This window comes from Serratia sp. S4 (genome assembly GCF_000347995.1).
GTDB classification, from domain to species: Bacteria; Pseudomonadota; Gammaproteobacteria; order Enterobacterales; family Enterobacteriaceae; genus Serratia; species Serratia quinivorans.
The window spans coordinates 2,934,788-2,992,458 of sequence record NZ_KB661120.1 but is presented as its reverse complement, the minus strand read 5'-3'; the positions used below and the strand labels follow the sequence as shown (position 1 = coordinate 2,992,458).

The 57,671-nt window shown below is 52.1% G+C and carries 51 protein-coding genes, 2 tRNA genes and 3 other RNA genes (1 of these 56 cut by a window edge); 28 read left to right on the top strand and 28 right to left on the bottom strand.

Translation table 11 applies throughout. The features are described 5' to 3' along the window. The 3 genes from SERS4_RS0114715 to SERS4_RS0114705 form a co-directional block, all read right to left on the bottom strand. Positions 1-574 carry the 5' portion of an ABC transporter ATP-binding protein gene (locus tag SERS4_RS0114715; protein WP_017893074.1) on the bottom strand. Its footprint begins 209 nt before the window's first position, so 574 of the gene's 783 nt are visible here — the first part of the coding sequence; the start codon lies at positions 572-574; its stop codon lies beyond the left edge, outside the window. A gap of 13 nt (positions 575-587) precedes the next feature. Then, positions 588-1,397 carry an ABC transporter ATP-binding protein gene (locus SERS4_RS0114710; RefSeq protein WP_017893073.1) on the bottom strand — a complete coding sequence of 270 codons (810 nt, stop codon included), beginning with the start codon at positions 1,395-1,397 and terminating at the stop codon, positions 588-590. Positions 1,398-1,714: 317 nt separating this feature from the next. Then, a complete protein-coding gene (locus tag SERS4_RS0114705) occupies positions 1,715-2,197 on the bottom strand; it encodes a hypothetical protein (protein WP_017893072.1) in 483 nt (160 codons plus the stop codon). 171 nt (positions 2,198-2,368) lie between these two features. Between SERS4_RS0114705 and SERS4_RS0114700 the strand changes: the two genes are divergently transcribed. Continuing rightward, the gene (locus SERS4_RS0114700) at positions 2,369-2,662 is read left to right on the top strand and encodes a hypothetical protein (protein ID WP_012145461.1); all 294 of its coding nucleotides are present in this window, start codon (positions 2,369-2,371) and stop codon (positions 2,660-2,662) included. Positions 2,663-2,975: 313 nt separating this feature from the next. Next, positions 2,976-5,093 carry a TonB-dependent siderophore receptor gene (locus SERS4_RS0114695; RefSeq protein ID WP_017893071.1) on the top strand — a complete coding sequence of 706 codons (2,118 nt, stop codon included), beginning with the start codon at positions 2,976-2,978 and terminating at the stop codon, positions 5,091-5,093. A 52-nt stretch (positions 5,094-5,145) separates the two neighbouring features. Here SERS4_RS0114695 and SERS4_RS26390 read toward each other — a convergent pair whose 3' ends face one another. Then, complete coding sequence (locus SERS4_RS26390) at positions 5,146-5,322, bottom strand: GhoT/OrtT family toxin (RefSeq protein WP_012145459.1); 177 nt, start codon at positions 5,320-5,322, stop codon at positions 5,146-5,148. 222 nt (positions 5,323-5,544) lie between these two features. Between SERS4_RS26390 and SERS4_RS26385 the strand changes: the two genes are divergently transcribed. Then, positions 5,545-5,703: a YqaE/Pmp3 family membrane protein gene (locus SERS4_RS26385; protein ID WP_006322621.1), complete on the top strand. Its 159-nt coding sequence runs from the start codon at positions 5,545-5,547 to the stop codon at positions 5,701-5,703. Between the two features lie 528 nt (positions 5,704-6,231). Continuing rightward, a complete protein-coding gene (locus SERS4_RS0114680; protein ID WP_026142403.1) occupies positions 6,232-6,921 on the top strand; it encodes an alpha/beta hydrolase in 690 nt (229 codons plus the stop codon). Between the two features lie 808 nt (positions 6,922-7,729). Here the strand turns inward: SERS4_RS0114680 and SERS4_RS0114675 are convergent. Then, the gene (locus SERS4_RS0114675) at positions 7,730-8,998 is read right to left on the bottom strand and encodes a YeaH/YhbH family protein (protein WP_017893069.1); all 1,269 of its coding nucleotides are present in this window, start codon (positions 8,996-8,998) and stop codon (positions 7,730-7,732) included. 64 nt (positions 8,999-9,062) lie between these two features. Then, the gene (gene yeaG, locus SERS4_RS0114670) at positions 9,063-10,997 is read right to left on the bottom strand and encodes a protein kinase YeaG (RefSeq protein ID WP_012145456.1); all 1,935 of its coding nucleotides are present in this window, start codon (positions 10,995-10,997) and stop codon (positions 9,063-9,065) included. Between the two features lie 429 nt (positions 10,998-11,426). Between yeaG and SERS4_RS0114665 the strand changes: the two genes are divergently transcribed. Next, entirely contained in the window at positions 11,427-12,191 is a 765-nt protein-coding gene (locus SERS4_RS0114665; RefSeq protein ID WP_012145455.1) for a MipA/OmpV family protein, read from the top strand. Between the two features lie 104 nt (positions 12,192-12,295). On the opposite strand, the gene SERS4_RS0114660 is transcribed toward SERS4_RS0114665, so the two are convergent. Both SERS4_RS0114660 and gapA read right to left on the bottom strand, forming a co-directional pair. Further along, positions 12,296-13,171 (bottom strand): D-hexose-6-phosphate mutarotase, encoded by an 876-nt coding sequence (locus SERS4_RS0114660; RefSeq protein ID WP_012145454.1) that lies wholly within the window; start codon positions 13,169-13,171, stop codon positions 12,296-12,298. A gap of 80 nt (positions 13,172-13,251) precedes the next feature. Next, positions 13,252-14,247, bottom strand: a complete 996-nt coding sequence (gene gapA / locus SERS4_RS0114655; protein ID WP_017893067.1) for a glyceraldehyde-3-phosphate dehydrogenase — start codon at positions 14,245-14,247, stop codon at positions 13,252-13,254. Positions 14,248-14,595: 348 nt separating this feature from the next. Here gapA and msrB point away from each other — a divergent pair, with 348 nt between their 5' ends. Together msrB and SERS4_RS0114645 are read left to right on the top strand one after the other, a co-directional pair. Next, positions 14,596-15,009: a peptide-methionine (R)-S-oxide reductase MsrB gene (gene msrB / locus SERS4_RS0114650; RefSeq protein ID WP_017893066.1), complete on the top strand. Its 414-nt coding sequence runs from the start codon at positions 14,596-14,598 to the stop codon at positions 15,007-15,009. A 64-nt stretch (positions 15,010-15,073) separates the two neighbouring features. Further along, positions 15,074-15,346, top strand: a complete 273-nt coding sequence (locus SERS4_RS0114645; RefSeq protein ID WP_012145451.1) for a YeaC family protein — start codon at positions 15,074-15,076, stop codon at positions 15,344-15,346. A 37-nt stretch (positions 15,347-15,383) separates the two neighbouring features. On the opposite strand, the gene SERS4_RS0114640 is transcribed toward SERS4_RS0114645, so the two are convergent. The 4 genes from SERS4_RS0114640 to sppA all read right to left on the bottom strand — a co-directional run bounded on the left by SERS4_RS0114640 (position 15,384) and on the right by sppA (position 20,513). Then, positions 15,384-16,664 (bottom strand): glycoside hydrolase family 18 protein, encoded by a 1,281-nt coding sequence (locus SERS4_RS0114640; RefSeq protein WP_012145450.1) that lies wholly within the window; start codon positions 16,662-16,664, stop codon positions 15,384-15,386. Between the two features lie 228 nt (positions 16,665-16,892). Then, positions 16,893-17,525, bottom strand: coding sequence for a bifunctional nicotinamidase/pyrazinamidase (pncA, locus tag SERS4_RS0114635; protein ID WP_017893065.1), 633 nt, complete (start codon positions 17,523-17,525; stop codon positions 16,893-16,895). 21 nt (positions 17,526-17,546) lie between these two features. Next, positions 17,547-18,563 carry an asparaginase gene (gene ansA / locus SERS4_RS0114630; protein ID WP_012145448.1) on the bottom strand — a complete coding sequence of 339 codons (1,017 nt, stop codon included), beginning with the start codon at positions 18,561-18,563 and terminating at the stop codon, positions 17,547-17,549. 93 nt (positions 18,564-18,656) lie between these two features. Next, a complete protein-coding gene (gene sppA / locus SERS4_RS0114625) occupies positions 18,657-20,513 on the bottom strand; it encodes a signal peptide peptidase SppA (RefSeq protein ID WP_012145447.1) in 1,857 nt (618 codons plus the stop codon). 160 nt (positions 20,514-20,673) lie between these two features. Here sppA and SERS4_RS0114620 point away from each other — a divergent pair, with 160 nt between their 5' ends. The 5 genes from SERS4_RS0114620 (at position 20,674) to SERS4_RS0114600 (ending at position 25,759) form a co-directional block, all read left to right on the top strand. Further along, positions 20,674-21,225: an NAD(P)H nitroreductase gene (locus tag SERS4_RS0114620; protein WP_012145446.1), complete on the top strand. Its 552-nt coding sequence runs from the start codon at positions 20,674-20,676 to the stop codon at positions 21,223-21,225. 157 nt (positions 21,226-21,382) lie between these two features. Next, positions 21,383-22,426: a selenide, water dikinase SelD gene (gene selD / locus SERS4_RS0114615; protein ID WP_017893063.1), complete on the top strand. Its 1,044-nt coding sequence runs from the start codon at positions 21,383-21,385 to the stop codon at positions 22,424-22,426. Next, positions 22,426-23,544, top strand: a complete 1,119-nt coding sequence (gene mnmH, locus SERS4_RS0114610; protein ID WP_017893062.1) for a tRNA 2-selenouridine(34) synthase MnmH — start codon at positions 22,426-22,428, stop codon at positions 23,542-23,544. The genes selD and mnmH overlap by 1 nt, the downstream gene beginning before the upstream one ends. After that, positions 23,544-25,469, top strand: coding sequence for a DNA topoisomerase III (locus SERS4_RS0114605; protein WP_012145443.1), 1,926 nt, complete (start codon positions 23,544-23,546; stop codon positions 25,467-25,469). Before mnmH ends, SERS4_RS0114605 begins: the two co-directional genes overlap by 1 nt. Further along, complete coding sequence (locus SERS4_RS0114600) at positions 25,466-25,759, top strand: DUF1496 domain-containing protein (protein WP_017893061.1); 294 nt, start codon at positions 25,466-25,468, stop codon at positions 25,757-25,759. The genes SERS4_RS0114605 and SERS4_RS0114600 overlap by 4 nt, the downstream gene beginning before the upstream one ends. Before the next feature lie 9 nt (positions 25,760-25,768). On the opposite strand, the gene SERS4_RS0114595 is transcribed toward SERS4_RS0114600, so the two are convergent. The 10 genes from SERS4_RS0114595 to SERS4_RS0114560 form a co-directional block, all read right to left on the bottom strand. Beyond that, positions 25,769-26,170 (bottom strand): pyrimidine (deoxy)nucleoside triphosphate diphosphatase, encoded by a 402-nt coding sequence (locus SERS4_RS0114595; protein ID WP_017893060.1) that lies wholly within the window; start codon positions 26,168-26,170, stop codon positions 25,769-25,771. Between the two features lie 44 nt (positions 26,171-26,214). Beyond that, positions 26,215-27,021, bottom strand: a complete 807-nt coding sequence (gene xthA, locus SERS4_RS0114590) for an exodeoxyribonuclease III (protein WP_017893059.1) — start codon at positions 27,019-27,021, stop codon at positions 26,215-26,217. Between the two features lie 103 nt (positions 27,022-27,124). Further along, positions 27,125-27,697 carry a TIGR00730 family Rossman fold protein gene (locus SERS4_RS0114585; RefSeq protein WP_017893058.1) on the bottom strand — a complete coding sequence of 191 codons (573 nt, stop codon included), beginning with the start codon at positions 27,695-27,697 and terminating at the stop codon, positions 27,125-27,127. Positions 27,698-27,861: 164 nt separating this feature from the next. Then, a non-coding RNA gene (locus SERS4_RS26370) (RtT sRNA) lies at positions 27,862-27,988 on the bottom strand. A gap of 43 nt (positions 27,989-28,031) precedes the next feature. Beyond that, positions 28,032-28,158: non-coding RNA, RtT sRNA (locus SERS4_RS26365), on the bottom strand. 43 nt (positions 28,159-28,201) lie between these two features. Next, a tRNA-Tyr gene (locus SERS4_RS0114575) sits at positions 28,202-28,286 on the bottom strand. Between the two features lie 96 nt (positions 28,287-28,382). Next, a non-coding RNA gene (locus tag SERS4_RS26360) (RtT sRNA) lies at positions 28,383-28,509 on the bottom strand. Between the two features lie 41 nt (positions 28,510-28,550). After that, positions 28,551-28,635, bottom strand: a tRNA-Tyr gene (locus SERS4_RS0114570). Positions 28,636-28,793: 158 nt separating this feature from the next. Further along, positions 28,794-29,642, bottom strand: coding sequence for a formyltetrahydrofolate deformylase (purU, locus tag SERS4_RS0114565; RefSeq protein WP_012145438.1), 849 nt, complete (start codon positions 29,640-29,642; stop codon positions 28,794-28,796). A 126-nt stretch (positions 29,643-29,768) separates the two neighbouring features. Beyond that, the gene (locus SERS4_RS0114560) at positions 29,769-30,233 is read right to left on the bottom strand and encodes a YchJ family protein (protein WP_026142401.1); all 465 of its coding nucleotides are present in this window, start codon (positions 30,231-30,233) and stop codon (positions 29,769-29,771) included. A gap of 142 nt (positions 30,234-30,375) precedes the next feature. Here SERS4_RS0114560 and rssA point away from each other — a divergent pair, with 142 nt between their 5' ends. The 5 genes from rssA to SERS4_RS0114535 all read left to right on the top strand — a co-directional run bounded on the left by rssA (position 30,376) and on the right by SERS4_RS0114535 (position 35,924). Next, positions 30,376-31,281: a patatin-like phospholipase RssA gene (gene rssA, locus SERS4_RS0114555; protein WP_012145436.1), complete on the top strand. Its 906-nt coding sequence runs from the start codon at positions 30,376-30,378 to the stop codon at positions 31,279-31,281. 105 nt (positions 31,282-31,386) lie between these two features. Then, positions 31,387-32,400 (top strand): two-component system response regulator RssB, encoded by a 1,014-nt coding sequence (gene rssB / locus SERS4_RS0114550; protein ID WP_012145435.1) that lies wholly within the window; start codon positions 31,387-31,389, stop codon positions 32,398-32,400. 199 nt (positions 32,401-32,599) lie between these two features. After that, a complete protein-coding gene (galU, locus tag SERS4_RS0114545) occupies positions 32,600-33,517 on the top strand; it encodes a UTP--glucose-1-phosphate uridylyltransferase GalU (protein WP_012145434.1) in 918 nt (305 codons plus the stop codon). 43 nt (positions 33,518-33,560) lie between these two features. Then, complete coding sequence (locus SERS4_RS0114540) at positions 33,561-34,904, top strand: UDP-glucose/GDP-mannose dehydrogenase family protein (RefSeq protein ID WP_017893054.1); 1,344 nt, start codon at positions 33,561-33,563, stop codon at positions 34,902-34,904. Between the two features lie 9 nt (positions 34,905-34,913). Then, complete coding sequence (locus SERS4_RS0114535; protein ID WP_017893053.1) at positions 34,914-35,924, top strand: NAD-dependent epimerase; 1,011 nt, start codon at positions 34,914-34,916, stop codon at positions 35,922-35,924. A gap of 216 nt (positions 35,925-36,140) precedes the next feature. On the opposite strand, the gene hns is transcribed toward SERS4_RS0114535, so the two are convergent. Beyond that, the gene (gene hns, locus SERS4_RS0114530; RefSeq protein ID WP_017893052.1) at positions 36,141-36,548 is read right to left on the bottom strand and encodes a histone-like nucleoid-structuring protein H-NS; all 408 of its coding nucleotides are present in this window, start codon (positions 36,546-36,548) and stop codon (positions 36,141-36,143) included. A gap of 698 nt (positions 36,549-37,246) precedes the next feature. Between hns and SERS4_RS0114525 the strand changes: the two genes are divergently transcribed. After that, positions 37,247-37,831, top strand: coding sequence for a thymidine kinase (locus SERS4_RS0114525; protein ID WP_017893051.1), 585 nt, complete (start codon positions 37,247-37,249; stop codon positions 37,829-37,831). Positions 37,832-38,106: 275 nt separating this feature from the next. Here the strand turns inward: SERS4_RS0114525 and adhE are convergent, their stop codons facing one another. Beyond that, positions 38,107-40,779 carry a bifunctional acetaldehyde-CoA/alcohol dehydrogenase gene (gene adhE / locus SERS4_RS0114520; protein ID WP_012145430.1) on the bottom strand — a complete coding sequence of 891 codons (2,673 nt, stop codon included), beginning with the start codon at positions 40,777-40,779 and terminating at the stop codon, positions 38,107-38,109. A 524-nt stretch (positions 40,780-41,303) separates the two neighbouring features. On the opposite strand from adhE, the gene SERS4_RS0114515 reads away from it, so the two are divergent. The 9 genes from SERS4_RS0114515 (at position 41,304) to SERS4_RS0114475 (ending at position 52,914) form a co-directional block, all read left to right on the top strand. After that, on the top strand, positions 41,304-41,948 hold the full coding sequence (locus tag SERS4_RS0114515; RefSeq protein WP_012145429.1) for a YchE family NAAT transporter: 645 nt from the start codon (positions 41,304-41,306) through the stop codon (positions 41,946-41,948). A 690-nt stretch (positions 41,949-42,638) separates the two neighbouring features. Next, positions 42,639-44,276, top strand: coding sequence for an ABC transporter substrate-binding protein (locus tag SERS4_RS0114510; protein ID WP_017893050.1), 1,638 nt, complete (start codon positions 42,639-42,641; stop codon positions 44,274-44,276). 152 nt (positions 44,277-44,428) lie between these two features. Further along, on the top strand, positions 44,429-46,066 hold the full coding sequence (gene oppA, locus SERS4_RS0114505; RefSeq protein ID WP_017893049.1) for an oligopeptide ABC transporter substrate-binding protein OppA: 1,638 nt from the start codon (positions 44,429-44,431) through the stop codon (positions 46,064-46,066). An 83-nt stretch (positions 46,067-46,149) separates the two neighbouring features. Continuing rightward, entirely contained in the window at positions 46,150-47,070 is a 921-nt protein-coding gene (gene oppB / locus SERS4_RS0114500; RefSeq protein WP_012145426.1) for an oligopeptide ABC transporter permease OppB, read from the top strand. A gap of 14 nt (positions 47,071-47,084) precedes the next feature. After that, positions 47,085-47,993, top strand: coding sequence for an oligopeptide ABC transporter permease OppC (gene oppC, locus SERS4_RS0114495; protein WP_012145425.1), 909 nt, complete (start codon positions 47,085-47,087; stop codon positions 47,991-47,993). 11 nt (positions 47,994-48,004) lie between these two features. Next, positions 48,005-49,021: an ABC transporter ATP-binding protein gene (locus tag SERS4_RS0114490; protein WP_012145424.1), complete on the top strand. Its 1,017-nt coding sequence runs from the start codon at positions 48,005-48,007 to the stop codon at positions 49,019-49,021. Then, positions 49,018-50,019: a murein tripeptide/oligopeptide ABC transporter ATP binding protein OppF gene (gene oppF, locus SERS4_RS0114485; RefSeq protein WP_017893048.1), complete on the top strand. Its 1,002-nt coding sequence runs from the start codon at positions 49,018-49,020 to the stop codon at positions 50,017-50,019. Before SERS4_RS0114490 ends, oppF begins: the two co-directional genes overlap by 4 nt. A 283-nt stretch (positions 50,020-50,302) precedes the next feature. Then, complete coding sequence (locus SERS4_RS0114480) at positions 50,303-51,700, top strand: NAD(P)/FAD-dependent oxidoreductase (RefSeq protein WP_026142400.1); 1,398 nt, start codon at positions 50,303-50,305, stop codon at positions 51,698-51,700. Then, positions 51,697-52,914, top strand: coding sequence for an FAD-dependent oxidoreductase (locus tag SERS4_RS0114475; RefSeq protein ID WP_017893046.1), 1,218 nt, complete (start codon positions 51,697-51,699; stop codon positions 52,912-52,914). The genes SERS4_RS0114480 and SERS4_RS0114475 overlap by 4 nt, the downstream gene beginning before the upstream one ends. A 70-nt stretch (positions 52,915-52,984) precedes the next feature. Here SERS4_RS0114475 and SERS4_RS0114470 read toward each other — a convergent pair whose 3' ends face one another. The 3 genes from SERS4_RS0114470 to SERS4_RS0114460 all read right to left on the bottom strand — a co-directional run bounded on the left by SERS4_RS0114470 (position 52,985) and on the right by SERS4_RS0114460 (position 56,124). Next, positions 52,985-53,341 (bottom strand): DUF1937 family protein, encoded by a 357-nt coding sequence (locus tag SERS4_RS0114470; RefSeq protein WP_026142399.1) that lies wholly within the window; start codon positions 53,339-53,341, stop codon positions 52,985-52,987. Between the two features lie 68 nt (positions 53,342-53,409). Then, positions 53,410-54,657: an ethanolamine utilization protein EutH gene (gene eutH / locus SERS4_RS0114465; protein WP_017893043.1), complete on the bottom strand. Its 1,248-nt coding sequence runs from the start codon at positions 54,655-54,657 to the stop codon at positions 53,410-53,412. A gap of 24 nt (positions 54,658-54,681) precedes the next feature. Next, a complete protein-coding gene (locus SERS4_RS0114460) occupies positions 54,682-56,124 on the bottom strand; it encodes a glycerol kinase (RefSeq protein WP_017893042.1) in 1,443 nt (480 codons plus the stop codon). 301 nt (positions 56,125-56,425) lie between these two features. On the opposite strand from SERS4_RS0114460, the gene SERS4_RS0114455 reads away from it, so the two are divergent. After that, positions 56,426-57,190, top strand: coding sequence for a DeoR/GlpR family DNA-binding transcription regulator (locus SERS4_RS0114455; RefSeq protein WP_012145417.1), 765 nt, complete (start codon positions 56,426-56,428; stop codon positions 57,188-57,190). Positions 57,191-57,254: 64 nt separating this feature from the next. Here the strand turns inward: SERS4_RS0114455 and SERS4_RS0114450 are convergent, their stop codons facing one another. Beyond that, entirely contained in the window at positions 57,255-57,578 is a 324-nt protein-coding gene (locus SERS4_RS0114450) for an HI1450 family dsDNA-mimic protein (RefSeq protein WP_004945300.1), read from the bottom strand. Positions 57,579-57,671 lie beyond the last annotated feature (93 nt).

The following is a 57,671-nucleotide window of genomic DNA, read 5'->3' as shown; positions in this document are numbered from 1 at the left end:
TGTCCAGCAGGCCGATGATCTGCTGGCGCAGTGGCAGATCCAGACCGCTGACCGGTTCATCGGCGATTAAAAAACGGGGCTGTAGCGCGATAGCACGCGCCAGCGCCACCCGTTGTGCCTGCCCACCGGAGAGCTGGCCGGGGCGGGCGTGTATCAGGTGATCATCCAATTCGACCTGCCGCAAGGCCCGCTCAGCGGCAATGCTCAAATCCTGCCTGGGTGCCAGCTGACGCAGAGGTTCAATAATCAACTCGGCCACCGTGTGGCGCGGGTTAAGTGAGGCATGGGCATCCTGAGGGACGTATTGCACCAAACGTCGATACCAGCGCAATGGGTTCACAGCGGTTGGGCGGACGGCATTACCCTGGCATAGGATATGGCCGGCATCCGCGGTTTCCAATGCCAGCAACAGCCTGAGTAGCGTTGATTTCCCTGCGCCGGAGCAGCCTACCAGCCCGACGCGTTCCTCCGGATACAGATTCAGGTCGGTGGGTTTCAGTCCGTCAGACTGTGATGAATATCGTCGACAGACTTGCTGCAGGCTGATAAAGGGCAGCGTTCCGCTGATTGACATGCCATTCACTCCGTTAACCTGCCAGACTCAACGGCGCTGTCCGCTTGGAGGTTGGACGCTGCGCTGTGGCAACCAATTGCCGGGTATAGGGGTGAGCAGGGTGATGCAGTAATTGTGCGAACGATCCCTGCTCGACTATTTTGCCATCTACCATGACGATGGCGCGCTGACACAGGTTGGCGGCAACGGTGAGATCGTGGGTAATAAACAGCAATGCCGGTGCGTGAGGACGTTCGGTATAAGCTTTCAGGATCTCGATCAGTTGATGTTGGCTGACCATGTCCAGCGCAGTGGTAGGCTCATCGGCGATTAGCAGGCTTTTCTCACCCACCAATGCCAGCGCCGCGCAGACTCGCTGGCATTGTCCGCCAGACAGTTGGCCAGGATAGCGTGACATGATGATCTCCGGGGGCAAGCCTAATACTGCCAGTAACTCGACGGCGCAACGCTGTGCCCGTTGTTTTTTCATGTTGTTCTGGCCCTGTAGTGCCAGGATTAGTTGCTGGCCCACGCGGGTCAGGGGATTGAGACTGGTAAAGGGATCCTGAAAGATGGCTGCCAGTGCGGGGCGTTTGCGCTGTTGCAAATGCCGGCCAGCGAGTTCTTGCCCTTGCAGCCGAATGGAACCATTGACTGTCGCGCCAGTCGGCAGAGTCCCTAAAATGGCGGCGGCAGTGAGTGATTTACCTGAACCCGATGCACCCAACAGACACAGACGTTCGCCGGCATACAGCGTAAAATTCAAATCGTGAATTTTGACGTCTCCATCAAGCGACAGCGTCAGGTGTTCTACGGTGAGTAACGGCGAGGGTTGGTTATCCATGGCAGATCTTTTTCTTGTGATTTTTGTTATGTGATAACATAACATTCACGTGCCGAAAATAACCAGCGGATTTACGAAATACTTTGAAATAGTGTAAAGCGGGGTAAGCAAGGTATGATGCTGAGGGTTTTGTTGTCAGGTTGGTCTTATCGGTGAGAACGCTTATTTTTGTTTTGTGTATGGCAGGTTATCTGCTGGTGCTGAGTTACCTTGGTGTTTTCGTCACGGATAAAATATGTGAGAAATCCAATAACTACACCAAGGTGTGCCGCCTGGTCGATATTTCAGAACCGCATATTCCAAAGTAAATTCGGCTGTCAGCTCAAATAGTCAGCGGTGATCAACGGCGTCAATAGCCCTGCTAATGCCGCCAGCGTTGCCCACTGTCGCCACCCAAGTCGTGCCAACCAATCCTGGCGCAGTGGCGGTGTCGCAAGCTGACCCACCGCAACCGTGCCGGTCAGCAGCAGGGTCAGAAAAATGAAAACCAACCCACGGCTCCATGCATTGAACTCGATGTGCAGCACATTGGCGTAGTACAGCCGCATCAGAATGTAATAGGCCAGCATCACCCAGGCGAAATGGGTGCGTTTTTTCAGCACCTGGTAAAGTAAAAATGCGATGAAAATACTGTGGCACACGGAGATCAGTGGCGCTTCAATCGGGCGCCTGACGCAGCCGTTATAGACCGCCAGATAGATATTAAAGACCAACTGGGCATAGAGGGTATAGATATACCAGCCATAGATGATTTTGAGCTTTTTGGGGGTGGGGGGGGTTGGGCAATAATCCGATATCATTGGAGCCTCCTGAGCTGACTAGCGTTATACCACCTAAAAACTAAATGAAAATTAAACGCCAAACAGGCTTTATTTTACTCTCGATCTGGAACTAAGCCGCATTAGCCAGGTCTGTTAAATGCTGCGACACGCAAGGTGTTTTTATGTGGTTTATGATGGTAATTCATTGATATGAAAGATTATAAAAGCGATAACTCCGCAGTGTACCTGCTGATTATCACCCTGGGACTTTATTTCTTCCTGCCACCAGCGCTGGTCGCTTTCTTCTTTGATTGGTTAAACCTCAACCCCTTCGTCATTATTCGCTTCTGGCATTTTAATCCGTTTTCCGCCGACCGCGGGATCCCCCTCTATCAAACCTTTATATACATATTAAGTTTATGGGTTATAGCGAATATTCTGCTGGCGCTTATTTTGCTGGTGGCTCGGCGTCTCTATGTTTGGTTCGTCAAAGGAACTCGTTGAGCACTGGCACCAGATAGATCATATTGATTCGAGTTTGTATGCCAGCCAAATGCTGGCATTTTTTTATTGTTGATTTTCAATCTACTTTTCCACAATCAGCCCAAGGTTTTTTGCCGACGGCAAGTTAGTTCGCCTGCTGATAAAAAGTATCCTCATGCTTGTAATTCCTTATCGATAAAGATAATAATTATCATTAATATTTCCTTTTCTTTACATACAGCACACCGATAGAACTTTTGCACTCTTGTCAGCCAGCGCTGCTGATGGGGGCGGGTCGGGGGTGACTTAATGATACTTACCGGGGATTACAAATATGCAGATGATTTTTCCTGTCAAACGGTCGCGTGTTTTGTGTGCACTCGCGATGTTCCTGCCGTTGACTTCGTTGGCTGAAGACACCCTGGTGGTTAGCGCCAGGCCCGCTGATACTGCCGAGTCGGTGACTCAGGGCTACCAGGCGACCACCAGTCAGGGGGCGACTAAAACCGACCAGCCGCTGATCCTGACAGCGCAATCTGTTTCCGTGGTGACACGCCAACAAATGAGCGATCAGCATACCCAAACGGTTAACGATGCACTGAAATATACCCCGGGCGTTTTCACTAACTTCGCCGGCGGCGCGACACGCTATGACACCATTGCATTACGCGGTTTCCACGGCGGTGATGTCAATAACACCTTCCTCGACGGCCTGCGCCTGTTAAGTGACGGCGGCACCTATAATGCCTTGCAGGTTGATCCCTGGTTCCTGGAGCGTATCGACGTTATCAAGGGGCCTTCTTCAGTGATGTACGGGCAAAGCATTCCGGGCGGGCTGGTGGCCTTGACCACCAAGCGCCCGCAGTTTGCCACGCAGGGGCAGGTTAATCTTTCGGCGGGGAATAACAGCACCAAGGGCGCGGCTTTCGATGTAACCGGCCCTTTGTCGGATCAGTGGGCTTACCGGCTGACCGGAATGACGCGCAGCAGCGATACCATGTATGACCATCAGCGTGAAGAACGCTATGCAATTTCGCCGTCATTGCTGTGGCAACCAGATGAAAATACCTCACTGTTACTGAAAGCTTACCTGCAAAAGGATCCGTCCGGCGGTTATCACAGTGCAGTACCGGCAGATGGAAGTCTCTATTCCAGCTCGGGTGACAAACTGGGGCGCGGATTTTTTGATGGCGAGAGCAGCCGTAACGTCTTCAAACGTTGGGAGCAGATTTACAGCTACGCTTTCTCACACAGCTTTAATGACGTTTGGTCATTCCGACAGAATGCCAGCTATACCCATTCTAACGTTGAACTGCAGCAGGTTTATCAGATTGGCTGGGATCAGGATCACCAGTTGCTTAACCGCTATTACAGCGGCTCGGCAACCTCACTGGATGCATTCGCCGTCGACAACCAACTGGAGGCCGACTTTGCTACCGGGCCGCTGGATCACAAAGTGATGCTGGGCCTGGATTACCAGCGTTTTCGTAATAACCTGTGGGATGAATCTGCCGGCGCCTCTCAATTGAACCCTTATACCGGTGTGTCGGGGGGCGCGGGGCTGACCAATCTGACGCATACCGATTCCCGACGCCACTATGAACAGACGGGCGTTTATCTGCAGGATGAAATCAGCCTGCAGAATTGGTATCTGAATCTGTCTGGCCGTTTTGATCGTATAGAGGCAAAAAATACGGTGCTCAACACCGGCACCAGCGATGAACGTCGTGACGACAACTTTAGCGGCCGTGCCTCGTTGCTGTATCGCTTTGACAGCGGTTTCTCACCTTACGCCAGTTACAGCACGGCGGTGACACCGGAATCGCTGGCCGATCAAAACGGCCATATGCTGAAGCCGAGCACCAGCGAGCAGTACGAGGTGGGCCTGAAATATCAACCGCCGGGCAGTTCATCAATCTACAGCATGGCCCTGTATGACCTGACGCAGAATGACGTCGCCAACCGGGTGGTGCAGCAAAGTTATTATCTGCCTGCCGGGAAAGTACATTCTCAGGGGATTGAACTGGAGGCTCGCAGCAAGTTAACCGAACATCTCGATCTGATAGCGGGCTACACCTACAACAAGGTGAAGTTTAAAGATGCGATTGACGGTAACAATGGCAATACGCCGTATCTGGCACCGGAGCAAATGGCTTCGCTGTGGGGCAAATATGCCACTGCCTACGGCGTGGATCTGGGGGCTGGGGTGCGTTATATCGGCAAACAATGGGCGGATAACGAAAATACGCTACGTATTCCTTCCGTGACGCTGTTGGATGCTTCGGTGCGGATGAATCTGGATCGCGTTAATCCATCGTTGAAAGGGGCATATGTGCAGTTAAACGTGAATAACCTGACCGACCGAAAATACGTCGCGGCCTGTTATGGCACCGGTTATTGCTATTGGGGGGCAGAACGCTCCGTGCTGGCGACGGTAGGGTACGATTTTTAAGGTAAAGCTCATGACTGCCCCGTCGGTCTTTGGCGGGGCGGTTTATCAAGCGTTAGAACAAGGAGAACATCAACACTACCGGCAGGCTCAATGGCCAGGTCAGGCCAATGGTTAACGCACTGATAAAACGAATCTTAATGGTATCCCGGCTGACCAGATAGGTAAAAATCATAGAAACTAACAGGCCAATTAAATAAAAGTATTGTGTTGCTACCCACAGCGACGACATGAAACCAATCCCAGTTGTATTTTTAAGCCTTAAATTTTAAGACCTCAATCCCACATAATCAATGCTTATTAATTCTTTCTTTTTTTAACGAAATATACCCACAGAATTTGTAGATATATACCAATTTAACGGTTTTATTAGACTGCAGGGAGAGAGCGTAATTTGAAAATGTTAAGGATATGTAATATATTGGTGTCTTATAAAGCAAAATGAGGCGTTATTATGAGCTTTTGGAGAATTGTATTTACCATCATCTTGCCCCCTTTGGGTGTACTGCTGGATAAAGGGATCGGCGGGGCGTTTATCCTCAACATTATTCTGACTCTGCTCGGCTATTTCCCTGGTCTGATCCACGCATTCTGGATCCAGACCAAACAGTAATGGTTTTGCGGGCATATCGCCCAGGGAAGCGGTCTGTTCAGCGTAACGCTATCAACCCTGGTATGGGCACATGCCGGGGTTTTTATCTTTGAAGAGGCTAATGAATATTGAGGCCGTAGACAAACAACCATGAAAAAAGCATCGCCAACAGGCCTGCGATACAAAGAATGGAGATCATTTCCTTCACTGAATAATTCCCTTTTGATTTCGTTGAAATTACTTCCCATTGTTTTTTCATGAGATTTTAGATCGTAATAGGTAAAAATCCTAGTTTTAATGTGGTGATATGACCGATCCGTGGATTTATGCTGACGGAAATCTGGCAGATCACCCGAGCTGAATGGAACGCCAGAAGGGATATAACCAAGGGTTAACTATTCGTAGCTATTGCTGAAAGCGGCGGCAGTGAACTATATACAACAGGGCATATAAGGCGTTTTGGCTTGGTGCAGATGGCGCTGGAAGCATGGCGATGTTGATTATCGGGTCTGGCGTAACGCCTCCACGTGGTTAAAGAAGGAATTTGTAATGAATGCAAAACCTACAGTAGTCCTGGTCCATGGATTTTGGGGCGGTGCAGCCCACTGGAGTAAAGTCATTACCGAATTGTCGCATAAAGGATATCACTCGATTCATGCCGTAGAGATGCCGCTGACATCGCTGGCCGATGATGCAGAGCGCACGCGCAAGATGGTGGCACAGCAAGAAGGCCCGGTGTTATTGGTCGGGCACTCTTATGGTGGCGCGGTAATCAGCGAAATGGGCAATTTGCCTAATGTGGTCGGGCTGGTGTTTATCGCTGCCTTTGCACCAGATGCAGGGGAAAGCCCTGGCGGCATCACTCAGCAACATCCTCCGATTGCGGCGGCGAACCTGGCACCGGACAGTGATGGCTATTTATGGATTAAAGCCGATAAATTTCACGAAAGCTTCTGTCAGGATCTTTCCGCCGATGCAGCACTGGTGATGGCGGTAACCCAGAAGGCACCGCTGGCCAGTACCTTCGGCAACGAGATCACCGAACCGGCCTGGAAACACAAACCTTCCTGGTATCAAATTTCCAGCAATGACCGAATGATTGCACCAGAAAATCAACAGCATATGTCGGCACGGTTGAAGGCTAAAAAAGTCATTACGCTGAATGCCAGCCACGCCTCGCTCGCTTCGCATCCGCAGGAAATCGCCGCTTTGATCGACGATGCCGCTAACGCCTTGTAAACCTACATCGCTCAGGCCCTGCGACTGCGGGGCTTTTTTATGACTGTCGGTACTCGCGGACGTCTACCAGACCTCAAAATCCCTTCTGGCTATCCTGTTGACCTACAAAGCTTGACGCCAAAAAAATCCCGCACAGCGGCGGGATTAAGGGATGATAGCGACAAACTGGATGTTGTTCTGATTCTGCGGTGTTGTGTGTTTCCAGACCACGACAGTAGCGCACCTGAATTTCGACGACAAGACGAAAAACGGCAATGGCGCAGGTATCAGAATATCCTCATAAGAAACTGAAATTGTTTGCTAAATGGGTAACTCAATGGAAGGGGCATAGCCTGATAGCGATTATAGAACCACTTCCTTGTGGAGAGGCGTCCTAGCGTCGTTTCCGCTTGGTGTTGAAAGTAGTTCCCCTTCTTTGCCGCAAATACATGACAAAGGAAAATACGACAACTGCGATCAAAACGACGATGATTGCAACGGGAAGGTATTCCATAGCACTCACCTGAGATGGCAATTCGGCATCCCATTAAATAGGACTTTTCCTAATTCAAGCAATAAGCATTGCGTAAGGGAAGCGTAATTAGGAATTACCTTAGCTATCGTCCCCTGGAACTGTGCAGGAGAAAAAACCATTAAACGAACAGTAACTTACAGCTTTATCTGAGAGGCAGGGAAGGCGGGCAGTTGATTTGATTGAGCGGGGCGTTAGGTAAACCTGAATTAAAACTTTCCAGTGGCAGTTTCCATTATTTTTGCAAAAGAAAACGGCCGATTAGTCTGATTAACCGGCCGTTGATAAAGATGTTAATTATGCGGTCTGCTTGTGGAAAAGCTCGCGGAACACCGGATAGATATCGTCCGGTTCGCGGATATGCTGCATGGCAAAATTATCGAATTTCGCCTGCAGGTCTTCATACTCACGCCACAGTGTTTGATGGGCACGGCGGGTGATTTCAATGTAGCTATAGTAACGCACCATCGGCAGCAGTTTCTTCGCCAGCAGTTCGTGACATAGCGGTGAGTCATCGGCCCAGTTATCGCCATCCGATGCCTGTGCGGCATAGATATTCCATTGTGCCGGGTCGTAACGTTCTTCAACCACTTCATTCATCAGTTTCAGCGCGCTGGAAACTATGGTGCCGCCAGTCTCCTGCGAGTAGAAGAACTCCTGTTCGTCCACTTCCTTCGCCTGGGTATGGTGACGGATGTACACCACGTCGACGTTTTTATAGGTTCTGCTCAGGAACAGATAGAGCAGAATATAGAAACGTTTGGCCATGTCTTTGGTGGCCTGGTCCATCGAGCCAGAAACGTCCATCAGGCAGAACATCACCGCCTGGCTGGAGGGTTCGGGCCGCCGTTCATAGTTCTTGTAGCGTAAATCGAAGGTGTCGATAAAGGGCACGCTTTCGATTTTTTTGCGCAACTCGGCAATTTCCTTCCGCAGCCGTTCCTCTTCCAGCAGTTGCACCGGTTCGGTGTTTTCCATCTGGGTGAGTTCGTCTTCCAACTCATGTAAGGCGCGCCGTTTACCGGCGGTCATGGCGGTTCGTCGCGCCAATGAGTTTTGCAGAGAACGCACTACGCTGATGTTAGCCGGCACGCCGTTGGCGGTGTAACCGGCCCTATGGGTCTTGTACTCGGTGAGCTGCTTGTACTGATTCTTTTTCAGGTTTGGCAGCGCCAGATCCTCAAACAGCAGATCGAGATACTCGTCCTTGGAGATCTGGAAAACGAATTCGTCCTCGCCTTCGCCATCCTGGCTGGCGTTACCCTGGCCGCTGCCACCGCCGCCGCCACCCTGTGGGCGCTCAACGCGGTCATTCTGGACAAAGTGGTCATTACCGGGATGAACGCGGTGGCGTGTGCCACCGCGACCCTGATGAAACATCGGCTCGTTGATATCGCCAGTGGGGATCGAGACGGACTCCCCGCTGTCTACGTCGGTGACCGAACGCTTGTTGATGGCTTCGGCAATCGACTGTTTGATTTGCGACTTGTAACGACGCAAGAAGCGCTGGCGGTTCACCATGCTCTTGTTTTTACCGTTCAGCCGTCGGTCAATAAAATAAGCCATACTTCCCCCAAACGACGTTGCCAACTTTCTACGCCATCTCCATGACGCTAATTCTCATTAGACGTTATGAAGACTTTCTGACCCGCAGATACCATTCACACAGCAGGCGAACCTGTTTGCGGGTGTAGCCTTTCTCCATCATGCGATCGACGAAGTCGTCGTGTTTCTTCTGCTCGTCCGTTGAGGTCTTAGCGTTAAACGAAATGACCGGCAGCAACTCTTCGGTGTTCGAGAACATTTTCTTCTCGATCACGGTACGCAGCTTCTCATAGCTGGTCCAGTTAGGGTTGCGGCCACTGTTATTAGCCCGGGCGCGCAGCACGAAGTTGACTATTTCGTTGCGGAAATCTTTCGGGTTGCTGATGCCGGCCGGCTTCTCGATTTTTTCCAGTTCGGCGTTCAGCGATTCGCGATCGAACAGTTGGCCGGTATCCGGATCACGGTACTCTTGATCCTGGATCCAGAAATCTGCATAGGTCACGTAGCGGTCAAAAATGTTCTGGCCGTATTCCGAGTAAGACTCCAGATAAGCCGTCTGGATCTCTTTGCCGATAAACTCGGCGTATTTCGGGATCAGATAGCCTTTCAGGTGCTCCAGGTATTTCTCTGACTGATCTTGAGGGAATTGCTCACGTTCGATCTGTTGTTCCAGCACGTAGAACAGGTGTACCGGGTTAGCGGCGACCTCTGCGTGATCGAAGTTGAATACCCGCGACAGAATTTTAAACGCGAAACGGGTAGACAGGCCGTTCATGCCCTCATCAACCCCGGCATAGTCGCGGTATTCCTGATACGACTTGGCTTTGGGATCGGTGTCCTTCAGGCTTTCACCGTCATAGACGCGCATTTTCGAGTAAATGCTCGAGTTTTCCGGCTCTTTCATGCGCGAGAGCACGGTAAAGCGAGCCAGCGTTTCCAGAGTGCCAGGGGCACATGGCGCATGGGTCAGTTCACTGTGATCCAGCAGCTTGTCGTAGATTTTGATCTCTTCCGACACCCGCAGGCAGTAAGGCACCTTGACGATGTAAACACGGTCGAGGAAGGCCTCGTTGTTTTTGTTGTTACGGAAGGTCACCCATTCTGATTCGTTGGAGTGAGCCAGGATAATACCGCTGAACGGCAGGGCGGAAATCCCCTCGGTCCCGTTGTAGTTACCTTCCTGGGTGGCGGTCAGCAGAGGGTGCAGCACCTTGATCGGCGCTTTAAACATCTCTACGAACTCCATGATCCCCTGGTTGGCGCGGCACAGAGCACCGGAATAGCCATAGGCATCCGGATCGTTTTGCGCGTGATTCTCCAGCTTACGGATATCGACCTTGCCGACCAGCGCGGAGATATCCTGGTTGTTCTCATCGCCCGGTTCGGTTTTGGCGATGGCAATCTGTTCCAGAATAGAAGGGCGTACTTTGACGACTTTGAATTTGGTGATGTCGCCGCCAAACTCATGCAGGCGCTTGGCCGCCCACGGCGACATGATGGTGCCGAGGTAGCGATTCGGGATGTTATATTCTTTCTCCAGAATATTGGCATCCTCCTGCGGGTTGAACAGGCACAGCGGGTGGTCGTTAACCGGGCTGCGTTCCCCGTTGGCGCTCAGGGTGTAGATAGGCACCAACTGCATCAATGCTTTCAGGCGTTCTGCCAGCGATGATTTCCCGCCGCCCACCGGGCCCAGCAGATAAAGGATTTGTTTCTTCTCTTCGAGGCCCTGCGCGGCGTGTTTCAGGTAAGAGACTATCTGCTCGATAGCTTCCTCCATGCCGTAGAACTCTTCGAATGCCGGATAGCGCGCGATCACGCGGTTGGAGAACAGGCGAGACATGCGCGACTCAAGCGCAGTGTCGACCATGACTGGTTCACCGATAGCCATTAGCAGACGTTCGGCCGCATTGGCATATGCACTGCGATCTTGCCGGCAAATGGTAAGAAAGTCCTGCAGTGTGAACTCTTCGTCCTTGGCAGCTTCGTAGCGCTGGCGATAGTGGTCAAATATGTTCATGGCGATGCCCGTCCTTTCGTTATTAGCACAGGTTAAAGGGAGCTGGTGATAGTGTTTTGGCTCCCGAAAGAAGAAGTTATCCCTGAGTACAGCAACTCGTATGCCAACTTGGTGCGCTTATTATCGCGAGTTGCGCTGTATTGCCACTGGCTCAGGATTTATTCACCTTCTGATTTAAGCTTAGTTTGCATACCAGAAAATTTCCTGCGTGATAAAAAGCTTTTTTTAAGTCATATCAATGACTCAGTTATTACAGGGATAGCCAAATGCCTTGTCTGGCGCGGCCTGCGGCAAAAAACGTCATGGTTCTGCCATGATTAATTCATATTTAGGTTCTAAGTTATTCGATCTCGGTCGTTTTCTATTGTAAAGATTCAGCGACTAACTAAATTCTCACATAAACTAAGCACGCTATTAACTCTGTTATTTATGGAAAAAGAACCAGTGAAGATTTTTAAACTCAAAACGCTAGCAATTATCGCTTCCGCAATGGTTTGTGCGCAAAGTGCTCAGGCAGGAACTTGGTCACTCGGCGCTTCCGCGCTGGTTAGCCCGGATCCGTATCGTGGCTATCAGGACCGCGTGTATCCGGTACCCGTCATTAACTATGAAGGTGACGATTTCTACTTCCGTACGCTGACCGCCGGTTATTACCTGTGGAAAGATCAGCAAAACCAACTGAGTCTGATGGGCTACTTTTCACCGCTGGGCTACCGCCCGGGTGACAGCGACGATGACCGCATGAAGCAGTTGAACAAGCGTCGCGGTACGCTGATGGCCGGTCTGGCCTATTCGCATTTTGCTGAGTGGGGGATTCTGCGCACCACCTTTACCGGTGATACGTTAGACTACAGCAACGGTATGGTGGGGGATTTAGCCTATCTGTACAAATTTGATCTGGGCGATTTCACCCTGGTACCTGGCGTAGGCGTGTCGTGGAGCAGCAAAAACCAGAACAAATACTACTACGGTATCAGCGAAAATGAATCTCGCCGCAGCGGTCTGGACAGTTACACGCCAAGTGATAGCTGGGCGCCGTACGTTGAGCTGAGTGCCAACTATAAGATCAACAAAGATTGGGATGCCTTCTTTGTTGGGCGTTATGTCCAACTGTCTGATGAAGTTAAAGACAGCCCAATGGTGGATAAATCTTACACCGGACTGTTGATGACGGGTGTGAAATACAGCTTCTAATCGAAGCCTGCACCAATGTCGTGCAATGTAGGCATCATAAAGGGGCGCTGGCGCCCCTTTTGCACATCTGTAGCGCAGCAAGTCTTTGCTGCACTTAAACGGGATCAGCCGTTGTTACGAACACGGAAGGTCACCGCCAGTCGTGCCGGTTGTTCACCGGCTGCCACCAGAGGTTTACTGACGCGGCCGGTTTCTACGCAAACCATGGTTTTATAACCGTCATTTGGCATATCCGCCATGCTGCAAGAAAGCTCCACGCCGGGGTTCCAGGCAATCACATCACTCATGTGATGGTGATGAACCTCAATGGTGCGTTGTTGCGCCGCGTCCTTGATCAGACTGAAGGCATCCGGTTGGGTATAAACCCGGTCGGTCTGGCCGACAAAGGTCACGTCACCCACCTGGCGAGCTTCTGCGCCGCCGGCAACCTTATCGATATAGGGTTCGCCGAGCCCGGCAACTTTAACCTGCCCGATATCACCGATCTGGAAGTAGGTGTGCAACGCTGCGGTCGCCTGATAGTCGCCGTGGGATTCCAGCTCTATTTCGCATTCCTCACCCAGTTTGAAGCGGGCAATCAGCGTAAAGGCATGTGGCCACAGGCTGCGGGTTTGCTCATTGTCTTTCAGCGTAAAGGTCAGAATAACGCCGTTGTCGTCTTCATCATGCGCGGTCAGAGTCCACGGCTGATTGCGGGCGAAACCGTGCGAAGGTTTTGCTACCGGGCCAAACCAGGGCCAGCAGATAGGCACGCCGCCACGGATGGCATTGCCCTTTTTAAAGGGGGTGTTGTTGCTCAGCCAAATAACCGGTTTTTCACCGCTAGGTTGCCAGGCCAACAGATGCGCACCCTGAAGTGAGATAGCGGCACGCACTTTCGGATGGGAAACCACTACGACAGGCAGTTCATCGAGCTGGCGCTGACTGATAAAAGGGGAAATTTGTTCGGTAACGGGTAGGGTGAAAATCTTTTCGTTCATCGGGTTGCCTTTTGTTCGCCGTAGAAACAAAAAAAGGGTGACAAAAATGTCACCCTCATCATCAGCTTAACATCAATCCATTATTTGGAGATGTGAGCGATCAGATCCAGAACCTTGTTGGAATAGCCGGTTTCGTTGTCGTACCAGGAAACCAGTTTCACGAAGGTGTCGCTCAGAGCGATACCGGCTTTGGCATCGAATACGGAAGTCAGAGTTTCGCCGTTGAAATCGGTAGAAACCACTTCGTCTTCGGTGTAACCCAGTACGCCTTTCAGCTCGCCTTCAGAAGCGGCTTTGATAGCAGCACAGATTTCTTTGTAAGAAGCTGGTTTTGCCAGACGAGCAGTCAGGTCAACCACAGACACGTTCGGAGTTGGAACGCGGAACGCCATACCGGTCAGTTTGCCGTTCAGTTCTGGGATAACTTTACCTACTGCTTTAGCAGCACCGGTAGAAGAAGGGATGATGTTCTGGGATGCGCCGCGGCCGCCGCGCCAGTCTTTGTGAGACGGGCCATCAACAGTTTTCTGAGTTGCGGTAGTTGCATGCACAGTGGTCATCAGAGCTTCAACGATACCGAACTTGTCGTTGATAACTTTAGCCAGTGGTGCCAGGCAGTTGGTGGTGCAAGAAGCGTTAGAAACGATTTCCTGGCCAGCGTAGGATTTGTGGTTAACACCCATAACGAACATTGGGGTGTCGTCTTTGGATGGGCCAGTCAGAACAACTTTCTTAGCGCCTGCAGCGATGTGTTTACGTGCAGTTTCGTCAGTCAGGAACAGGCCAGTTGCTTCAGCAACGACGTCAACGTTGACTTCGTTCCACTTCAGGTTAGCCGGATCTCTTTCTGAGGTACAACGGATGGTTTTACCGTTAACAACCAGGTGGCCGTCTTTAACTTCTACAGTGCCGTTGAAGCGGCCGTGAGTAGAGTCATATTTCAGCATGTAAGCCATGTACTCTGCGTCTAACAGGTCGTTGATTGCAACGATTTCGATGTCAGAACGATCTTGAGCAGCACGAAAAACAATGCGACCGATACGGCCAAAACCGTTGATACCTACTTTGATAGTCATATATTCCACCAGCTATTTGTTAGTGAATAAAAGGTTGCCTGTAAAATTACAAAAACCTTACCAAGCGTCAAGCGGAATCGTGTCAATTCTTGCTGCAAATCAAACCTGGAAGCCGGGTTTGAGTGCTTATTGCACATTCCGTTTGCGTTCGGCCTCATCCGTTATATGGGGTCAAACCGCTAAGTATAAAGTCAGCCTGTTTAAGATATGTGATCGGTATCACATATTGTCATGACGTGACCTTTATGGGCTACAGTTTAGGCCAAAAAGCGCTGCAGTGTTGTTAATTTTTTGTTATTATTACTCATTGTTTTCGTTGACATTATCCACATTCAGAGAAACGCACAAATGGCTAAAGAGACAACCCCTGACCATCCGGCCACGGAACTGAATGAAATCCAACGTTATGTGACTCAGGAACGTGGTACCGAGGCGCCGTATTCCGGCAAATTGCTGCACAACAAGCGCGAGGGCGTGTACCATTGCCTGTGCTGCAACCAACCGCTGTTCTACTCCGACAGCAAGTATGATTCCGGCTGTGGCTGGCCGAGCTTCTATCAGCCGGTTTCCGACGATACTATTCGTTATCTTGATGATAATACGCACAATATGCATCGCGTTGAGATCCGCTGTGGGCATTGCGACGCACACCTGGGACATGTCTTCCCCGATGGTCCGCAGCCAACCGGTGAGCGTTTTTGCGTTAACTCGGCGTCGCTGAGCTTTACCGACGGTGAGAACGGCGACAAAACCGCCGGCTGATGGATTATTCAGTGAGAAAAATCGATTCAGCTAATTATTCTTCCAAGAGTGAGGAAATGCTCTGATGGACGTAAAAGATCTGATTGCCGCCATGACGCCGGAAATCTATCAGCGACTGGTACTGGCCGTTGAGTTGGGCAAGTGGCCGGATGGCGTAGCACTAACGCCGGAACAGAAAGAAAACAGTCTGCAGGCGGTGATGCTGTGGCAGTCATTGCACAACGCTGACCCGCAGCATATGAGTATTGGCACTGACGGGCAGATCGTGATGAAGAGTAAGCAGGAGCTGAAACAGCAGTTCATTGCTGAACCGCTGGTCAAGTTGAAGCCACAGTAAGTCTGACAGCTGGGCGATGCGAACATCGCCCGCTGAATTACTGTTTCCCGCCGTTAATCCCCAGCGATTCCGCCAGTTGATGTGCTAACCGGTTATTGTCGTCTGCGCCATATTCCCAGAACATCGCACCGCCCAACCCCTTGCTTTTGATGTAGTCAGCCTTGAGTGCAACCGAACGTGGGTTCTCGTAGGAAATAGCGAACAGCGGCTTGCCCTCGGCGGATTTCATCGTCAGATAAGGCACCTGGGCGTCACTGTCCCAATGTGCGGTGAAGCGCCGTTGGGGATCGTTCAGCAGCTTGCTGACGATATCGTTGTATTTGAAATAGCTGTCCTTGGTCAGATCCAGCCCCATAGCCTTGAACACGGCAGTTTCGCGTGCGGTGAAGTAGGGTTGGGTGACCGGGTTTTTGGCCGCGTCCGCTTTGTCCCAATCGATGCCTGGCTCGGTAGCCCGTTTTGGCACCCGGCCATAGAAACCAATGCCCAGGTTCAACTGAGCAGGTTTTAACCCGGCGGCCAGATAGTTATCCACCACAAAATTGGCGCTGTAACGATCGGCAGCGGCGACGGTTGGCCATTGTTTGGAGTCATACAGATTGGAGTTGAAGTATTGGGTGCCGTACGCCATATCGTAAGTCATCAGGTTGATGTAATCGAGGTAGGGCGCAATGCCTTTAACATCGACCCATTCCTGTGGGCTTTTCACGTTGGCACCGACGGCGATAGTCAGCAGCTTGCCTTTATCCAGGGCTTTATGCAGCTCTGCCAGTAACAGCGTGAAGTTGGCACGATCCGCCGGTTGGCTTTCGACCAGCCCCCAGGCACCGTTAACCGGGTATTCCCAGTCGAGATCGATGCCGTCCAGATGATATTGCTTGATGACCTGCTGCACCGAGCGGATAAACACCGCCCGGCTTTCCGCTGTGGCGGCCGCGCCGGAGAACCCGCGTGCGCCCCAGCCACCGACGGACAGCAAGACTTTCAGCTCCGGGTTCTGTTTACGCAGTACCGGCAACAGTTGCAAATCCGCCATCACCTTGGGTGACAGATAAATTTGGTGCAGGCGGGATGGATCTTTTAACGCCGGGTTGGTTTCCTGTTTCTCGTCGTTGTAGATCAGACCGAAAGAGTAATTGAGGTGGGTAATTTGTGTGACATCGAGCTTGTTGATATCGCCACCAGGGCCGGCGGTAACATCACCGCCGCCGTTGAAATAACCGACGGAAAGGTAAGAAGCGGCATGAGCCATGCCGGCACCAGCCATACCAAGCTGCACCGCTACCAGCAAAGGCAGCAGTTTACGGGTTAATACCATGTCATCTCCTTTGGTCGGCAAGGCCGACCGAAACCGCCTGAGGCGGTAACATAAAGCCGGGCTCAATGGGCCCCGGATGCGTATAACTTACTGATGCCAATGCATCAGCGGTCATAACAGCAAAAGCGCCGCACGCGAACAAGATGTAATCACAGGAGAATGGTCGGAATGTGAGCGATGTCGAGATTTGGGCCGGGGAGGAAAGGGCGCAAAAAGCGCCCAATGGCATCAGCGGTCGATGAATTGTGACAGGGTAACTAATTGCGCTCCGGCCTGTTGCATTATCCGCAGGGCTTCCTGACTGTCGCCGGGCTGCAAATCAACCCCGCGGCAGCCGTCGGTAATCACCGTAGTTCTGTAGCCCAACTCCAGCGCATCCAGCACGCTGAATTTTACGCAGTAGTCGGTTGCTAACCCCATAATCGCCAGATGGCTAACGTTCTGCGTTTTCAGCCAGTTGTCCAACTCGGTGTGCGAGCGGTGACCGTTGTCGAAGAAGGCGCTGTAGCTGTCGATAGCCGTATTTTGGCCTTTACGGAACACCGCGATAATGTCCCGTTGGTGTAATTGCGGATGAAACTCTGCGCCCTGGCTTTCCTGTACGCAATGCACCGGCCACCAGACCTGTGGCAAACCCTCAAGCTCACCCAGAGTGCCCACGGGGGCGTTGGCATTTACCGCAAAGCTGCGGTGATTGGCGGGATGCCAGTCCTGGCAGGCGACCACTGGCTCACCGCGTGCGCTGCAGGCCGCGATGGCCTGATTGGCAACGCTGATGACGGCATCACCGTTGGTCACAGCCAGTGCGCCGCCGGGGCAAAAGTCGTTTTGCAAATCGATAAGCAACAGGGCTGTTTTCATTGCGACTCCGTGGTATATGGGTTAACCGCTAATGCTTAGCTCGCCACGCAGATCCAGTTGCATCTGGCTGCGAATTTGTTCCGGCGTCAGCGGTTGGCTCAGCAGGTAATGCAGCTTGGTCAATGCGGCCTCGACCGTCATGTCAAATCCACTGATGACGCCGGCATGGGCCAGTGCATTACCGGTGGCGTAGCCTTCCATATTGACCCTCCCGGAGATGCATTGCGTCAGATTGACCACCACAATGCCGCGTTCGGAAGCGTCGCGCAATTCATCCACCAGCTCTGCTTTTTGCGGCGCGTTGCCTACCCCGTAAGAGCGCAGGATCAAGGCTTTCACCGGCTGTAGCAGGAAATTGCGTACTACCGCGCCGGAAATACCTGGGTAAATGGTCACCACACCGATCGGCTGCGGCGTAATGTCATGCACCTTGAGTTCGCCATTGCAGACCGGGCTGTCGATGCCGTTCTGGCGGCGAATGTGAATACCGGCCTCCAGCAGCGGCGGCAGGTTGGGTGAAGCAAAGGCGTCGAAACCGTCAGCATGCGCCTTGGTGGTCCGGTTGCCACGGAACAGCTTGTTATTGAAGAACAGGCTGACTTCATTTACCGGATGGTTGGCTGCCAGATACAGCGCGTTCAGCAAGTTGGTCTGGCCATCGGAACGCAGTTCCGCCAGTGGGATCTGAGAACCGGTGACAATCACCGGCTTGGCCAGGTTTTCCAGCATGAATGACAGCGCCGAGGCGGTGAACGCCATGGTGTCGGTACCGTGCAGGATCACGAAGCCATCATAGCGGTCATAATTCAGTTTGATATCGTCGGCGATATGCTGCCAGTCTTCCGGCGTCATGTCGGAGGAGTCGATCAGCGGTGCATATTCATGAATGGTGAAGTCCGGCATTTCCGGCCGGTGGAATTCCGGCATCAGGGCCAGTTGCCGCTGCAGGTGGCCGGAAACAGGAATATAACCGTGCTCAGAACGCTGCATGCCGATGGTCCCGCCAGTGTAGGCGACGTAAATCGATTTCTTTTGCATAGTGATTGTTTTAACAGAAATAAGATGAGCTGAATTATAGGGGGATAAGCGCAGAAAAAAAGCCCGGCGGGTGCCGGGCTGAGGATTAATTTGTTAGCGGACTTCTCCGCAGGTCAAACAAATGGCATAACGGTTTTGCGGATCGTTCAGGTTATTGAATAAACCCGGTTGCTCTTTGACCGCCATGGCCACTGATGCCAAGGGCGCAGGCAGCATCGACTGGATGGCTGCCGGCAGCATGGCGTGAATGGAAACGCCAAACTGACTGAGAACCATATCGGTCAGGCTTGGCGTATCGACAAACCAGTTAAGCTGCCACTGTTTCAATTGCGCCAGTTCGGCGGCTTTCTTCACCGCGTCGTCGAAGTCACCCAACTGATCGACCAGACCATTGGTCTTGGCATCGCTGCCCAGCCACACGTGACCCTGAGCAATCTGATCAACCTGCTGTGGTGTCATTTTGCGTGACTTGGCGACCAGGTCGATAAAGTTTTGATAACCTTTCTCGATGTTCAACTGCATCATCTGCGAGAACTCCGGCGGCAGCGCCTTGGTGACCGCCAGATCCGCCAGCGGCGAGGTTGCCACGCCGTCGGTATGCACGCCGATGCTGTCCAGCGTCTGCTCGTAGGTGTTAATCACCCCGAAGATGCCAATGGAACCGGTGAGGGTGCTCGGGCTGGCGATGATGTAGTCCGCCGGTGTAGAGACCCAATAGCCGCCCGAGGCCGCCATGCCACCCATGGAAACCACCACAGGTTTGCCGGCGGCACGTACCGCAGCCAACTCGGAGCGGATCACTTCCGAGGCGCTGACGCTGCCCCCTGGGCTGTTGACTCGGAAAATCACCGCCTTGATGGCCGGATCCAGTCGCGCCTGACGCAATTCTGCGGCGGTGGTATCGCCGCCAACGGTGCCTGGTGTTTGCGGACCGTCCATGATCGCGCCGTTAGCGAAGATCACGGCGATTTTACCGCCTTGATCCGGCGTTGGCTTCGGCTGGTAGTCGTAGATGCTGGTCGCGTTGAAATCATTGGCCTGCTTGTCCCAACCGAAAGTCTTGATCAGTTGGTTTTCGATGACGGTGCGCGACGCCAGTTCATCGACCAGTTTGTTATCCAGCGCATACTTGGCCGTATCCCCCCCGGCAGCCTGCATACCGCTCAGCACGCCTGCGGCCCCTGGGAACAGCTGTTGCGCCGTGATCTGGCGGTTAGCCGCCACGGTATCCAGATAGTTTTGCCACAATCCACCAATCCAGCGGCTGTCTGCCTCACGGGCGGCCGGTGACATATCGTCACGGATCAAGGGTTCCACGGCGGATTTATAGGTACCGACGCGGAAGATGTTGGTGGTGACCTTGAGTTTTTCCAACAACGATTTGTAGTAAAGGTTGTTGGTGGCAAAGCCGTGCAGGTCGACCGCACCCTGTGGCGACAGATAAACCTTGTTGGCGTAGCTGGCCAGATAATATTGCGTCTGGTTATAGCTGTCGCCAATGGCAAAGATCGGTTTGCCACTGTCACGGAATTCACGTAGCGCCTTGCCGATGTACTGCAGCGAAGGCTGATCGGCACCGGCAAAGTCATTCAACTGCAATACCATGCCGGTAATGTTTTTGTCGTCTTTAGCCTTGCGGATGCTGTCAACCACGTCAAACAGGGAGTTTTCCTGCAGGCGGTTGCTGGAAGCGCCCAACAGTTCACGACCCCATTGGCGGACCTTGTTGTTCATCGACGGTTGGTCAACGACCACGCCGCTCAGGTCCACCAGCAACGCACCGCGGGTAGGCACGGCAGGGGTGGTGGCACTCTGGAATGAAAGATAGATACCGACCCCAACCAGGATCAGCAACACCAGGAACAAATTGAGGATCAGTTCCCTGATAAAGTTCAGCAGACGCCATGTCCACCTGAAAACGCCGGCAATGATTTGCCACAATGTGCGCATGTGCTCTCCAGCAAGAGTCGAGAATGTTCCGCTATCCTAATGAGCGGCCAAAGAAATGTCAGCTTTAAATCGTGGGTCACAGAGGCTAATGCCGAGGCTGTCACTCGCCGTTTAGCTATGTTAACGTGATTTGAATGAAAATTGTTATCAGGAGTTTACGATGGATGCACTGGATCTTTTACTGAATCGCCGCTCTGCGTCACGCCTCGCGGCCCCGGCGCCGACGGGTGAGGCACGCCAGAATATCATCAACGCGGGCCTGCGAGCGCCCGATCATGGTGCCTTGCAGCCATGGCGTTTTGTGATGATCGAAAACCAGGGTCTGGAGCGTTTTAGCCAATTGTTACAAGCTGCTGCAAAGCAGGACGAAATGGATGAAGCCGCGCTAGAAAAGGCGACAAAAGCGCCATTCCGCGCCCCGCTGATTATCACCGTGGTGGCCCATTGCACTGAAGAAACCAAGGTGCCGCGCTGGGAACAGGTGGTTTCTGCCGGTTGTGCGGTTCAGGCGATGCAGATGGCCGCACTGGCGCAGGGTTTCAACGGTATCTGGCGCACCGGCGCCTGGACCGAACATTCACTGGTTCGTGAAGCTTTTGGCTGTCGCGAGCAGGACGAAATTGTCGGCTTCCTGTATTTGGGGACTCCACAGTTAAAAGCTTCCACCAAAGTGATCGCCCCGGACAGCACGCCTTTCGTCAGCTATTTCTGATCCCACTGGCGGGATTGCGGCAAAAATGCGCTAAATCCCGCCATTCTGTGTTGTTTATGAGCAGGCCGTTCGGTTATCGGCAGCCCGCTCTTACCAATCCCGTCGGCAAGCGCTACCCTATGATATCTTGAATGCCGTTAACCGAAGGGAGTGGTATATGACATCGCCAGCGATCCGTTTAACCCAGTACAGCCATGGCGCCGGCTGCGGTTGTAAAATCTCACCGAAAGTTCTCGAAACTATTCTGCACAGCGAGCGGGAGAAATTTGTCGATCCGCGCTTGCTGGTGGGTAATGAAACCCGTGACGATGCGGCAGTGTATGACATCGGCAACGGCGTGGGCATTATCAGCACCACCGACTTCTTTATGCCGATCGTCGATAACCCGTTCGATTTCGGTCGCATCGCCGCCACCAACGCCATCAGCGACGTGTATGCCATGGGCGGTAAACCGATCATGGCGATTGCCATTCTGGGCTGGCCGATTGCTACGCTGCCGGCAGAAGTGGCGCAGCAGGTGATCGACGGCGGGCGCTATGCCTGTCAGCAGGCGGGTATCGCCCTGGCGGGAGGACATTCTATCGATGCGCCAGAGCCTATTTTTGGCCTGGCGGTGACCGGCATCGTCAATACCGAGCGGGTGAAGAAAAACAGCGCGGCGCAGGCCGGAGCCAAATTGTACCTGACCAAGCCGTTGGGCATTGGCGTGCTGACTACCGCCGAGAAGAAAAGCAAGCTGTTGCCAGAGCATGAAGGCCTGGCAACCGAAGTGATGTGTCAATTGAACAAGCCGGGCACGGATTTTGCCGAAGTCGAAGGCGTGACGGCGATGACCGACGTTACCGGCTTTGGTCTGCTGGGGCATCTGAGCGAGGTTTGCCAGGGCTCAGGGTTGCAGGCGACGGTCTGGTTTGATCAGGTACCTAAATTGCCGGACATCGAGCGTTATATTGCCGCGGGCTGCGTGCCGGGTGGCACCGGGCGCAATTTTGAAAGTTACGGCCATCTGGTCGGTGAAATGACCGACCTGCAGCGCCAATTGCTGTGCGATCCGCAGACCTCCGGCGGCTTGCTGCTGGCGGTACTACCTGAAGCAGAGCAACTGGTGCAGGCGATTGCCGAGCGCCACGGCATTCAACTCCAGGCTATCGGTGAACTGCATGCGGCAGTGCCGGGCAAGCCGTTGATTGAGGTTGCCTAGTGTCAGCTACCAGGGAACGGGAAGACGGCCAGGATTATCGCCGTATTTTTTTGCAGGATATCCCGCTGATTGACGTGCGTGCGCCGGTTGAGTTTCAGCAGGGCGCGTTCGCCAATGCTATGAATCTGCCGTTAATGAACGACGACGAGCGGCAGGCCGTCGGCACCTGTTACAAACAGCAAGGCCAGCAGGCAGCGATTGCGCTGGGCCACAGCCTGGTTAATGGCAGGCTTCGTGAGCAACGTACGGCAGCCTGGCTGGCGCAATGTGCCCAATGGCCGGAAGGCTATATTTACTGTTTCCGCGGCGGTTTGCGTTCTCAGTTGGTGCAGCAGTGGCTGCGTGAGGCCGGCGTCGCCTATCCGCGCATCACCGGCGGTTACAAGGCCCTGCGCAATTTCTTGCTCACCACGCTGGAGCAGAGCGCTGAACTGCCGATGGTGCTGATTGGCGGCAATACCGGCAGCGGTAAAACTCTGTTGGTCAATGAGCTGGCCGACGGCGTTGATCTGGAGGGGGCGGCGCACCACCGCGGTTCATCTTTTGGCCGAACGCTGGTGAGTCAAAGCGGCCAGATTGATTTTGAGAATCGTCTGGCTGTGTTATTGCTGAAAAAACAGCATGGTGGCTGCCGTCGCTGGGTGCTGGAAGACGAAGGGCGCATTATCGGCAGCAACAATCTGCCATTACCCGTCTTCAACCGTATGCAGCAGGCACCGGTGGCGGTGATAGACGATCCTTTTGAGGTGCGTCTGGCACGGCTGCAGCACGAATATATCGACCGGATGCGTATTGAGTTTGAACAGGCCTACGGCGCGCAGCTCGGCTGGCAGAAGTACGATGAATATCTGCATCACGGCCTGTTTGCCATTCGCCGCCGCCTGGGGCTGGAGCGTTTCCAACTGCTGACGCAGCACCTGGAACGGGCACTGCAGTATCAGCAGGCCAGTGGAAATAGTGACGAGCATCAGCAGTGGCTGGTGCCGTTGTTGCAGCACTACTACGATCCGATGTATCACTATCAATTGGAAAAGAAATCCCAGCGGATTGTGTTCCGCGGGAATTATGCTGAAGTAAGAGAATTCCTGATGACGTACAGCCAGAATAACGGTGAATAATGCGACTGTTTATTGCCGAGAAACCGAGTTTGGCGCGCGCCATTGCCGACGTACTTCCCAAGCCGCATCGCCGCGGCGACGGGTTTATCGCCTGCGGTAACAATGATGTGGTGACCTGGTGTGTGGGCCACTTGTTAGAACAGGCGCAGCCGGATGCCTACGACAGCCGTTATGCGCGCTGGTCGCTGGCCGATCTGCCGATCATCCCCGAAAAGTGGCAGTTGCAGCCACGGCCTTCGGTCAGCAAACAGCTTAATGCCATCAAAAAGCTGCTGCACGAGGCCGATGAAGTGGTGCATGCCGGTGACCCGGACAGGGAAGGCCAATTGCTGGTGGATGAGGTGCTGGACTATCTGGCGTTGTCGCCGGAAAAACGCCACAGCGTCCGCCGTTGCCTGATCAACGATCTCAACCCGCAGGCGGTGGAACGCGCTATCGAACGGCTGCGTGACAATCGCGACTTTATCCCACTTTGTGTCTCCGCCCTGGCGCGTTCCCGCGCCGACTGGCTGTATGGCATCAACATGACCCGCGCCTACACCATTTTGGGGCGTAATGCCGGTTATGATGGCGTGTTGTCGGTGGGCCGGGTGCAGACGCCGGTGTTAGGGTTGGTCGTCAGACGTGACGAAGATATTGAAAATTTTGTCTCGAAGGACTTCTTCGAGGTTAAAGCGCACATCGTGACGCCTAAAGACGAGCGTTTTGTCGCCCTGTGGCAACCGAGTGACTCCTGCGAGCCTTATCAGGACGAAGAAGGGCGCTTGCTGCACCGATCGTTGGCAGAACACGTGCTCAAGCGCATCGAGGGCCAGCCGGCGCTGGTCACCTCTTATAATGATAAACGGGAATCAGATACCGCACCCTTGCCGTTTTCACTGTCGACCTTACAGATTGAGGCTTCCAAACGCTTCAACCTGAGCGCGCAGCAGGTACTGGACGTGTGCCAGCGGCTGTATGAAACCCATAAATTGATCACCTATCCGCGTTCCGACTGTCGCTACCTGCCGGAAGAGCATTTTGCCGGGCGGCATTCGGTGTTGAACGCCATCAGCGTTCATCAGCCGGATCTGTATCCGCAGCCGGTGATCGACAGCGATCGCCGTAACCGTTGCTGGGACGACAAGAAGGTTGATGCTCACCACGCCATTATTCCGACCGCCCGTGCCAGTAAGGTTAGCCTCAGCCAGGATGAACTGAACGTTTATGGCTTGGTGGCGCGGCAGTACCTGATGCAGTTCTGCCCGGACGCCATGTTCCGCAAATGCGTGATTGAGCTGGATATTGCCGGCGGCAAGTTTATCGCCAAGGCGCGTTTTCTTGCTGAAGCAGGCTGGCGAACACTGTTGGGCAGTAAAGAGCGTGATGAAGAAAATGAAGGCGCTCCGTTGCCGGTGGTGGCGAAGGATGACCAGCTACTGTGTGAGCGTGGTGAGGTGGTTGAACGTCAGACCCAACCGCCACGTCCTTTTACCGATGCCAGCCTGCTTTCCGCCATGACCGGGATTGCACGTTTCGTTCAGGATAAAGCACTAAAGAAAATCCTGCGAGCGACCGATGGTTTAGGGACAGAGGCCACGCGCGCGGGCATCATTGAGTTGCTGTTCAAGCGGGCGTTTTTGTATAAGAAAGGGCGCTATATTCACTCCAGTGAAACCGGCCGGGCGTTGATCCATTCGCTGCCGGATATTGCTGCCCGTCCTGATATGACCGCCAACTGGGAAGCTACGCTGACGCAAATCAGTGAGAAATCCTGCCGTTATCAGGACTTTATGCAACCTCTGGTAGGCACTCTGCAGGAACTGATTTATCAGGCCAAGCAGAGCCGGGCGAGTATGGCGTTTCGCGGGTTGCCGCCGTCGCCTTCCGGCGGGGCGAAAAAACGCAAGAAAAGCGCCGGTAAGGCGCGGGAGAAGAGCGAATGAATCACGGCTTACTGTTGCTGGCCGGTAGCGCACTGTTGTTTTGCACCGCGGCGATGGCCAATCGCGGCGATGTCGATGTGGTGGTGCCAGTGTCGCCGGAGATCTGGGGGGCAGCAAAAAACGCTGCGGCTCAACCCGCGGCACAACCTTGCAGTCGCTGCTGCATCTATCAGGATCAAAACTATTCTGAAGGGGCGGTTCTCAAGGTGGAAGGGGAAGCGTTGCAGTGCGTACGCGACCCCAACGTGGTAGGGACTAATCCGTTAATCTGGGTGCGTCTGAAGAAGTGACGCTGTAACTCAGGCTTCCGCCTGCAATGCGCTAATATAGGCGGTTAATAGCGGCACGTCCGCCGGAGCCAGGGGATAGTCAAACGCCTGCTCTGGCGCCAACCAGACAAAATCTGAATGGCAGCGCTTTTGTAATTCGCCGCTAAAGGTATCAACCTGCCAGGCATGTAGCCGGATCATGCGCTCACTTTGTTGCCACTGGTTGCTGGCGACATAGCGGCCAACACTGGCCACAATTCCCAACTCTTCGTCCAGTTCACGCGCCAGTGCCTGTGGCTGGCTCTCGCCTGCCTCAACCTTGCCGCCGGGAAACTCCCACAGCCCGGCCTGATCGCTGTCAGCATTACGCTGCGCCAAAAGAATTTTGCCATTTCTTTCAATGATGGCGGCGACGACATCGATAATTTTCATAGGTACCACATAGCAAAACCCCGGCGTGGCCGGGGTTGGGTCATTTACAGCGAGAATTCCGCCCAGACAGGCGCGTGATCCGACGGTTTTTCCATCCCGCGGATCTGATAATCGATGCCGGTGGCGGTACAGCGTGCAGCCAATGGCGTGCTGGCCAGCAGCAGATCGATACGCAGGCCCCGGTTTTCATCGAAACCCCGTGAACGGTAGTCGAACCATGAGAATTGATCGTTACGTTCCGGGTTAGCGTGGCGGTAGGTATCGACCAGGCCCCAGTTCATCAGGCGATCCATCCATTCGCGCTCCTCCGGCAGGAAGGAGCACTTACCGGTACGCAGCCAGCGTTTACGGCTTTCCTCGCCGATGCCGATATCGTAATCGCTTGGGCTGATATTCACGTCACCCATCACCAGTACCGGTGAGTCCACCGACATTTGCTGCTCCAGGTAGTTTTGCAGATCCTGATAGAAGCGTGTCTTGGCGGGGAATTTGATCGGATGGTCACGGCTTTCCCCCTGCGGGAAGTAGCCATTGATCACCGTCAGCGTGCCTTGCGGCGTCGCCAGATCGGCCATGATGATGCGGCGCTGTGCGTCTTCATCATCGGTAGGGAAACCACGGCGTACGGCAAGCGGCTTTTCTTTGGTTAGCAGCGCCACGCCATAGTGACCTTTTTGGCCATGATAGAACACGTGATAGCCATGCTGGCTGACTTCTTCCAGCGGGAACATGTCATCGTGAACTTTCGTTTCCTGCAGGCCGATCACGTCGGGCTGGTGCTGTTCGATGATCGCGGTCAGTTGGTGCGGACGCGCACGCAGTCCATTGATATTAAAAGAGACAAACTTCATGAGCGGTGCCGTTTTTACAAGAAAAATGTGTTGAGATAGTAGCAGAGTTTGACCAGAAATGTAACGCAGGCCAGCGGCATCGGGCCGCCGGCGGCAAGTTGAATTATTTTGCCCAGCGGTCGTAAGTTTTGGGCTGATAGTCGTCAAATTGTTGCAGTAAGGTTTGCGCTGATTCACTGATGTACATGGTGCCCAGATAGTCATGGCGCATAAAGCCCTGATCGGCCACGTGCTGCAGGAAACTGTTTAGCGGGCGATAGAACCCGTTCACATCCAGCAAACCAACCGGTTTACTGTGATAGCCAATCTGACCCCAGGTCCAGATTTCAAACAGTTCCTCGAGGGTACCTATGCCGCCGGGCAGAGCAATAAAACCGTCTGCCAGAGCCGCCATGCGCGCCTTACGGGTGTGCATGTCCGGAACCACTTCCAGTTCAGTCAGGCCACGATGTGCAGTTTCTGCTTCTACCAACCGCTCAGGAATAATGCCCACCGCCTCACCTCCGGCGGTAAGCACGGCATCCGCCACAATGCCCATCAACCCTTTTTTGCCGCCGCCATAGATTAGGCGTCGACCCTGAGCGGCGAGCGTTTGACCCAGTTGCCGCGCATTCTCGGCATAAGCAGGATTAACGCCTTCGCTGGCACCACAAAAAACGCAGATATTGTTACGCATGCACTTTCTTCCTTACTGCATTAAAGAAGTCAGTGGTATAGCGAATTGTTGGCCGGAGTTCAAGTTGAGGATGCGCTGAATGGTTAAGGGAATTGATAAATGATGAACGGAGAGAGTGATGGAATGCTTTCAGGTTTGATTTGATTCTGGAGGATATACAAGGATGGTGGTGGGGGAAGGATTATTCGTCGGTATGCGACTCACCCTTCGGGCCGCGCTGAAGCGCGTTGTCTCACTGCGTGAGACTCGAACCTTGTCGAAGCTTCTCATCCTTCCCGCTTGGGAGTGACATGTTGCTTTCAGGTTTGATTTGATTCTGGGGAGTATACAAGGATGGTGGTGGGGGAAGGATTATTCGTCGCTGTGCGACTCACCCTTCGGGCCGCGCTGAAGCGCGTTGTCTCACTGCGTGAGACTCGAACCTTGTCGAAGCTTCTCATCCTTCCCGCTTGGGAGTGACACGGAGCTTTCAGGTTTGATTTGATTCTGGGGAGTATACAAGGATGGTGGTGGGGGAAGGATTCGAACCTTCGAAGTCTGTGACGGCAGATTTACAGTCTGCTCCCTTTGGCCGCTCGGGAACCCCACCATGGTATTCATGGTCTTACAAATTGTAGTTCCGGTTTCATCCGGAAGAAACCTGGCCGGTTTCTTTACTGCGTCTTCACTCTTAACAGAGAGAAGATGGTGGTGGGGGAAGGATTATTCGTCTCTTCGTTCCTCACCCTTCGGGCCGCGCTAAAGCGCGTTGTCTCACTGCGTGAGACTCGAACCTTGTCGAAGCTTCTCATCCTCCCCCTCCGTGTTTTATGTAGCTTCAGCTTTAGCTGTGGCTTCATCGACAGAGAGAAGATGGTGGTGGGGGAAGGATTCGAACCTTCGAAGTCTGTGACGGCAGATTTACAGTCTGCTCCCTTTGGCCGCTCGGGAACCCCACCACTGGCCTTGCTTGCGAAACATCTGTCTCGGTAAGCGGGGCGCATCATATCAAATGAAACGGGCGTGTAAAGTATTGAAATGCAGAAAATGAATCGTTTGCCGATTTTTTACTCGTGGCGGTGCATCCCTGAACGAAAGGCACCGCTTTCTTGAGCAATTACAGAATAACCGTCCGGTTACCGTAGACAAATACCCGTTGGGCCAACACATGGTAAAGCGCGCGGCTGAGTGCATTTTTCTCGACGTCTCGTCCGGCACGCATCATATCTTCCGCAGAATAGGTGTGATCGACATGAATCACGTCCTGCATAATGATCGGGCCTTCGTCCAGATTATCGTTAACGTAATGGGCAGTAGCCCCGATGATTTTCACCCCACGTTCGTAAGCCTGATGATAAGGCCGTGCACCGATAAAGGCCGGGAGGAACGAATGGTGAATATTGATCACCTGGTTTGGGTAGTGCTGTACAAATGCTGGCGTCAGTACGCGCATATATTTGGCCAACACCACGTAATCCGGCTGATACTGATCGATCTGGGCCATCATTTTCTGATCGTGTTGATCGCGCGTCAGGCCTTCATGGCTGACCAGGTGGAACGGGATATCGAAACGCTCCACCAACGTTTGCAGCGTATCGTGGTTGCCGATAACCGCCGCAATCTCCACATCCAGGCCGCCGTAAGCGCTTTTCATCAGCAAGTCGCCCAGGCAATGCGCTTCTTTGGTCACCAGGACCACAATACGACGACGGCCGGAGTTATGCAGTTCGCGGACCGAACCCACCGGCAGTGCGCTATCAAGATCCGCCAGCAAAGTAGTGTCGTTAAAAATGCCTTCCAGCTCGGTACGCATAAAGAAACGACCGGTGCGGTGATCAACGAATTCATTGTTCTGAACAATGTTGAGTTCATGTTTGTAACAAATATTGGTGATCTTGGCGATCAGACCTTTGGCATCCGGACAAATGGTGCGCAAAACTTTTCTTTGTACATTTTGGTGTGGCATGGGAGTGAGGATCCTGTCTGATACTGAACGTCCTGTCTTCGCAGGCGAGAGTTTTTATCATCTATATTTTCAAGCGGCGACCGGATTGGCTGCGACCTGAAATCTATCGGGCTCTGTGACTGCCGGCTAACGCCCGCAGCACTTTTTATATTTTTTACCTGAGCCGCAGGGGCAAATGGCATTTCTGCCCGGCTGGGGTTTGGTTCCGTCAATATAATACCAGCGTTGGTCAAGTTGAAGGAAGCGTGAACGCTCGTGCATCGCCTGGCGTTCACCGGTGTTGCCGTCAACGAATTGGGCAATGAATTCGACAAAACCTTCCCCGGCCTCATGGCCCTGTTTTTCTTCAACCACCGTCAAACCCAGCCATTCGGTATTTTTGAAACTGTCGACGATCGCGTTGCGCCATTCTGTGGCATGGCAGTCGGGATGCCAGGTGGCAATCAGATAATCCACGTTGTGTTTTACGTACGCGCTAAAGCGCGAACGCATTAATAGTCCGGGTGTCGCTGGCGTTTGAGTGCCGTTGACGTAGGGTTCGCAGCATGCGCTATACTCCAGTCCGCTGCCGCAGGGGCATAATTCGGGCAAGGTGACTCCTAAAATGGCCGGAACGAAATGAACGGGCCGATGCCAAAAGTAATTTAGCGCATATGTTACCTAACAACATTCGACCCTGACAATCTACGCTGACGGCAGGATCGAAGCAATTCACCGAAAAAAGGCGGTAATAATGCGAAAAATTAAGGTCGGATTGGCATTGGGCGCGGGGGCGGCTAAAGGATGGGCACATATTGGCGTGATCAATGCACTAAAGAAGTTGGGCGTTGAAGTCGATATAGTAGCCGGTTGTTCGGTTGGCGCATTGGTGGGGGCGGCTTTTGCCAGCCATCGTCTGCCGGCCATGGAAACCTGGGTTCGTTCATTCAGCTATTGGGATGTGATCCGTTTGATGGATTTGTCTTGGCAACGCGGTGGGTTGCTGCGTGGTGAGCGGGTGTTTAATGCGGTAGGGCAGTTGTTGAAGATCGATGATATCGCCGAGTGTTCATTGAAGTTTGGTGCCGTGGCGACCAATCTGAGTACCGGGCGGGAACTGTGGCTGACCGAAGGTGACATTCATCAGGCGGTGCGAGCCTCATGCAGCATGCCCGGCCTGTTGGCGCCGGTGTGGTTTGACGGTTATTGGCTGGTGGATGGCGCTGTGGTGAATCCGGTACCTATCTCATTGACCCGGGCGTTGGGGGCCGACATTGTTATCGCCGTTGACTTGCAACATGATGCCCATCTGATGCAGCAGGACTTGTTCTCGGTACGCAGTCCAGATATGGACGCGGCAAAAGATCTCCCCGCCCGTAACTGGCGAGGACGATTAAGGGAACGCATCAGCAAAATGACCACCAGAAAGCCTAATTTCACGCCAACGGCGATGGAAATTATGGGAACTTCTATTCAGGTGCTGGAAAATCGATTGAAACGCAACCGCATGGCGGGCGATCCGCCGGATGTGTTGATCCAACCCTATTGTCCGCAGATTTCAACGTTGGATTTCCATCGTGCCGAAGAGGCGATTGAAGCCGGCAGGCTGGCGGTTGAAAAACAGCTGGATAAACTGTTGCCCTTGATAAAAAACAGATAATTTACGGTTCTTGACTGTATAACCTGCGATGGGAGCAATTTCCGACAGGCATAAAAGGTCTTTTTGAGCCACTATTACATTATGAAAAGGGAAGAGGCTCGGCTGATGGCATTACCATTGACTCACAAGCGCATTTTGGTCGTTGAGGACGAACTGGTTTTTCGTTCCGTGCTTGTTGGCTATTTGAAATCGTTGGGGGCGGAAACCAGTGAGGCCCCCAATGGTTTGCAGGCGTTGAGTCTGGTGGATGATGTTCATCCCGATTTAATCCTGTGCGATCTGGCGATGCCGGAAATGGATGGGATTGAGTTTGTCGAACATCTGCGGCTGCAAGGTGTGCAAACTCCGGTGTTGGTGATTTCGGCTACCGATAAAATGGCGGATATCGCCAAGATGTTGCGGTTAGGCGTTCAGGACGTATTGTTAAAACCGGTGACCGACCTTAATCGTCTGCGTGAAGCAGTGTTGGGGTGTCTGTATCCCAATATGTTCACTTCGCCGGCCATTGAGGAGGTGGAACTGTTCCAGGACTGGGATGCGCTGAGTAAAAATCCTTCCGAAGCGGTGAAGTTGCTCAAACAGTTACAACCACCGGTGCAGCAGACCGTGGCTCATTGCCGGATTAATTATCGGCAATTAACCACTAGCGAGAATCCGGGGCTGGTGCTGGATATTGCGGCACTGTCGGATAAAGACCTGGCGTTCTATTGTCTGGATGTGACTCGCGCAGGGGATAATGGCGTATTGGCGGCACTGCTGCTGCGCGCATTATTTAATGGATTGTTGCAAGATCATTTAGCTAATCAGCGTCATCGGCTGCCGCAAATGAGCGCATTGTTAAAGCAGGTTAATCAATTATTACGTCAAGGCAAGCTGGAAGGGCAATTTCCGATGCTGGTCGGTTATTATCACACCGAATATAAAAACCTGATCCTGGTCTCCGCCGGCCTGCATGCCAATGTAAATACCGGTGATAATCAAATTCAACTGAGCAACGGTGTGCCACTGGGAACGCTGGGTGCGACGTACATGAATCAAATCAGTCAGCACTGTGCCGCCTGGCAGTGCCAGGTTTGGGGTTCGGGTGGCAGGCTACGCCTGATGCTCAGTGCTGAATAATCCTCCTGGGTCAAAATAGTATTTGAAATTTATATATTTGAGATGCTTATTTTTACCTCAGTTAGTCCATTGGGTAATTGTCCTAAAGTTTTTCTATTTGTGCTGCGGTTAATGCCAGTCAGTCATAAGCTGGTATACTCCGAGGGTTTTTGTATGGCGGATGAAGCTCATAAACTGAGCGCTATTAAGAGAGGAAATAATGCCTGCTGTAAATCGTAAAGTCAGAAAGGCTGTGATCCCGGTTGCAGGCTTGGGAACACGGATGTTACCGGCGACAAAAGCCATTCCTAAAGAAATGCTGCCGCTGGTTGACAAACCCTTGATCCAATACGTTGTCAATGAGTGTATTGCGGCAGGGATTAACGAAATTGTGTTGGTTACCCATTCCTCCAAGAATTCGATCGAAAACCATTTCGATACCAGTTTTGAACTGGAAGCGATGCTGGAAAAACGAGTTAAGCGTCAGTTGCTCGATGAAGTGCAGTCTATCTGTCCCAAGGGCGTTACCGTGATGCAGGTGCGTCAGGGGGTGGCTAAAGGCTTGGGTCACGCGATCATGTGTGCTTACCCACTGGTGGGTGACGAACCGGTGGCGGTGATTTTGCCGGACGTGATCCTCGATGAGTACAGTTCCGATCTGAAAAAAGACAATCTGCACGAAATGCTGCAGCGCTTTGAGCAAACCGGTATCAGCCAGATTATGGTGGAACCTGTGCCGCATAAAGATGTTGGCAACTATGGCGTGGCCGATTGCAAAGGGTATGAGCTGCAGCCGGGCGAAAGCGCCCCGATGGTTAGCGTGGTAGAGAAACCTTCTCCGGATGAAGCCCCTTCCAACCTGGCCATTGTTGGCCGTTATGTGCTCTCCGCCGATATCTGGCCGCTGCTGTCGAAAACCCCTCCGGGCGCTGGTGGTGAAATTCAGCTGACCGACAGCATTGAAATGCTGATGCAGCAAGAGACGGTAGAGGCGTATCACCTGAAAGGGATCAGCCATGATTGCGGCAACAAGCTGGGTTATATGCAGGCATTTGTCGAATATGGCATGCGCCATGCCGGCCTGGGTCAAGAGTTCACTCAGTGGTTGAAACAGTTACTGGCCGCTGATAAGAAATAATTTAATCATCTTTCGTCTTAATTTGAAAAACTAGGATTTTCCCATGAAAGTAACAGTTTTTGGTATTGGCTATGTTGGCCTGGTGCAGGCTGCGGTGTTGGCTGAAGTCGGCCACGACGTTATGTGTATTGATATAGACGAGCGTAAAGTCGAAAACCTGAAGAAAGGGAATATCCCTATTTTTGAGCCAGGCCTGACGCCGTTGGTGCAGCAAAACTATGAAGCAGGTCGCCTGCAGTTCACCACCGATGCTAAAGCCGGCGTTGAACATGGCACCATTCAGTTCATTGCCGTGGGCACGCCACCGGATGAAGATGGCTCTGCCGACCTGAAGTATGTGACTGCCGTGGCCCGCACCATCGCGGAACACATGACCGATCATAAAGTGGTGATCGATAAATCTACCGTACCGGTTGGCACCGCAGATAAAGTCCGTCAGGTTATGGAAGAAACGCTGCGCAAACGCGGCAGCACGGTTCCTTTCGATGTGGTTTCCAACCCCGAGTTCCTGAAGGAAGGCGCGGCAGTAGCAGACTGCATGCGTCCTGAGCGAATTGTTATCGGTACCGATAACAAAGATGTGATTGAACCTATTCGCGAGCTGTATGAGCCGTTCAACCGCAATCACGATCGCATGATCATGATGGATATTCGCAGTGCTGAACTGACCAAGTATGCTGCCAACTGTATGCTGGCGACCAAAATCAGCTTTATGAATGAAATGTCTAATCTGGCCGAAATGCTGGGTGCAGACATTGAGAAAGTGCGTCAGGGTATCGGCTCTGATTCCCGTATTGGCTATCACTTTATCTATCCAGGCTGTGGTTATGGTGGTTCCTGTTTCCCGAAAGACGTTCAGGCCCTGATCCGCACGGCTGAACATATCGGCTACCAGCCAAAACTGTTGCAAGCCGTAGAGCAGGTTAACTATCAGCAAAAATATAAGTTGACCAAGTTCATCAAACATCACTTTGGTGAAGATCTGAAAGGCAAAACCTTTGCGCTCTGGGGGCTGGCATTCAAGCCAAACACCGACGACATGCGTGAGGCTTCCAGCCGGGTGCTGATGGAGCAACTGTGGGAAGCAGGTGCTACCGTTCAGGCGTACGACCCTGAAGCCATGAACGAAGTTCAGCGCATCTACGGTCAGCGTGACGATCTGAAGCTGGTAGGCACCAAAGAAGCTGCGCTGCAGGGCGCTGACGCGCTGGTTATCTGTACCGAATGGCAGAACTTCCGCGCACCGGATTTCGACGTGATTAAAGGCTCGTTAAAGCAGCCGGTGATCTTTGATGGTCGTAACCTGTTTGATCCTGAACGTCTGGAAAGTCGTGGCTTTACCTATTATGCGATTGGCCGCGGTGCGTCCATTCAGCCGGTTATTTAAGGGATAAATATGAAATTCCTGGTTACAGGCGCGGCAGGGTTTATTGGTTATCACACCGCTGAGCGTCTGTTGGCCGCTGGGCATCAGGTTGTCGGTATCGACAACCTGAATGATTATTACGATGTGGGTCTGAAAATGGCTCGCCTCGATCTGCTGGCGGATAAACCCGCCTTCCGGTTTATTAAGCTGGATTTGGCCGATCGCGAAGGCATGGCGCAGCTGTTTGCCGAGCACCTGTTCCAACGGGTGATTCATCTGGGTGCTCAGGCCGGGGTGCGTTATTCATTGGATAACCCGCTGGCGTATGCAGACTCGAATCTCATCGGGCATTTAAATGTGCTGGAAGGGTGCCGACACAATAAAGTTGAGCATCTGTTATATGCCTCATCCAGTTCGGTATATGGTCTGAATCGTAAGCTGCCCTTTGCGACCGAAGATTCTGTTGATCACCCGATATCTTTGTACGCGGCAACCAAAAAAGCCAATGAGCTGATGTCGCACAGCTACTCCCACTTATATGGTCTTCCAACCACCGGTCTGCGTTTCTTTACCGTATATGGCCCGTGGGGACGCCCGGATATGGCGCTGTTCAAATTTACCAAGGCCATATTGGCGGGTGAAAGCATCGATGTATATAACCACGGAGAGATGCACCGTGACTTTACCTACATCGACGATATCGCTGAGGCTATTGTGCGGTTGCAGGCAGTTATTCCTCAGGCAAATGCTAGCTGGACGGTTGAGCAGGGTTCACCGGCGACCAGTTCTGCGCCATACCATATCTATAATATCGGCAACAGCAGCCCGGTAAAGCTGATGGAATATATCAGCGCACTGGAACAGGCGTTGGGGATCGAGGCGCGTAAGAATATGCTGCCGATGCAGCCTGGCGACGTGTTAGATACCAGTGCCGATACTGCGGAACTTTATCGTGTGATTGGCTTCAAGCCTGAAACCAGCGTTGAAGAAGGTGTGAAACGCTTTGTTGAATGGTATAAGTCTTTTTATAAAGTTCAGTAATTGAGCTGTACGTAAATGCTATAAGGGGCCACGGCCCCTTTTTTATGCTTTGCAAAAGTCAGGAAGGGTCAGCTAGCCGAGAAGCAAGACCAATGAGGTAGAAGGTTACCTGCATAGGATAATTACGCAAAGTCTGACTTGTGTTCTACTACTTCTGAAAATAAGCATAACAAAAAGGCTCCCAAGGGAGCCTTTTTAACTTGCAGCTGAATGCTATTACAGCAGGAAATCGTCCAGAGATTTACCTTGCTCTTCGATAGCTTTCTTAATCACTGCTGGGGTACGGCCCTGGCCAGTCCAGGTTTTCTGTTCGCCGTTTTCGTCTTTATATTGGTATTTGGCCGGACGTGCTGCACGTTTAGCTTTACCAGCGGCTTTAGTTGCAGCCATAGTTTGCAGCAGTTCATTAGGATCAATACCGTCAGCAATCAGCATTTCACGATATTGCTGCAGTTTACGGGTGCGTTCTTCAACTTCTGCTTGAGCCTGGCTGTCTTCTTCGCGACGTTCGTTCACAACAACTTCCAGTTTTTCAAGCATTTCTTCCAGCGTTTCCAGGCTGCATTCTCTTGCCTGTGCACGTAGAGTACGGATGTTGTTCAAAATCTTTAATGCTTCGCTCATTGTCCTAGTCTCAAATTATATTGGTGGGGGGCGTCTGGATAATAATAGAGTGCTCTTTTCTTTTCTGCAATAGCCAAATTGAAAAGGAAGGCTCAAATTTACCTTTTAAAACACTAAACCAGAACACTCTGGCTAATATAGGCGGGGGAGATAAGTATTACAACCGTCATTTTTAAGTCAAATTTTCAACAGTGACGGTAAGTTTGCTATGCCGCAATGGCATTCATGACTAAGTTATAATTGTGTTTTATATCAATATTACGTCGAATTCTGTGGGTTAAATCACGCGACCAAGTATGCAAACACTGTAAACAATGGGGGTATACGAGTAAAGATAACGTCAAGAACTGTACCCTGGCTTTTTTATGTCATTAAATACTCTGGCGTGGTGCTAAGGAGTGTTAATAGATTTAATTCCGTCCCGACTTGGGGCTCCTGGGGCTTTTCTGTGCTGGCGTAACCATTAATGCCGGGGGCTAATCATTAGCAGTAATTAAATGTGATGTCAGACAAAAATTATCCTGTAAATAGATGTAAAGGTAAGAGGTGCAGCGAACAGAATGTTTCACTTGAAAGTTTGGCATTCGTTTAGCGAGATGTTGATTAACCCAGAGACGTGAGCAGGCCGACAGCTTATGGTACACTTTACCTCTGAATCAACCTTCGAATATTTCTTATACCATTGGAGTTGCGGGCCCATGGCTCAACTTTATTTTTATTACTCTGCTATGAACGCAGGGAAATCTACCGCGTTGTTGCAATCTTCATATAATTATCAAGAGCGTGGAATGCGTACGTTGGTGTTTACCGCAGAAATAGATCATCGGTTTGGTGTCGGCAAGGTCAGCTCGCGGATCGGACTGTCGTCACAGGCGCAGCTCTATAATAATGAGTCGATGCTCTATGCGATGATTGCACAGGAACATCAACAGCAACCGGTACATTGCGTGTTGTTGGATGAAAGTCAGTTCCTGACGAAACAGCAGGTTGAGCAATTGTGTGATGTCGTCGACCAACTGGATATTCCGGTTCTGTGTTATGGCTTGCGTACCGACTTCCTGGGGGAACTGTTCATTGGCAGCCAATACTTGCTGGCCTGGGCAGACAAACTGGTAGAGTTGAAAACCATCTGCCATTGCGGACGCAAGGCCAATATGGTGCTACGGCTGGATGAAAGCGGGCAGGCTATGCATGCCGGTGAGCAGGTAGTGATAGGGGGGAACGAGAGCTACGTCTCCGTTTGCCGCAAGCATTACAAAGAAGCCATACAGGCACTGGAGTAGCGTTTAGAACGCCACAGGAAGCCTTGTGGCGTGTTTGAGCGCTATTGCGCACTCAGGTAAGTACTAGCCAACGTGACACATAAAAAAACCGCCTTTCGGCGGTTTCAGACTACTGACAAAGCCCGTTATTAGGGAGAGCGTGCCGAAGGGGTCGTAGCGGCTTGCCCGCCGGAGCGCCCCTCGGTGCGCTAGGCCCGGGTATCTCGGATTCAAAGACAACTTTGTCATCAAACTCAAACCGCCTTTCGGCGGTTTTTTATTGGTTCAATGAACCGTTATTTTTTGGACTTTTTTTCTGCTTTGGCCGCCGCTGGAGCTACCAAAACTTCTTCATCTTCCGCTTCACTAAACTTACGGCCGTAGAAGGTATCCAGCATGATTTGCTTGAGTTCGGCAATCAGCGGATAACGCGGGTTGGCGCCGGTACATTGGTCATCAAAGGCGTCTTCAGACAGTTTGTCGACTTTCGCCAGGAAATCGGCTTCTGTCACACCGGCTTCACGGATTGAGGCCGGGATGCCCAGTTCAGCTTTAATCTCGTCCAGCCAGGTCAGCAACTTCTCGATTTTCTGCGCGGTACGGTCGCCCGGTGCACTCAGACCGAGGTGGTCTGCGATTTCACCGTAGCGGCGACGAGCCTGTGGGCGGTCGTACTGGCTGAATGCCGTTTGCTTGGTTGGGTTGTCGTTCGCGTTATAGCGAATAACGTTGGAGATCAGCATGGCGTTGGCCAGACCGTGTGGGATGTGGAACTCAGAACCCAGTTTGTGGGCCATTGAGTGGCAAACCCCCAGGAAGGCGTTGGCGAACGCGATGCCGGCGATGGTCGCGGCATTGTGCACGCGCTCACGGGCGACCGGGTTCTTGGCACCTTCTTTATAGCTGGCTGGCAGATATTCTTTCAGCAGTTTCAACGCTTGCAGCGCCTGACCATCAGAGTATTCGTTCGCCAGTACTGAAACGTAAGCTTCCAGTGCGTGAGTCACCGCATCCAGGCCGCCAAAGGCGCACAGGGATTTTGGCATGTTCATCACCAGGTTGGCGTCAACAATGGCCATGTCCGGGGTCAGAGCGTAATCCGCCAGTGGATATTTCTGGCCGGTCACGTCGTCGGTCACTACCGCAAATGGAGTCACTTCTGAACCCGTACCTGAGGTGGTAGTCACGGCGATCATTTTCGCTTTGACGCCCATTTTCGGGAACTTGTAGATACGTTTACGGATATCCATAAAGCGCAGCGCCAGGTCTTCGAAATGGGTCTCAGGATGTTCGTACAGTACCCACATGATTTTCGCCGCATCCATCGGTGAACCACCGCCCAGCGCGATAATCACGTCTGGTTTGAAGGAGTTCATCTGCTCCGCGCCTTTACGCACGATGGACAGGGTTGGGTCTGCTTCAACTTCAAAGAACACTTCTGTTTCAATGCCGTGCGACTTCAGTACGGAAGTGATCTGGTCTGCATAACCGTTATTGAACAAGTAGCGGTCGGTCACAATGAAGGCACGTTTTGCCCCGTCGGTCGCTACTTCTTCCAGCGCGATAGGCAGTGAGCCACGGCGGAAGTAGATTGATTTCGGAAGTTTATGCCACAACATGTTTTCTGCTCGCTTCGCTACAGTTTTCTTGTTGATCAGGTGTTTTGGACCGACGTTTTCAGAGATGGAGTTACCGCCCCAGGAACCGCAGCCCAGCGTCAGAGACGGAGCGAGTTTAAAGTTGTACAGGTCACCGATACCACCCTGAGACGCTGGGGTGTTGATCAGGATACGTGCGGTTTTCATCTTGTCGCCGAAGAAGGCAACGCGTTCCGGCTGGTTATCCTGGTCGGTGTACAGGCAAGAGGTGTGGCCGATACCGCCCATGGCAACCAGTTTTTCCGCTTTGCTGACGGCGTCTGCAAAGTCTTTGGCGCGATACATGGCCAGCGTAGGCGACAGTTTTTCGTGAGCGAAAGGCTCGGTTTCATCAACCAGTTTCACTTCACCGATCAGCACCTTGGTGCTTGCCGGCACTTTGATGCCCGCCATTTCAGCGATTTTCGGTGCAGACTGGCCAACGATAGCCGCGTTCAGGCCGCCGTTTTTCAGGATGATGTCCTGTACGGCTTTCAATTCTTTACCCTGCAGCATGTAGCCACCGTGGCTGGCAAAACGTTCGCGTACGGCATCATAGATGGAGTCAACCACGATGACCGACTGCTCAGAGGCGCAAATCACACCGCTGTCGAAGGTTTTAGACATCAGAATTGAGGCGACAACGCGTTTGATATCCGCAGTTTCGTCAACCACAACTGGAGTGTTACCTGCGCCAACGCCGATTGCCGGTTTGCCGGAGCTGTAGGCGGCTTTCACCATGCCTGGGCCACCGGTTGCGAGGATCAGGTTGATGTCAGGGTGGTGCATTAACTGGTTGGACAGTTCAACGGTAGGTTGGTCAATCCAGCCGACGATGTCTTTTGGTGCACCGGCGGCAATTGCGGCCTGCAGTACGATATCCGCTGCCTTGTTGGTAGCGTTTTTCGCACGTGGATGCGGGGAGAAGATAATGCCGTTACGGGTCTTCAGGCTGATTAAAGCTTTGAAAATGGCCGTAGAAGTTGGGTTGGTGGTAGGCACGATACCGCAAATCAGGCCAATAGGCTCTGCAATGGTGATGGTACCGAAAGTATGGTCTTCGGCCAGGATGCCGCAGGTTTTTTCATCTTTATAGGCGTTGTAGATAAACTCTGATGCGAAGTGATTCTTGATCACTTTATCTTCAACGATACCCATACCGGATTCTTCAACGGCCAGTTTGGCCAAAGGAATACGGGCATCGGCAGCGGCGAGGGCAGCAGCGCGAAAAATTTTATCAACTTGCTCTTGAGTGAAGTTGGCATATTCGCGCTGGGCTTTTTTGACACGTGCAACTAGCTCGTTCAGTTCAGCGACATTTGTTACAGCCATAATGCTCTCCTGATAATGTTAAACTCTTTCAGTAAATCAGCCGTGCGAGCAAGTAGTATAGACATTTCGGTGGGAAATGCTGTTTTAAAAACAAAGGCTTTCCACCTTTTTTTGCCGCATGCTGCTGATTTGCTTAAAGAGCTTTACCCGATGCTTCAGCAGGAGAAGACAGCGGGCCGAACAGAGATGCCACTTTTTCCTTAACCTGTTCTACTCCCTGACTACGACTAAGAGCTTAACTACTCTTGGGTAGTGATTTTGTGATTTAAATCATAAAAAACGCAAGCTGACACCATTCAGCCATGGTTTTTGAGAATCATTCTTGATAACTGTGATGTCAGGCTCTTTTCTCAACATAAAAAATCATAAACCGTACATTGCTTTAACAATAGAGAATTATCTTATCTGCGAAGGTGTAAATAGAGATAAATCTCGCGTATGAGCAATGGATTACCCATGGCAATTCTATTACATTAGCGCGCGAAGGCAGTGTCACTTTTAAAGCTATTAAAGCGGAGTCATTTGTGGGCCAATCTCTGTTGGATTTTTCCGGCTTCATTAAATTTTTTGTCGGCCTGTTTGCGCTGGTAAACCCGGTGGGTATTTTGCCGGTGTTTATCAGCATGACCAGCTACCAGGCGGCGGCTGGGCGCAATAAAACCAACCTGACCGCCAACCTGTCGGTCGCCATCATCCTGTGGACCTCGCTGTTTTTGGGGGAGGGGATTTTGCGCATGTTCGGTATCTCTATTGATTCATTCCGCATTGCCGGCGGCATCCTGGTGGTCAGCATTGCCATGTCGATGATCAGCGGCAAACTGGGTGAGGACAAACAGAACAAGCAGGAAAAATCAGAGAGCGCAATCCGTGAAAGCATTGGGGTCGTGCCATTGGCATTACCACTGATGGCTGGGCCGGGTGCTATCAGCTCCACTATTGTCTGGAGCTCCCGCTATCATAGCTGGCAGAACCTGCTGGGATTCAGCCTGGCTATCGCGTTGTTCGCTTTTTGCTGCTGGCTGTTGTTCCGGGCTGCGCCTTTGCTGGTGCGCCTGTTGGGGCAAACCGGCATTAACGTCATTACCCGTATCATGGGGTTGCTGCTGATGGCGTTGGGTATCGAGTTTATCGTGACTGGCATAAAGGCGATATTCCCCGGCTTGCTGTAATCAGCCGAATGAGTCGCGAATAGGATGATTCGCGGCTCAAATTAATTTTAAAATTAAAAACTATTATTAGCTCGCATTAATATAGTGCGTAATATGAATGAATTTTCTTCACTTGCACCATGATGTGGCATAAATCTCAATTTGTTGCTCAATAAAAGCTCTAAGCGTTGTTTTTACCCCTTATCTTCCTCACTTCCTGCCCTTTTTCGCCTCCCGAATATCAAATTTGCTGTTAATTTAATCACATCATTCTGTAGGGCTTGTCTCGCTTTCATCCAGGTGTTATTAGTGATTAACCGCACATAAGCAGGTGTTTGTTCTTTGAACGGCGGCTTTGTTAACTGAATGTTTCTTTATCTGGTGTGTGGGTTCGCTGCGTACGGCTTTGATGGCGGTGGGTTAAATTTTAATGATTAAAATCAATAGGTTGATTTGCACCTTTGTTACCCCCTCTTCGGGGTGACAAAACCCGTCTGATGCAATAAAAGAGAATTGCTTAACATTTCTGTAAAAATTATTGGCTATGGAAATTGCCTTCTGCTAATTTCCGAGCAACTTTCTACGCGTAATTAACGCTATCGCGTCGACAAAGTGGGAATGATTTTTGCTGGTGTCTGTTTATTTAGAATTCTTATAAATACTTCACGAATATCGATAAGCAATGCTTGTTGGTGAAAAGGAGCCTCGACCATGCAGCAAACCCTAAAGCACACACCATTAGCTATGTTGATTGCCGGCCTGCTGAGTATCAGCGCCGTTTATTCTGCTCAGGCGGCTGATGTTCCGGCCGGGGTGCAATTGGCCCAGCAGCAGAAGATCGTCATTAACAACGGCTCGGAAGTGGCTTCATTGGATCCGCACAAGGTTGAAGGCATACCGGAAAGCAATATCATTCTGAACCTGCTGGAAGGGCTGGTCAGCACCGACGCCAATGGGCACGTGGTCGCGGCTGCGGCGACAAATTGGGAAAATCAGGATTTTAAGACCTGGACTTTCCACCTGCGTCCCGACGCAGTTTGGAGTGACGGCTCTCCAGTTACCGCGCAGGATTTTGTCTACAGTTGGCAGCGCCTGGCCGATCCGAAAATTGGCTCACCTTATGCCAGCTACCTGCAGTACGCCAAAGTTGAAAATATCGATGCCATTCTGACCGGCAAGCAAAGCCCGCAGACGCTCGGTATTAAAGCTATCGATGATAAAACTTTTCAGGTCACGCTAAGTGAGCCGGTGCCATATTTTATCAGCATGCTGAGCCACACCTCGCTGAAACCGGTAAAGCGTTCGGTGGTTGAGAAGTTTGGCGACAAGTGGACGCTGCCGGCAAACTATGTCGGTAATGGTGCGTATCGCTTGAAAGATTGGGTGGTGAATGAGCGCATTGTGCTTGAACGCAGCCCGAGCTACTGGAACAACAAGAAAACGGTTATCAGCCAGGCAACCTTCTTGCCGATTGCCTCAGAGGTCAGTGACGTCAATCGCTTCCGCAGCGGTGAAATCGATATCACCAACAGCGCCATCCCGCCGAACCTGTTCGCGAAAATGAAAAGCGAGATCCCTGAGCAATTGCACGTTAACCCTTACCTGTGCACCTTTTATTACGAGATTAACAACCAGCGCGCGCCTTTTACCGATGCCCGGGTGCGAGCCGCAGTGAAACTGACGTTGGATCGCGACATCATTGCCAACAAGATCATGGGCCAGGGGCAGATCCCGGCCTACAGCTTTACTCCGAGCTTTACCGAGGGTGCCAAATTCACGGCGCCGGAATGGGCAGGGTGGAGCCAGGAGCAACGCAATGCCGAGGCGAAGAAATTGTTGGCCGAGGCAGGCTTCAGCGCGACCAAACCGCTGAAATTCACATTGCTGTACAACACTTCAGATCAAAATAAACAGCAGGCGATCGCTGCCGCGTCCATGTGGAAGAAAAACCTCGGTGCGGATGTCCAGCTGCGCAATCAGGAGTGGAAAACCTCGCTGGAAAGCCGCCATCAGGGGCAGTACGACGTGGCACGGGCCACCTGGTGCGGAGACTATAACGAGCCTAGCGCTTTCCTGAATCTGGTTGTCTCCAATAGCAGCATCAATACCATTTTTTACAAGAGCCCGGCGTTTGACGCGCTGATGGCCAGCACGCTGAAAGCGCCGGACGAAGCTGCGCGTGCTGCTCTTTATCAGCAAGCGGAGGCTCAGTTGGACAAAGACTCGGCGTTGATCCCGGTGTATTACCGCGTCAGTGCGCGCCTGATCAGACCGTCGGTGGGGGGCTTTACCGGTAAAGACCCACTGGATTACACCGATGTAAAAAACCTGTACATCATCAAGCAGTAACGAGGGGTATTACGCCACGCCAACAGGGGTGAGTAATACAAGGGAGTCCGCCTGCCGTATTCGTTCAACGGCCGCCGGCATAACAAGGTCCGCTCACGGGCAACGCAGGTTCCACGACGAGCCTGTGATAATAAAAACTGGAGTATACACACATGACCAACATCACGAAAAAAACCATCCTTGCGGCCGGCATCATTGCCGCGCTGGGTATCACAGCAACCGGAAGTGCTTTTGCGGCCGTTGTGCCGGCGGGTGTACAACTGGCAGACAAGCAAGAGATAGTTAAAAACAACGGTTCGGAAGTACAGTCGCTGGATCCGCACAAAATTGAAGGCGTACCTGAAAACAACATTACGCGCGATCTGATGGAAGGCCTGGCCAACAACGGCCCGGATGGTTCCATTGTTCCAGGCGTGGCCGAAAGCTGGGATAACAAAGATTTTAAAGTCTGGACCTTCCATCTGCGTAAAGACGCAAAGTGGTCGAATGGCAAGCCGGTAACGGCACAAGATTTCGTGTATAGCTGGCAGCGCGTGGTGGATCCTAAAACTGCATCCCCATATGCCAGCTATCTGCAATATGCTCACGTAGAAAACGTTGATGACGTTATCGCCGGTAAAAAAGACAAGTCTACCCTGGGCGTAAAAGCCATCGACGATCACACCTTCCAGGTCACCCTGACCGAGCCGGTGCCTTACCTGGTTGAAATGACGCCGCACTATGCGATGAAGCCAGTATTTAAAGACGCGGTCGAGAAGTTTGGTGAGAAATGGACCCTGCCGGCGAATTACGTCAGCAATGGTGCCTATAAGTTAAAAGACTGGGTCGTTAACGAACGTATCGTGCTGGAACGTAACCCGGAATATTGGGATAACGCGAAAACCATCATTAATAAAGTGACGTTCCTGCCAATTTCGTCTGAAGTGACCGACGTAAACCGCTACCGTACCGGTGAAATCGACATGACCTATAACAACATGCCGATTGAACTGTTCCAAAAGTTGAAAAAAGAGATCCCGAAAGAAGTTCACGTCGATCCATATCTGTGTACTTATTACTACGAGATCAACAACCAGAAAGCGCCATTTACCGATCAGCGCGTACGTGAAGCGCTGAAGCTGGGTCTGGATCGCGACATCATCACCAATAAAGTGAAAAACCAGGGTGATTTGCCGGCCTACAGCTTCACCCCACCTTATACCGATGGTGCCAAGTTGACGCCACCAGAGTGGTTCGGCTGGACGCAGGAAAAACGCAACGAAGTGGCGAAAAAACTGCTGGCTGAAGCGGGTTACGGCCCGGGGAAACCACTGACTTTCTCACTGCTGTACAACACTTCTGATCTGCACAAAAAATTGGCGATCGCCGCAGCCTCCATCTGGAAGAAAAATCTGGGCGTGGACGTGAAGCTGGTGAACCAGGAGTGGAAAACCTTCCTCGATACCCGTCATCAGGGTACCTATGACGTAGCTCGTGCCGGTTGGTGTGCCGACTACAACGAACCAAGCTCGTTCCTGAACATGATGCTGTCCGACAGCAGCAGTAACACCCCGCACTATAAGAGCGCGGAGTTCGATAAGCTGATGGCGAACGTGCTGACGGCGAAAACCAAAGAAGAACGCGCTGATTTGTATCAGAAAGCCGAAGTGCAGCTGGATAAGGATTCGGCCATCGTTCCGGTTTATTACTATGTGAATGCCCGTCTGGTGAAACCTTATGTTGGCGGTTACACCGGTAAAGACCCACTTGATAACGTGTACGACAAAAATTTGTACATCATCAAGCATTGATACGGTAAGTGCCGGCGGTGTAAACCGCCGGCCCATGTTGAGAATAATAAGCCGTTATCAGGCTGCAGCACAGGGTTAGGGCAATGCTTAAATTTATATTTCGTCGCTTGTTAGAAGCGATCCCGACACTATTTATCCTTATTACCATCTCATTCTTTATGATGCGTCTGGCTCCCGGTAGCCCATTTACCGGTGAGCGCGCGTTGCCACCGGAAGTCATGGCTAACATCGAGGCCAAATATCATTTGAACGATCCGATCTGGAAGCAGTACGGCCATTATTTGGCGCAACTGTCGCAAGGCGATTTCGGCCCGTCGTTCAAATACAAGGATTACTCGGTTAACGATCTGGTCGCCGCTTCATTCCCGGTATCCGCCAAGCTCGGCCTTGCCGCATTCTTGTTGGCGGTAGTCCTGGGGGTTAGCGCCGGGGTAGTGGCTGCACTGAATCAAAATACCAAATGGGATTACACGGTGATGGGCTTTGCCATGACCGGGGTAGTGATACCCAGTTTCGTGGTGGCGCCGTTACTGGTGTTGATTTTCGCCATCACGCTGAAATGGTTACCAGGCGGCGGTTGGAACGGTGGCGCACCGAAGTTTATTATCTTGCCGATGGTGGCGTTGTCACTGGCTTATATCGCCAGTATCGCCCGTATTACGCGTGGCTCGATGATTGAAGTGCTGCACTCAAACTTTATCCGCACCGCCCGTGCCAAAGGGTTGCCGATGCGTCGCATCATTTTCCGCCATGCGCTCAAACCGGCGTTATTGCCCGTGCTTTCCTATATGGGCCCGGCGTTTGTCGGCATCATCACCGGTTCTATGGTGATTGAAACCATCTACGGCCTGCCGGGTATTGGCCAGCTGTTTGTTAATGGTGCGCTGAACCGCGATTATTCTTTGGTATTGAGCCTGACCATTTTGGTGGGTGGCCTGACCATTTTGTTTAACGCGATCGTCGACGTGCTGTACGCCGTTATCGATCCAAAAATCCGTTATTAAGCTGGAGCACGCAAATGATGTTGACGAAAAAGAACAGCGAGGCTCTGGAGAACTTCAGCGAAAAGCTTGAAGTGGAAGGGCGCAGCCTGTGGCAGGATGCCCGTCGCCGCTTTGTGCACAACCGTGCGGCAGTCAGCAGCCTGTTTGTGCTGGCGCTGATTACCCTGTTTGTGATTGTAGCCCCCTGGCTGTCACAGTTTGCCTATGACGATACCGATTGGGCGATGATGTCGGCAGCACCGGCCTTTGACGCAGGGCACTACTTCGGGACCGATTCCTCCGGGCGTGATTTGCTGGTACGTGTAGCGATTGGCGGACGTATCTCATTGATGGTCGGCGTTTCCGCTGCGCTGGTGGCGGTCATTGTTGGTACCCTGTACGGCGCAATGTCCGGCTACCTAGGCGGTAAAATTGACTCGGTAATGATGCGTCTGCTGGAGATCCTCAACTCCTTCCCGTTTATGTTCTTCGTGATCCTGCTGGTGACCTTCTTTGGTCAAAACATTCTGCTGATCTTTGTGGCGATCGGCATGGTGTCCTGGCTGGACATGGCGCGTATTGTGCGTGGACAAACCCTGAGCCTGAAACGCAAAGAGTTTATTGAAGCGGCGTTGGTATGCGGGGTTTCCAGCCGCAATATCGTACTGCGTCACATCGTGCCGAACGTGCTCGGCGTGGTGGTGGTATACGCTTCATTGCTGGTGCCGAGCATGATCCTGTTCGAATCTTTCCTCAGTTTCCTGGGGTTGGGTACTCAGGAGCCGTTAAGCAGTTGGGGTGCATTGCTGAGCGATGGTGCCAACTCGATGGAAGTTTCACCGTGGTTGCTGCTGTTCCCGGCGGGTTTCCTGGTTGTTACTCTGTTTTGTTTCAACTTTATCGGCGATGGTCTGCGTGACGCCCTCGACCCGAAAGATCGTTAAGGAGTGCAATCATGAGCACCATTGAAAATCCGCAGTTGCAAACCGGTACCGGTGTTAAATCACCGCTGTTACTGGATGTTAAAGATCTGCGCGTGACCTTCGGCACTCCGGACGGTGATGTGACGGCCGTCAACGATCTTAACTTTGACCTGCGTGCCGGTGAAACGCTGGGGATCGTGGGTGAATCTGGCTCCGGTAAATCCCAGACCGCTTTCGCGCTGATGGGGCTGTTGGCCAGCAATGGCCGCATTGGCGGCTCGGCCAAATTTAACGGCCGCGAAATCCTCAACCTGCCGGAAAAACAGCTCAACAAGCTGCGGGCAGAAGAGATTTCGATGATCTTCCAGGACCCAATGACTTCGCTCAACCCTTATATGCGGGTTGGCGAGCAGTTGATGGAAGTGCTGATGCAGCACAAGAAAATGAGCAAAAGCGAAGCCTTTGAAGAGTCGGTTCGCATGCTCGATGCGGTTAAAATGCCGGAAGCGCGTAAGCGCATGCGTATGTACCCGCATGAGTTTTCCGGCGGTATGCGCCAGCGTGTAATGATTGCCATGGCGCTGCTGTGCCGGCCCAAACTGCTGATTGCCGATGAGCCGACCACCGCACTGGACGTGACGGTTCAGGCACAGATTATGACGTTGCTCAATGAGCTGAAGCGCGAGTTCAATACGGCCATCATCATGATCACTCACGACCTGGGGGTGGTGGCCGGTATCTGTAACAAAGTGCTGGTGATGTACGCCGGGCGGACCATGGAATACGGCAGCGCGCGTGACGTGTTCTATCATCCGAGCCATCCTTACTCCATCGGTTTGCTGAATGCGGTGCCGCGTCTGGACGCCGAAGGTGAGGCGCTGATGACTATTCCAGGTAACCCGCCGAACCTGCTGCGTCTACCAAAAGGCTGCCCGTTCCAGCCGCGTTGTGCGTACGCGATGCCGCAATGTTCGAGCGCTCCGCCATTGGAGCAGTTTGGTGAAGGGCGCTTGCGTGCCTGCTTTAAACCGGTGGAGGCGTTGGTATGAGTACGATAACCGACAAGAAAGTGTTGCTTGAAGTGGCCGATTTGAAAGTGCACTTCGACATTCATGATGACAAACAGTGGTTCTGGCAGCCGCCGAAAACCCTGAAGGCCGTTGACGGCGTGACGCTGCGCCTGTTCGAAGGGGAAACTCTGGGCGTGGTGGGTGAGTCTGGTTGTGGTAAGTCCACCTTCGCCCGCGCCATTATCGGTTTGGTGAAGGCCACCAGCGGGCGCGTTGCCTGGCTGGGTAAAGACTTGCTCGGTATGAGTGACGTTGACTGGCGCAAAACCCGTAGCGATATCCAGATGATTTTCCAGGATCCGCTGGCTTCGCTGAACCCGCGCATGACCATCGGTGAAATCATTGCCGAACCACTGCGCACCTATTACCCAAAAATGCCGCGTCAGGAAGTGAAGGACAAGGTTAAGGCGATGATGCTGAAGGTTGGCCTGCTGCCAAACCTGATCAACCGCTATCCACATGAGTTCTCCGGCGGTCAGTGTCAGCGCATCGGCATTGCCCGTGCCCTGATCCTTGAGCCGAAACTGGTGATTTGCGATGAACCGGTTTCGGCACTGGACGTGTCGATTCAGGCTCAGGTGGTGAACCTGTTGCAGCAACTGCAGCGCGAAATGGGCCTGTCGCTGATTTTTATTGCCCATGACCTGGCGGTGGTAAAACACATCTCTGACCGTGTGCTGGTGATGTATTTGGGCCATGCGGTGGAGCTGGGCACCTATGACGAGGTGTATCACAATCCTCAGCACCCTTATACCAAAGCGCTGATGTCTGCGGTGCCAATCCCGGATCCAGACAAGGAGAAGGACAAACAGATCCAACTGCTGGAAGGGGAACTGCCTTCGCCAATTAACCCGCCATCCGGCTGCGTGTTCCGTACCCGTTGTCCGATTGCCGGGCCGGAATGCGCCAAGACGCGTCCACTGCTGGAAGGCAGCTTCCGCCATGCGGTTTCTTGCCTGAAGGTCGATCCGCTGTAACCGGCCACTTCAATCCGTTGTGTCGCCTAATTCAGGGTTCATGTTCATCATGAACCCTTTTTTTATAATCCCACATCACAAAACCGACAAAACCACATTTTTAATAGTGGTCTACAGCACTGTTGTTTTTAGATTAAAAAACAATTAACTGATTATAAGGAAATTAATTGCATTTTTGTGTTGGCTGAGTTTTTTCTTTAGCGTTGCTTGGTGTGGTTTTGGTGTTGTAATTACCGTTTTTGTGTGGTTTTATTATCACATGTTTCGTGGTGAGATAACGCGTATGACACAGCTGAATGAAAATGTTGATGTGGTAGTTATTGGTGGTGGCGTGGTGGGATGTGCCGTTTTCCGGCGTTTCACCCTTATGGGGGCGAAAACGCTATTGCTGGAGCGGGGCGGTGATATCTTGTCGGGCGCCAGCAAGGCTAACAGCGCCATTTTGCATACGGGCTTCGATGCACCTACAGGAAGCCTGGAATTACAATGCATGCAGGCCGGCTACGAAGAATATTTGGCGATCAGGGAAAAGATGAATCTCCCGCTGTTGCAGACCACGGCTATTGTGGTGGCCTGGAATGAAGAACAGCTTGCCGCTCTCCCTGGCATTGTGAAGCAAGCGCATGAAAATGGGGTGACTGACGTGGAGCAAATTTCAGCCGCTGATGTTTACCTGCGCGAGCCCAAATTGGCCGAAGGGGTGCTGGGGGGCGTATTTGTCCCCGGCGAATATGTCATCGACCCCTGGAGCGCGCCGCTCGCTTATGTCACGCAGGGCGTGATGCATGGCGGAGAATACCGTTTCAATTGCGAAGTGACCAATGCGACGCAGGATGAGCAAGGCTGGTTATTAAACACCCGTCAGGGCAGTGTGAGAACCAGGCTGGTGATTAACTGTGCAGGCAACCATGGCGATTTGATCGATGGACTGTGGCGTACGCCGGACTATGAGATCCGCCCACGCAAGGGGCAGTTTCTGGTCTATGACAAAGCGGCGGCCGCAGATATCAATGCCATTATCTTGCCGGTACCGACAGCCACCACCAAAGGCGTTCTGCTGTGTCGGACTATCTTCGGCAATATGATTTTGGGTCCAACGGCCGAGGAACAAACCGATCGTGATCGTGCGGATGTGGATGAGGCGGTGCTTAAAGGGCTGATTGAAAAAGGCAGCCAAATGCTGCCGACGTTGGGCCAATATACCGTTACCGCCACCTATGCTGGCCTTCGCCCAGCAACGGAAAAGAAAGAGTATCGAATTTATCATTACCCTCAGGATAATTGGGTCAGCGTAGGTGGCATTCGGTCCACCGGGCTGACTGCCGCGTTGGGCATTGCCGCCCATGTGGAAGATCTTTACCGCAACCATTTCAGCGAGCTGTTTTCAACCCAACCGCCAGCCGAGGTGCAGTGGCCGGTGATGCCGATGTTGTCTGACTACCAACCGCGCGATTATGCCTGTTCGGGCAATGGCGGCATCATTTGTCATTGCGAATTGGTTACGCGACGCGAGCTGGAGGCGGCCTTCCACTCGGCGGTACCGCCTGAATGTATCGGGGGTCTGCGTCGCCGCACTCGCGTCATGATGGGACGTTGTAACGGTTTTTTCTGTAGTAATCAGGTTGCCGAAATTGCGGGCGACCGTCTGGATAATACGCTGGTCGTCGGGAGGGTAGAATGAGTCGATTATACGACGTCATTATTATTGGCGCAGGGCCTGCCGGTTTGGCCGCCGCCCGGACTTTATGGGACGAGGGAGTAAACCGCGTTCTGTTGTTGGAAAGAGAAAAGGAGGCGGGTGGTGTACCGCGCCATTGTCGCCACCCAACCTTCGGCATGCAGACCTTCCACCGACCGATGAAAGGACATATTTGGGCCAAGCGGATATTGAGCCTGGTGCAAAACAATTGTGAAATCAGAACCGGCACCACGGTGGTGAATATCAAACCCGGTGGTGAAGTGACGGTCTCCAGCGACCGGGGTCTTGAAACCCTGGTAGGTAAACGCGTCATTATTGCCACCGGTGTGCGCGAAACGCCACGCCACGCCAGACTGGTTAGCGGCGTCAGGCCGCAGGGGGTGCTGACCGCGGGGGCATTGCAGCAGTTTATCTATTTGAAAAAACTAAAGCCGGGTATTCAACCGGTGATCATAGGGTCTGAATTAGTCAGTTTTTCCACTATCTGGACGTTACGCAATGCGGGTATTAAAGCCCTGGCGCTGATTGATGAAAACATCCGGCCAACTGCGTTTCGTCTGGCAGCAATATATGCCCGCCTTATGGGGGTGAAACTCCACCTGGGGGCGCATGTTACCCAGATCAATGGCCGTGAACGGGTGGAAAGTATCGAATTTACCGCCGCAGACGGCAGTGCGCAGCAACTGGCCTGCGACAGTATTATCTTTACCGGCCTTTTTACCGGTGAATATACGCTGATTCGTAACAGCCACCTGGCCTATGAGCCAGAGAGTGGCCGTCCATGGTTCGATCAACATGGCCGTTGTTCTGACCGCGATTATTATGTGGTGGGCAATATGACTCATCCCGCTGATATGGGCGATCAGTGTTACCTGGAGGGGTTACGCGTAGGTCGGTTGGTTGCACAATCACTACTACGGCAAGGTGCGCAGCGTTTTGATATTCCAGTTCAATTGGATGAGGTATTCCGTATTGCCGCACCCAATGTTATCTCCGTCTCGCCAGAGGCCGCGGATCGCGTCACATTGAACGTGCGTGTTAACCGCTATCATAAAGGCGAAATCATCGTGCGTGATGGTGAAAAGGAACTTTACCGTGGTAAACACCGTTGCTTGCCTGAACGTCGTATTCTTCTGAAAAATATCGATATTTCTGGCTTAACATCGGACAGCCAAATAAGGGTTATCGCCCGCTAGGCTTTCTTTACTCGGCCCATCGAAAAGCCTGCAAATTTGCAGGCTTATTTTTGGTTCGGATTACAGAGAGTTATTTAAATTCGTGCTCAACTTCTGACCACAGGCTTACGCGTTGATTGCGAGATTGATAGAACTCAATCTCTCGCTTGATGCCTGCACTGTTATCCCAGCCGGCAAGATCCAAAATAACCAACTCTTCCATCAAATCTAAAAACAGGGCGTCAACGGGAGCCCACATTTTACCAATCTCTGCCTTATCGGTCTTTGCCAACTGCAAATTAATCGGGTGCGACATGGTTACCTGACTGAAAACCGCATGGCCCGCCTCGATGATGTTGGCAGCGACTTTATTACAAGCAAGGAAACGCTCCTGGACTACATTCTCATCGGCATGGCTGTAGGGGCAGGCAAGGAATATCTTACGCATGGTGACCTCATAGATTTAAAATAAAGCTGCGCCTTGGGAAGGCACAGCAAGGGAATAAAATAGGGGGATTAAATGGTTTGAGGGACGGCCGGTCGATCGTTTTGTACCGCGTCCTCTTCAACCTGATCGCGCTTTTCCATACGTTGCGCTTCCGGTACGGAAATGAAGATAGCGATGGCTACGGCAATGGCGCCGGCAAGAAATTTTCCGACCATAATTGGCAGGACCAGGGTCGGCTGGAAGTTAGCGGTAAAGGCCAAATGGTCGCCTAATGTGGCCTGGGCGCAGATACCAAAAGCCACGCATAACACTTTGTCGCGGGCTCGCATATCTTTGAACAGGTGATAGACGGCGATGATATTTGCCAGCACCATGACCATGCCAATGGCTCCAGCGTCGGTAAGCCGAAGTTGGCGGCCAATAAACTTCATCGGGCGCTGACAATATTTTTGGAACAGGTAACAAATCGGGAAGGTACCTGCCAGCATGATGCCGATATAACCGGCAATCTCAATGGCCCGATAAAGTTCTTTTTCGTCGGCGAAGAGAGGGTCAAATACCCAACCGCCAAAGATTTTGCTAAACACGCCGGTGAAGTGCTGAATAATGCAGGCGGCCAGCACCATCTTGATAAAGGCATCCATAATTTTGCCAAAGAACAGGAAGCATTTAACCATCCACAAGGTTCGGTATTTCAGTCCCAATGCCAATAGAATACAAAAGACAAACAGGGGCGAAAGTAGCTGTAAGGCATTGAAAAAGTCGATGCTCAGGTAATGGTTGGCGGGTGAAGATGTGGAGATAATGTCCCTCATAGGAATATTATTGAAGGTGATGATCGTCAATGAAATCAATACCCCAAATGGGATGCTGATCAATCCTGCCATGGCGCCCAGAGCCAGATATTTGTGGTCTTTGGGTTGTAACATCACCAGACCGACCGGGATCAAATAAACGATGCTGGCACCCGAGGTGTAGCCAATCAGCATCGCGGTGATCCATTGATCCCGGTTTGCGGCAATGGCGTCCGCCAACTGGTAGCCCCCCATATCAACGGCGATAATGGAAAGGGCGGCAATGGACGCATCCGATCCCATTGATTGGAACAGTGGGCCGACGGTGTAGGTAATGGCGTAAGAGAGGATCGGGATCGCCGCCATAATACCGGCTTGTGCCAGAAATACGGGGCCAATCGAGTGGATACCATTGACGAACTCCTTGCCTAAGCCGCTTTCGGGTTTTATCACCGATGCCATGGCACCGAGCAGGGTTCCGGCCATAATGATATAGATAATGATGTTGCCAATCTCAGACATAACTGCCTCCATTTTTCTTATTATTTATTCGCTACGCAGATTGCGGGAACGGGAAATAATGTCCTTATATTTTGCAAAATAAGGGGACAGATCGCGTTCTGCAGGTTCAGTAGTAACGTGTTGTGTGCTTACGTTCATGGGGTGGGCATTACCTAACCCCTTGCGCGCCAATAAAGCGACGCCCTGGGCGGTAATTTCCCGGTTTGACGGCGTGACGATGCGTTTTTGGATCAGGCTGGCCAGAAACTGTTTAAAGTAGAGATTTGCCGATAGGCCACCGTCCACAGAAATGGTGTCGCCAATGGGGCGAACTTTGTCCATGGCGTAGATCACCTCGGCTGAGCGCATGGCGATCCCTTCAAGAATGGATTGCAGCATATCTTTGCGTTCGGTTTCGAGCGACAACCCGGCCCAGAGACCCGCAGCGGAGCGATCCCAATATGGGCAGCCCAACCCAGAGAGCGCAGGGATAAATGCCAATCCACGAGCAATAGCCGGTTGATCCGGGAAGTCTGAGAACTCCTCGATATCACTGTACAGGCCGATCTTTTTGGCCCAGTTGATGGCTGATGCCGCGTTATAGACGCCGCCATCCAGGCCATAGAGCGGGGGTTCACCCGGTAATTTCCAACATAGCGTCGGCAATAGACCCGAGCCCTGCGCATCGGGCACCACGGTACCGGTAATAGACTGCAAAAATGCGCCAGTACCGAAAGTGATTTTCATCTGGCCGGGTTGCAGGCAGCCATGGCCATAGGTACCGGCAAATTGATCGACGATGCAGGCGGTCAATGGCGTGGTATTGCCAGAGCAAGTCACATCGCCAAAGTGGCCGATATTATCCCGAATTTCTGGCAATGTGGCGATTGGAACACCAAAAATCCGGCACAGTTCTTCATCCCATTGCAGGGTGTGAATATTGAACAGCGAAGTCCTGGAGGCTGAGTTGTAGTCCGTGACATGAGTGCCGCACAGATGGAACATGAAAAAACTGTCCATGGTGCCAAGCCGTAACTGACCGCGGCGGGAAAGCTCGTCGGCACCGGGCACATTGCGCATAATCCAGCCCAGCTTACTGCCTGAGAAATAGGTATCCAGTGGCAAGCCGGTTTTTGCTCGAACGGTTTCTTCTACACCTTCTGCTCGCAGACGGCGGAGAACGGATTCAGTTCGCTGGTCTTGCCAAATAATGGCGTTATATAGCGGTAAACCGCTCTGCGCATCCCAGGCAACAACGCTCTCTCCCTGATGAGCCAAACCCATAGCATCGACGACGCCACACTGGCTGATACAGGTTCGTATGTTGCGCAGGATCTCCATCGGGTCATGTTCAACCCAACCCGGATTGGGCGTTAGCTGTTTATGCGCGATGGCGGCGGGGGAAAAGTGTTTCCCATCCTCGCCGAACACCACGACGCGTGTTCCGGTTGTTCCTTGGTCAATGGCTGCATAGCGTTGGTTCAGCATAAAGCCCTCAGGTCTATTTGTGGTTTAGATGTTGTCATTGTGCCCGTTTATATTACTTATTATCATTAAAGCACATTAAATCAACATTAAAATCACAACATTCGATTTAATTGTGACCAATATCGCGGTTTTTACTGATGGCAGTGTGGTTATGATGTGGTTGTTGCTGTGTTTTTGTGTGTGAAAGTTCAATAGGCTGTTGCTTCATGGTTGGAGTTGGTGAACAATTGCCAACTAAGCAATGAAAAACTCTTAAATCCACAATTTTTATCATGTTAAATGCAGCGAGATGGGTTAGAAGATGGATTATTCAAACGCACTAGAACGCAGAAACATCATTCTCGAAAAGTTGAAAACTAACGGGCAAGTCTTCGTCAATGAACTGGCTGATGATTTTAATGTTTCGCAGGAGACCATCCGCAGAGATCTCAATAAGCTTGAAGAACTCAAACACATCAAGAAAATCCATGGTGGGGCAGTCATCGCTCAGTTTGGGTTTGAGCTGGAGTTTAATCAGCGAGCCAGATTGGCTGAGGATGACAAAAAGGCCATAGCCGTTAAAGCTGCCGAATTGATCAAGCCCGGTGACTCACTGTTTATCGATTTTGGTACCACAACCTTAGAATTTGCCAAACAGATTGCCGGCATTAACCAGCTTACCGTTATCACCAATTCGCCGGTTATTGCTAACCTGTTTCATGAAAATACGACGATTGACCTGATTTTGATCGGCGGGCAATTTGGTCTGTCAAAAATGGAATGCATTGGGCCGGTGGCATTGCAGGGCATCAGCGCTTTCTATGCGGATTATGCGGTTATCGGCGCGGGTGCGGTGAGCCCTAAGGCCGGGGTGATGGATCAGGATTTGAACGAAGCGGCGATCGCCCGTCAGATGATCAAAAACAGCAACAAAACCATTGTTCTCGCCGATGGACATAAGCTGAATAACCATGCGACGGGCCTGGTCGCAGATTTAAAAGATATTTCGTGGTTGGTGACCAGCGATCCGGAGAAGAAATTGAAGAACCTGGTTTTCCCGGCCAATCTCCAGGTGATCGTCGCCTGACGGCAAAGATAAATAACCATGCCGGTCAACGTGACCGGCATGGTTTATATTGATGTATGCGCTGTTACTCTTTCCACAGAATGTGGCAAAGCTTGTGGTCTTTCTCACGGCACAGCAACACGCGGGCAAACACGTCATTGATCGGTTCACCATCGCTGTCCGCCAGGCCAATCACCACTTCGGCGAAAAAGTCCGGGTTCAGGTCAAAGTCCACATGTTCTGACCAGTCTTCCGCCGGGTCATACAGTTCTGCGCCGCCGCGCTCCTCAAACTGCAGGTTGAACAGCAGAATATCCGCCGGATCCAGATTGTCGCCGGCCAACTCCAAAAAGATGTCGTAAGCCTGTTCCAGCGTTTCGTCTTCAGTAAGGCGGTTATTCAAATCCATAATTAAATCCCGATAACAAATGATTCCTCATTATACCCTATGAATTTCAAGTTGCAGCTAGGCGACCAGCTCATTCATCCTCAGGCGCTTACT

Excerpts from the sequence above, each read along its gene's own strand:
- SERS4_RS0114710 (WP_017893073.1), bottom strand. The coding sequence starts at position 1,397 with ATGGATAACCAACCCTCGCCGTTACTCACCGTAGAACACCTGACGCTG.
- SERS4_RS0114705 (WP_017893072.1), bottom strand. The coding sequence starts at position 2,197 with ATGATATCGGATTATTGCCCAACCCCCCCCACCCCCAAAAAGCTCAAA.
- SERS4_RS0114700 (WP_012145461.1), top strand. The coding sequence starts at position 2,369 with ATGAAAGATTATAAAAGCGATAACTCCGCAGTGTACCTGCTGATTATC.
- SERS4_RS0114695 (WP_017893071.1), top strand. The coding sequence starts at position 2,976 with ATGCAGATGATTTTTCCTGTCAAACGGTCGCGTGTTTTGTGTGCACTC.
- SERS4_RS26390 (WP_012145459.1), bottom strand. The coding sequence starts at position 5,322 with ATGTCGTCGCTGTGGGTAGCAACACAATACTTTTATTTAATTGGCCTG.
- SERS4_RS26385 (WP_006322621.1), top strand. The coding sequence starts at position 5,545 with ATGAGCTTTTGGAGAATTGTATTTACCATCATCTTGCCCCCTTTGGGT.
- SERS4_RS0114680 (WP_026142403.1), top strand. The coding sequence starts at position 6,232 with ATGAATGCAAAACCTACAGTAGTCCTGGTCCATGGATTTTGGGGCGGT.
- SERS4_RS0114675 (WP_017893069.1), bottom strand. The coding sequence starts at position 8,998 with ATGGCTTATTTTATTGACCGACGGCTGAACGGTAAAAACAAGAGCATG.
- yeaG (WP_012145456.1), bottom strand. The coding sequence starts at position 10,997 with ATGAACATATTTGACCACTATCGCCAGCGCTACGAAGCTGCCAAGGAC.
- SERS4_RS0114665 (WP_012145455.1), top strand. The coding sequence starts at position 11,427 with ATGGAAAAAGAACCAGTGAAGATTTTTAAACTCAAAACGCTAGCAATT.
- SERS4_RS0114660 (WP_012145454.1), bottom strand. The coding sequence starts at position 13,171 with ATGAACGAAAAGATTTTCACCCTACCCGTTACCGAACAAATTTCCCCT.
- gapA (WP_017893067.1), bottom strand. The coding sequence starts at position 14,247 with ATGACTATCAAAGTAGGTATCAACGGTTTTGGCCGTATCGGTCGCATT.
- msrB (WP_017893066.1), top strand. The coding sequence starts at position 14,596 with ATGGCTAAAGAGACAACCCCTGACCATCCGGCCACGGAACTGAATGAA.
- SERS4_RS0114645 (WP_012145451.1), top strand. The coding sequence starts at position 15,074 with ATGGACGTAAAAGATCTGATTGCCGCCATGACGCCGGAAATCTATCAG.
- SERS4_RS0114640 (WP_012145450.1), bottom strand. The coding sequence starts at position 16,664 with ATGGTATTAACCCGTAAACTGCTGCCTTTGCTGGTAGCGGTGCAGCTT.
- pncA (WP_017893065.1), bottom strand. The coding sequence starts at position 17,525 with ATGAAAACAGCCCTGTTGCTTATCGATTTGCAAAACGACTTTTGCCCC.
- ansA (WP_012145448.1), bottom strand. The coding sequence starts at position 18,563 with ATGCAAAAGAAATCGATTTACGTCGCCTACACTGGCGGGACCATCGGC.
- sppA (WP_012145447.1), bottom strand. The coding sequence starts at position 20,513 with ATGCGCACATTGTGGCAAATCATTGCCGGCGTTTTCAGGTGGACATGG.
- SERS4_RS0114620 (WP_012145446.1), top strand. The coding sequence starts at position 20,674 with ATGGATGCACTGGATCTTTTACTGAATCGCCGCTCTGCGTCACGCCTC.
- selD (WP_017893063.1), top strand. The coding sequence starts at position 21,383 with ATGACATCGCCAGCGATCCGTTTAACCCAGTACAGCCATGGCGCCGGC.
- SERS4_RS0114605 (WP_012145443.1), top strand. The coding sequence starts at position 23,544 with ATGCGACTGTTTATTGCCGAGAAACCGAGTTTGGCGCGCGCCATTGCC.
- SERS4_RS0114600 (WP_017893061.1), top strand. The coding sequence starts at position 25,466 with ATGAATCACGGCTTACTGTTGCTGGCCGGTAGCGCACTGTTGTTTTGC.
- SERS4_RS0114595 (WP_017893060.1), bottom strand. The coding sequence starts at position 26,170 with ATGAAAATTATCGATGTCGTCGCCGCCATCATTGAAAGAAATGGCAAA.
- xthA (WP_017893059.1), bottom strand. The coding sequence starts at position 27,021 with ATGAAGTTTGTCTCTTTTAATATCAATGGACTGCGTGCGCGTCCGCAC.
- SERS4_RS0114585 (WP_017893058.1), bottom strand. The coding sequence starts at position 27,697 with ATGCGTAACAATATCTGCGTTTTTTGTGGTGCCAGCGAAGGCGTTAAT.
- purU (WP_012145438.1), bottom strand. The coding sequence starts at position 29,642 with ATGCCACACCAAAATGTACAAAGAAAAGTTTTGCGCACCATTTGTCCG.
- rssA (WP_012145436.1), top strand. The coding sequence starts at position 30,376 with ATGCGAAAAATTAAGGTCGGATTGGCATTGGGCGCGGGGGCGGCTAAA.
- rssB (WP_012145435.1), top strand. The coding sequence starts at position 31,387 with ATGGCATTACCATTGACTCACAAGCGCATTTTGGTCGTTGAGGACGAA.
- galU (WP_012145434.1), top strand. The coding sequence starts at position 32,600 with ATGCCTGCTGTAAATCGTAAAGTCAGAAAGGCTGTGATCCCGGTTGCA.
- SERS4_RS0114540 (WP_017893054.1), top strand. The coding sequence starts at position 33,561 with ATGAAAGTAACAGTTTTTGGTATTGGCTATGTTGGCCTGGTGCAGGCT.
- SERS4_RS0114535 (WP_017893053.1), top strand. The coding sequence starts at position 34,914 with ATGAAATTCCTGGTTACAGGCGCGGCAGGGTTTATTGGTTATCACACC.
- hns (WP_017893052.1), bottom strand. The coding sequence starts at position 36,548 with ATGAGCGAAGCATTAAAGATTTTGAACAACATCCGTACTCTACGTGCA.
- SERS4_RS0114525 (WP_017893051.1), top strand. The coding sequence starts at position 37,247 with ATGGCTCAACTTTATTTTTATTACTCTGCTATGAACGCAGGGAAATCT.
- adhE (WP_012145430.1), bottom strand. The coding sequence starts at position 40,779 with ATGGCTGTAACAAATGTCGCTGAACTGAACGAGCTAGTTGCACGTGTC.
- SERS4_RS0114510 (WP_017893050.1), top strand. The coding sequence starts at position 42,639 with ATGCAGCAAACCCTAAAGCACACACCATTAGCTATGTTGATTGCCGGC.
- oppA (WP_017893049.1), top strand. The coding sequence starts at position 44,429 with ATGACCAACATCACGAAAAAAACCATCCTTGCGGCCGGCATCATTGCC.
- oppB (WP_012145426.1), top strand. The coding sequence starts at position 46,150 with ATGCTTAAATTTATATTTCGTCGCTTGTTAGAAGCGATCCCGACACTA.
- oppC (WP_012145425.1), top strand. The coding sequence starts at position 47,085 with ATGATGTTGACGAAAAAGAACAGCGAGGCTCTGGAGAACTTCAGCGAA.
- SERS4_RS0114490 (WP_012145424.1), top strand. The coding sequence starts at position 48,005 with ATGAGCACCATTGAAAATCCGCAGTTGCAAACCGGTACCGGTGTTAAA.
- oppF (WP_017893048.1), top strand. The coding sequence starts at position 49,018 with ATGAGTACGATAACCGACAAGAAAGTGTTGCTTGAAGTGGCCGATTTG.
- SERS4_RS0114480 (WP_026142400.1), top strand. The coding sequence starts at position 50,303 with ATGACACAGCTGAATGAAAATGTTGATGTGGTAGTTATTGGTGGTGGC.
- SERS4_RS0114475 (WP_017893046.1), top strand. The coding sequence starts at position 51,697 with ATGAGTCGATTATACGACGTCATTATTATTGGCGCAGGGCCTGCCGGT.
- SERS4_RS0114470 (WP_026142399.1), bottom strand. The coding sequence starts at position 53,341 with ATGCGTAAGATATTCCTTGCCTGCCCCTACAGCCATGCCGATGAGAAT.
- eutH (WP_017893043.1), bottom strand. The coding sequence starts at position 54,657 with ATGTCTGAGATTGGCAACATCATTATCTATATCATTATGGCCGGAACC.
- SERS4_RS0114460 (WP_017893042.1), bottom strand. The coding sequence starts at position 56,124 with ATGCTGAACCAACGCTATGCAGCCATTGACCAAGGAACAACCGGAACA.
- SERS4_RS0114455 (WP_012145417.1), top strand. The coding sequence starts at position 56,426 with ATGGATTATTCAAACGCACTAGAACGCAGAAACATCATTCTCGAAAAG.
- SERS4_RS0114450 (WP_004945300.1), bottom strand. The coding sequence starts at position 57,578 with ATGGATTTGAATAACCGCCTTACTGAAGACGAAACGCTGGAACAGGCT.